General features: G+C 40.1%; 54 protein-coding genes (1 of these 54 only partly in view). 22 read left to right on the top strand and 32 right to left on the bottom strand.

Translation table 11 applies throughout. The features are described from left to right. On the bottom strand, positions 1-1,091 hold the 5' portion of the coding sequence (locus tag ACM5QX_RS04225; protein ID WP_414752513.1) for an MFS transporter. The gene continues 169 nt to the left of window position 1, outside the view; 1,091 of the gene's 1,260 nt are visible here — the first part of the coding sequence; the start codon lies at positions 1,089-1,091; the stop codon falls past the left edge of the window. 447 nt (positions 1,092-1,538) lie between these two features. Here ACM5QX_RS04225 and ACM5QX_RS04220 point away from each other — a divergent pair, with 447 nt between their 5' ends. Then, positions 1,539-1,736, top strand: coding sequence for a DUF2811 domain-containing protein (locus tag ACM5QX_RS04220; RefSeq protein ID WP_010997412.1), 198 nt, complete (start codon positions 1,539-1,541; stop codon positions 1,734-1,736). Positions 1,737-2,157: 421 nt separating this feature from the next. On the opposite strand, the gene ACM5QX_RS04215 is transcribed toward ACM5QX_RS04220, so the two are convergent. Next, positions 2,158-2,874: a response regulator transcription factor gene (locus tag ACM5QX_RS04215; RefSeq protein WP_011321571.1), complete on the bottom strand. Its 717-nt coding sequence runs from the start codon at positions 2,872-2,874 to the stop codon at positions 2,158-2,160. Between the two features lie 659 nt (positions 2,875-3,533). On the opposite strand from ACM5QX_RS04215, the gene ACM5QX_RS04210 reads away from it, so the two are divergent. After that, entirely contained in the window at positions 3,534-4,160 is a 627-nt protein-coding gene (locus ACM5QX_RS04210) for a CPP1-like family protein (RefSeq protein WP_414752512.1), read from the top strand. Positions 4,161-4,237: 77 nt separating this feature from the next. Here the strand turns inward: ACM5QX_RS04210 and ACM5QX_RS04205 are convergent, their stop codons facing one another. After that, positions 4,238-4,933: an HAD family hydrolase gene (locus tag ACM5QX_RS04205; protein WP_414752511.1), complete on the bottom strand. Its 696-nt coding sequence runs from the start codon at positions 4,931-4,933 to the stop codon at positions 4,238-4,240. 201 nt (positions 4,934-5,134) lie between these two features. Between ACM5QX_RS04205 and ACM5QX_RS04200 the strand changes: the two genes are divergently transcribed. The 5 genes from ACM5QX_RS04200 to ACM5QX_RS04180 all read left to right on the top strand — a co-directional run bounded on the left by ACM5QX_RS04200 (position 5,135) and on the right by ACM5QX_RS04180 (position 8,888). Continuing rightward, positions 5,135-5,776 carry a hypothetical protein gene (locus ACM5QX_RS04200; protein WP_011321568.1) on the top strand — a complete coding sequence of 214 codons (642 nt, stop codon included), beginning with the start codon at positions 5,135-5,137 and terminating at the stop codon, positions 5,774-5,776. Between the two features lie 10 nt (positions 5,777-5,786). Continuing rightward, positions 5,787-6,593 carry a pentapeptide repeat-containing protein gene (locus ACM5QX_RS04195; protein ID WP_414752510.1) on the top strand — a complete coding sequence of 269 codons (807 nt, stop codon included), beginning with the start codon at positions 5,787-5,789 and terminating at the stop codon, positions 6,591-6,593. A 467-nt stretch (positions 6,594-7,060) separates the two neighbouring features. Then, a complete protein-coding gene (locus ACM5QX_RS04190) occupies positions 7,061-7,723 on the top strand; it encodes a cadmium resistance transporter (protein WP_414752509.1) in 663 nt (220 codons plus the stop codon). A 294-nt stretch (positions 7,724-8,017) separates the two neighbouring features. Then, positions 8,018-8,455 (top strand): DUF6918 family protein, encoded by a 438-nt coding sequence (locus tag ACM5QX_RS04185; protein WP_041456512.1) that lies wholly within the window; start codon positions 8,018-8,020, stop codon positions 8,453-8,455. Between the two features lie 226 nt (positions 8,456-8,681). Further along, positions 8,682-8,888: an RNA-binding S4 domain-containing protein gene (locus tag ACM5QX_RS04180; RefSeq protein ID WP_414752508.1), complete on the top strand. Its 207-nt coding sequence runs from the start codon at positions 8,682-8,684 to the stop codon at positions 8,886-8,888. Positions 8,889-8,906: 18 nt separating this feature from the next. Here the strand turns inward: ACM5QX_RS04180 and ACM5QX_RS04175 are convergent, their stop codons facing one another. From ACM5QX_RS04175 to ACM5QX_RS04150, 6 genes are all read right to left on the bottom strand, one after another. Continuing rightward, on the bottom strand, positions 8,907-9,890 hold the full coding sequence (locus ACM5QX_RS04175) for an SDR family NAD(P)-dependent oxidoreductase (protein ID WP_414752507.1): 984 nt from the start codon (positions 9,888-9,890) through the stop codon (positions 8,907-8,909). A 55-nt stretch (positions 9,891-9,945) separates the two neighbouring features. Continuing rightward, a complete protein-coding gene (locus ACM5QX_RS04170) occupies positions 9,946-10,761 on the bottom strand; it encodes a DUF1838 domain-containing protein (protein ID WP_414752506.1) in 816 nt (271 codons plus the stop codon). A 21-nt stretch (positions 10,762-10,782) separates the two neighbouring features. Beyond that, positions 10,783-10,992, bottom strand: coding sequence for a hypothetical protein (locus ACM5QX_RS04165; RefSeq protein ID WP_414752505.1), 210 nt, complete (start codon positions 10,990-10,992; stop codon positions 10,783-10,785). Between the two features lie 117 nt (positions 10,993-11,109). Beyond that, positions 11,110-12,303: an AbrB family transcriptional regulator gene (locus ACM5QX_RS04160; RefSeq protein WP_414752504.1), complete on the bottom strand. Its 1,194-nt coding sequence runs from the start codon at positions 12,301-12,303 to the stop codon at positions 11,110-11,112. Positions 12,304-12,680: 377 nt separating this feature from the next. Further along, on the bottom strand, positions 12,681-13,019 hold the full coding sequence (locus tag ACM5QX_RS04155; RefSeq protein ID WP_011321559.1) for a hypothetical protein: 339 nt from the start codon (positions 13,017-13,019) through the stop codon (positions 12,681-12,683). 260 nt (positions 13,020-13,279) lie between these two features. After that, positions 13,280-13,738 carry a pyridoxamine 5'-phosphate oxidase family protein gene (locus tag ACM5QX_RS04150; protein WP_414752503.1) on the bottom strand — a complete coding sequence of 153 codons (459 nt, stop codon included), beginning with the start codon at positions 13,736-13,738 and terminating at the stop codon, positions 13,280-13,282. Positions 13,739-14,365: 627 nt separating this feature from the next. Between ACM5QX_RS04150 and ACM5QX_RS04145 the strand changes: the two genes are divergently transcribed. Together ACM5QX_RS04145 and metK are read left to right on the top strand one after the other, a co-directional pair. Then, on the top strand, positions 14,366-17,380 hold the full coding sequence (locus ACM5QX_RS04145) for a cation-translocating P-type ATPase (RefSeq protein ID WP_414752502.1): 3,015 nt from the start codon (positions 14,366-14,368) through the stop codon (positions 17,378-17,380). A 118-nt stretch (positions 17,381-17,498) separates the two neighbouring features. Beyond that, a complete protein-coding gene (metK, locus tag ACM5QX_RS04140) occupies positions 17,499-18,683 on the top strand; it encodes a methionine adenosyltransferase (RefSeq protein ID WP_414752501.1) in 1,185 nt (394 codons plus the stop codon). A 27-nt stretch (positions 18,684-18,710) separates the two neighbouring features. Here metK and ACM5QX_RS04135 read toward each other — a convergent pair whose 3' ends face one another. Together ACM5QX_RS04135 and ACM5QX_RS04130 are read right to left on the bottom strand one after the other, a co-directional pair. Continuing rightward, positions 18,711-19,502, bottom strand: coding sequence for an ABC transporter ATP-binding protein (locus ACM5QX_RS04135; RefSeq protein ID WP_414752500.1), 792 nt, complete (start codon positions 19,500-19,502; stop codon positions 18,711-18,713). A 301-nt stretch (positions 19,503-19,803) separates the two neighbouring features. Next, a complete protein-coding gene (locus tag ACM5QX_RS04130; RefSeq protein WP_414752499.1) occupies positions 19,804-20,841 on the bottom strand; it encodes a FecCD family ABC transporter permease in 1,038 nt (345 codons plus the stop codon). 604 nt (positions 20,842-21,445) lie between these two features. Here ACM5QX_RS04130 and ACM5QX_RS04125 point away from each other — a divergent pair. After that, a complete protein-coding gene (locus ACM5QX_RS04125) occupies positions 21,446-21,847 on the top strand; it encodes a response regulator (protein ID WP_011321553.1) in 402 nt (133 codons plus the stop codon). Here ACM5QX_RS04125 and ACM5QX_RS04120 read toward each other — a convergent pair. Continuing rightward, positions 21,810-22,214, bottom strand: a complete 405-nt coding sequence (locus ACM5QX_RS04120; RefSeq protein ID WP_414752498.1) for a DUF2294 domain-containing protein — start codon at positions 22,212-22,214, stop codon at positions 21,810-21,812. The genes ACM5QX_RS04125 and ACM5QX_RS04120 overlap by 38 nt on opposite strands. Positions 22,215-22,724: 510 nt before the next feature. On the opposite strand from ACM5QX_RS04120, the gene ACM5QX_RS04115 reads away from it, so the two are divergent. The 3 genes from ACM5QX_RS04115 to ACM5QX_RS04105 all read left to right on the top strand — a co-directional run bounded on the left by ACM5QX_RS04115 (position 22,725) and on the right by ACM5QX_RS04105 (position 24,384). After that, positions 22,725-22,877: a hypothetical protein gene (locus ACM5QX_RS04115; RefSeq protein ID WP_414752497.1), complete on the top strand. Its 153-nt coding sequence runs from the start codon at positions 22,725-22,727 to the stop codon at positions 22,875-22,877. 759 nt (positions 22,878-23,636) lie between these two features. Then, on the top strand, positions 23,637-24,107 hold the full coding sequence (locus ACM5QX_RS04110; protein ID WP_011321551.1) for a tetratricopeptide repeat protein: 471 nt from the start codon (positions 23,637-23,639) through the stop codon (positions 24,105-24,107). Positions 24,108-24,177: 70 nt separating this feature from the next. Continuing rightward, positions 24,178-24,384, top strand: coding sequence for a hypothetical protein (locus ACM5QX_RS04105; RefSeq protein ID WP_414752496.1), 207 nt, complete (start codon positions 24,178-24,180; stop codon positions 24,382-24,384). A 175-nt stretch (positions 24,385-24,559) separates the two neighbouring features. On the opposite strand, the gene trpC is transcribed toward ACM5QX_RS04105, so the two are convergent. The 3 genes from trpC to ACM5QX_RS04090 all read right to left on the bottom strand — a co-directional run bounded on the left by trpC (position 24,560) and on the right by ACM5QX_RS04090 (position 28,177). Further along, positions 24,560-25,402: an indole-3-glycerol phosphate synthase TrpC gene (trpC, locus tag ACM5QX_RS04100; RefSeq protein WP_414752642.1), complete on the bottom strand. Its 843-nt coding sequence runs from the start codon at positions 25,400-25,402 to the stop codon at positions 24,560-24,562. Between the two features lie 190 nt (positions 25,403-25,592). After that, positions 25,593-25,838, bottom strand: coding sequence for a HetP family heterocyst commitment protein (locus tag ACM5QX_RS04095; protein ID WP_414752495.1), 246 nt, complete (start codon positions 25,836-25,838; stop codon positions 25,593-25,595). 152 nt (positions 25,839-25,990) lie between these two features. Beyond that, positions 25,991-28,177 (bottom strand): anthranilate synthase, encoded by a 2,187-nt coding sequence (locus ACM5QX_RS04090; protein ID WP_414752494.1) that lies wholly within the window; start codon positions 28,175-28,177, stop codon positions 25,991-25,993. 1,984 nt (positions 28,178-30,161) lie between these two features. Here ACM5QX_RS04090 and ACM5QX_RS04085 point away from each other — a divergent pair. Beyond that, positions 30,162-31,028, top strand: coding sequence for a response regulator (locus tag ACM5QX_RS04085; protein WP_414752493.1), 867 nt, complete (start codon positions 30,162-30,164; stop codon positions 31,026-31,028). Here the strand turns inward: ACM5QX_RS04085 and ACM5QX_RS04080 are convergent. The 5 genes from ACM5QX_RS04080 to ACM5QX_RS04060 all read right to left on the bottom strand — a co-directional run bounded on the left by ACM5QX_RS04080 (position 31,025) and on the right by ACM5QX_RS04060 (position 38,533). Continuing rightward, positions 31,025-31,342 (bottom strand): DUF3082 domain-containing protein, encoded by a 318-nt coding sequence (locus ACM5QX_RS04080; protein ID WP_011321545.1) that lies wholly within the window; start codon positions 31,340-31,342, stop codon positions 31,025-31,027. The two genes, ACM5QX_RS04085 and ACM5QX_RS04080, sit on opposite strands and share 4 nt — an antisense overlap. Positions 31,343-31,345: 3 nt before the next feature. Continuing rightward, positions 31,346-32,299 carry a 4-(cytidine 5'-diphospho)-2-C-methyl-D-erythritol kinase gene (ispE, locus tag ACM5QX_RS04075; protein ID WP_414752492.1) on the bottom strand — a complete coding sequence of 318 codons (954 nt, stop codon included), beginning with the start codon at positions 32,297-32,299 and terminating at the stop codon, positions 31,346-31,348. A gap of 97 nt (positions 32,300-32,396) precedes the next feature. Next, complete coding sequence (rsmA, locus tag ACM5QX_RS04070) at positions 32,397-33,212, bottom strand: 16S rRNA (adenine(1518)-N(6)/adenine(1519)-N(6))-dimethyltransferase RsmA (RefSeq protein ID WP_414752491.1); 816 nt, start codon at positions 33,210-33,212, stop codon at positions 32,397-32,399. An 861-nt stretch (positions 33,213-34,073) separates the two neighbouring features. Beyond that, on the bottom strand, positions 34,074-36,989 hold the full coding sequence (locus ACM5QX_RS04065; RefSeq protein ID WP_414752490.1) for a PAS domain-containing protein: 2,916 nt from the start codon (positions 36,987-36,989) through the stop codon (positions 34,074-34,076). Between the two features lie 89 nt (positions 36,990-37,078). Beyond that, the gene (locus tag ACM5QX_RS04060) at positions 37,079-38,533 is read right to left on the bottom strand and encodes an integrase (RefSeq protein WP_414752489.1); all 1,455 of its coding nucleotides are present in this window, start codon (positions 38,531-38,533) and stop codon (positions 37,079-37,081) included. A 133-nt stretch (positions 38,534-38,666) separates the two neighbouring features. On the opposite strand from ACM5QX_RS04060, the gene ACM5QX_RS04055 reads away from it, so the two are divergent. Both ACM5QX_RS04055 and ACM5QX_RS04050 read left to right on the top strand, forming a co-directional pair. Next, positions 38,667-38,798: a hypothetical protein gene (locus ACM5QX_RS04055; RefSeq protein WP_414752488.1), complete on the top strand. Its 132-nt coding sequence runs from the start codon at positions 38,667-38,669 to the stop codon at positions 38,796-38,798. After that, positions 38,746-39,267: a hypothetical protein gene (locus ACM5QX_RS04050; RefSeq protein WP_414752487.1), complete on the top strand. Its 522-nt coding sequence runs from the start codon at positions 38,746-38,748 to the stop codon at positions 39,265-39,267. The genes ACM5QX_RS04055 and ACM5QX_RS04050 overlap by 53 nt, the downstream gene beginning before the upstream one ends. Here the strand turns inward: ACM5QX_RS04050 and ACM5QX_RS04045 are convergent, their stop codons facing one another. Together ACM5QX_RS04045 and ACM5QX_RS04040 are read right to left on the bottom strand one after the other, a co-directional pair. Then, positions 39,268-39,555: a CopG family transcriptional regulator gene (locus ACM5QX_RS04045; protein WP_414752486.1), complete on the bottom strand. Its 288-nt coding sequence runs from the start codon at positions 39,553-39,555 to the stop codon at positions 39,268-39,270. Between the two features lie 35 nt (positions 39,556-39,590). Beyond that, positions 39,591-40,181: a ParA family protein gene (locus tag ACM5QX_RS04040; protein WP_414752485.1), complete on the bottom strand. Its 591-nt coding sequence runs from the start codon at positions 40,179-40,181 to the stop codon at positions 39,591-39,593. A gap of 867 nt (positions 40,182-41,048) precedes the next feature. Between ACM5QX_RS04040 and ACM5QX_RS04035 the strand changes: the two genes are divergently transcribed. After that, entirely contained in the window at positions 41,049-42,716 is a 1,668-nt protein-coding gene (locus ACM5QX_RS04035; protein ID WP_414752484.1) for an MBL fold metallo-hydrolase, read from the top strand. Between the two features lie 316 nt (positions 42,717-43,032). On the opposite strand, the gene ACM5QX_RS04030 is transcribed toward ACM5QX_RS04035, so the two are convergent. The 8 genes from ACM5QX_RS04030 to ACM5QX_RS03995 form a co-directional block, all read right to left on the bottom strand. Then, positions 43,033-43,344, bottom strand: coding sequence for a DUF6679 family protein (locus ACM5QX_RS04030; RefSeq protein WP_010997370.1), 312 nt, complete (start codon positions 43,342-43,344; stop codon positions 43,033-43,035). A gap of 215 nt (positions 43,345-43,559) precedes the next feature. Beyond that, positions 43,560-43,718 (bottom strand): hypothetical protein, encoded by a 159-nt coding sequence (locus ACM5QX_RS04025; protein ID WP_011321536.1) that lies wholly within the window; start codon positions 43,716-43,718, stop codon positions 43,560-43,562. 143 nt (positions 43,719-43,861) lie between these two features. Next, complete coding sequence (locus ACM5QX_RS04020; protein ID WP_011321535.1) at positions 43,862-44,077, bottom strand: hypothetical protein; 216 nt, start codon at positions 44,075-44,077, stop codon at positions 43,862-43,864. A 302-nt stretch (positions 44,078-44,379) separates the two neighbouring features. Next, a complete protein-coding gene (locus ACM5QX_RS04015) occupies positions 44,380-45,171 on the bottom strand; it encodes a Nif3-like dinuclear metal center hexameric protein (protein ID WP_011321534.1) in 792 nt (263 codons plus the stop codon). Then, positions 45,171-45,917 (bottom strand): hypothetical protein, encoded by a 747-nt coding sequence (locus ACM5QX_RS04010; protein WP_414752483.1) that lies wholly within the window; start codon positions 45,915-45,917, stop codon positions 45,171-45,173. Before ACM5QX_RS04010 ends, ACM5QX_RS04015 begins: the two co-directional genes overlap by 1 nt. 275 nt (positions 45,918-46,192) lie before the next feature. After that, entirely contained in the window at positions 46,193-46,606 is a 414-nt protein-coding gene (locus ACM5QX_RS04005) for a secondary thiamine-phosphate synthase enzyme YjbQ (protein ID WP_011321532.1), read from the bottom strand. 155 nt (positions 46,607-46,761) lie between these two features. Next, the gene (locus tag ACM5QX_RS04000) at positions 46,762-47,844 is read right to left on the bottom strand and encodes a glycosyl transferase (protein WP_414752482.1); all 1,083 of its coding nucleotides are present in this window, start codon (positions 47,842-47,844) and stop codon (positions 46,762-46,764) included. A 350-nt stretch (positions 47,845-48,194) separates the two neighbouring features. Further along, complete coding sequence (locus ACM5QX_RS03995) at positions 48,195-48,758, bottom strand: AAA family ATPase (protein ID WP_414752481.1); 564 nt, start codon at positions 48,756-48,758, stop codon at positions 48,195-48,197. A gap of 293 nt (positions 48,759-49,051) precedes the next feature. Here ACM5QX_RS03995 and ACM5QX_RS03990 point away from each other — a divergent pair, with 293 nt between their 5' ends. After that, positions 49,052-49,627 carry a nucleotidyltransferase family protein gene (locus tag ACM5QX_RS03990; RefSeq protein WP_414752480.1) on the top strand — a complete coding sequence of 192 codons (576 nt, stop codon included), beginning with the start codon at positions 49,052-49,054 and terminating at the stop codon, positions 49,625-49,627. A 76-nt stretch (positions 49,628-49,703) separates the two neighbouring features. Here ACM5QX_RS03990 and ACM5QX_RS03985 read toward each other — a convergent pair whose 3' ends face one another. Both ACM5QX_RS03985 and ACM5QX_RS03980 read right to left on the bottom strand, forming a co-directional pair. Then, a complete protein-coding gene (locus ACM5QX_RS03985) occupies positions 49,704-49,829 on the bottom strand; it encodes a hypothetical protein (RefSeq protein ID WP_414752479.1) in 126 nt (41 codons plus the stop codon). Positions 49,830-49,928: 99 nt separating this feature from the next. Further along, positions 49,929-51,107: an aminotransferase class V-fold PLP-dependent enzyme gene (locus tag ACM5QX_RS03980; protein ID WP_414752478.1), complete on the bottom strand. Its 1,179-nt coding sequence runs from the start codon at positions 51,105-51,107 to the stop codon at positions 49,929-49,931. A 125-nt stretch (positions 51,108-51,232) separates the two neighbouring features. Here ACM5QX_RS03980 and ACM5QX_RS03975 point away from each other — a divergent pair, with 125 nt between their 5' ends. The 4 genes from ACM5QX_RS03975 (at position 51,233) to ACM5QX_RS03960 (ending at position 57,481) form a co-directional block, all read left to right on the top strand. Next, positions 51,233-52,717 carry a TM0106 family RecB-like putative nuclease gene (locus ACM5QX_RS03975; protein WP_414752477.1) on the top strand — a complete coding sequence of 495 codons (1,485 nt, stop codon included), beginning with the start codon at positions 51,233-51,235 and terminating at the stop codon, positions 52,715-52,717. A gap of 60 nt (positions 52,718-52,777) precedes the next feature. After that, positions 52,778-53,962, top strand: coding sequence for an esterase-like activity of phytase family protein (locus tag ACM5QX_RS03970; protein ID WP_414752476.1), 1,185 nt, complete (start codon positions 52,778-52,780; stop codon positions 53,960-53,962). Between the two features lie 332 nt (positions 53,963-54,294). Further along, positions 54,295-55,899, top strand: coding sequence for a serine/threonine protein kinase (locus ACM5QX_RS03965; protein WP_414752475.1), 1,605 nt, complete (start codon positions 54,295-54,297; stop codon positions 55,897-55,899). 55 nt (positions 55,900-55,954) lie between these two features. Continuing rightward, positions 55,955-57,481: a serine/threonine protein kinase gene (locus tag ACM5QX_RS03960; RefSeq protein ID WP_414752474.1), complete on the top strand. Its 1,527-nt coding sequence runs from the start codon at positions 55,955-55,957 to the stop codon at positions 57,479-57,481. Positions 57,482-57,671: the final 190 nt, after the last annotated feature.

The following is a 57,671-nucleotide window of genomic DNA, read 5'->3' as shown; positions in this document are numbered from 1 at the left end:
TTAATGGAGAAATACACCCCACGTTGTGATTCTGGGCTTAAGTCGCTGACTAGAGAGGCAGCAGAGGGTGTGTAGGAAACACCTGCTATGGCAAATATGGCTAAGGCTAAGATCACCCAAATCAATTGGTGGGATGAGGTGGTGCTGGTAATCCAAATAAGACTAAAACCAATTGCCCAAAACACAGCCGAAATAGTCAGCGCTAGGGTATGGGAAGAGCGCTTGAGAATACTGGTCACAGGCATTTGACAAATAATAGCCAACACAAGATGCCAAGCAAATAAGGCGCTAATAGTAGCTTCATCAAATCCTTTCCCTGTTTCTCCCAGATTGAGGAAGTTTTTTAAGTAGATGGGGAGAACATTGTGTATTTGCGAAATATAGATGGTGAATAAGACATTGACTGCGATATATGTCAGGAAACGGCGATCGCTTAATGCTGCTATCCAAACCGTAAACTGTTGTTGTGCTGGTGCAGTTGTGGATGAACCAGGTTCTTTGATTGCGAGATAAACCACGGCAAAAAACACCATAAAAGAAATGGCATCAACGATGAATAGCCAACGGTAATTTTGAGCGATCGTGATCAACACCCCAGCTAATACGGAGCCTATGGCTAATCCTAGATGATCTGCTAGTCGAGTCAGCGCAAAAGCTTCTCGACGATGCTCTACTTGGCTACTGTCGGCGACAATCGCTTCCGTTGCTGGCCAGTAAATACCCATACCTAATCCGTAAATTAGATTACCAATTATCAGGGTGGTGAAATTAGTAATTGTTGCCAACACTAAAGACCCCATTGCCAAAACTGCCATTGCTAGCAACAAAGTTCGACGACGACCCCACTTAGGAGAATCAGTTAAGGAACCACCCAAAATTCTGCCAAAAAAACCAGAAGTAGCCGCACTTGCCAAGCCAAAACCAACCGCAGTTGCAGATAAACCCACTTGGTTAACAAAAAATATGGGGGCGTAAAACACAGTGAAGCCTGAACCAACTTCTGATAGGAATCTGGCGATCGCTAAAACCCAAATTTGGGGATGTATCGGAGATAACCACGCTGATAGTTGGGACGGTAGCGCAATTTTCATCGGATTAATTGTTATCAAAAGATAATTTTTTTGTAATTCTTATCATTCGGTGAAATTTTCCTCACCGATTCCACAGGATTTCCACAGGGATTTTCATAGTTTTCCACAGATGGTCTACGAGGCAATAGGCTGTTGCTGTCTTACTGGGGATTTTTAACTTACGTGTTTAATAATTGGTAGGGACTGAGTTTTTATTAATTAATGTAACAAAAATTCACCTTTGATCCTGATTGTTGCGTCCAGGTCTGTTTTTTATACAACCGTTTTTAACATTTCGCAGCATTGACAAACCCACCCCCTCATATCGCACAATGATTCGACCTGGGTTTGTAGTTTGTTCAACCGTTGACATCAAGACCAAAAATCGATGTCTGTCGGATGGTTATCTGCAACTAGCTAACTACAAGCAATCTATCCCCTTGACTGACCTCAAAGAAGGAAAATGTTATGAACTCGACAGTTAGTATTTTTACAGAAATCCCTGAAACTCTCCATGATTCTCTGAAAAATTACTTAGAAACACATCCTGATTGGGATCAAAATCGTGTCTTAACGGCAGCACTGTCATTGTTTTTACTACAAAATGGAGATAGCGATCGCCGTGCTGCCCGTGTTTACTTAGAAACTTTATTTCATCACTGCTAAGTAGAAATGTCTCGTACCGATTTGCCACAAACAGCTAATGTACCAGGCATTCTCAAGTGCTGGTACGGACGGTACTATGATTACTTATTCCTGTCATGGATACGCTATATCGTGTCCATGAGAATTTTTTTATTTAAATCAACCGTCTCCTAGTAGTTCACCAACCCAAAATTGCTAGGCTAAGGTAAGCAGGGGGAGCAGAGATAATAAGGAGACTGTTTTTGCTCCTATTAACCTTGCAAAGTTGAATTGCCAGACTATTAGCGTAGGCTTTTGGTTGTTTACATGAAAATATCGCTCATACACTGACTTCATTGCACGTCTTTGAGCGATTTGATTAATCTAGTTTTTAATTATACGAAGAAAATATCTAGTCTAAGTGTAAAAACAATTATTTAAACCTAGACTATGAGCCACATATTTAAGCATTGGTTTCCACCTGTGAATGAGTGGGACATTCAAATTTATACCCTACCCCACGCACAGTCTGAATTAATGCTGGTTGGCTAGCGTCCACTTCAATTTTCTTGCGAATTTGACCGATATGTACGTCTACAACTCGCTGGTCGCCTACATATTCGTAGTCCCAGACCTCTTGAATTAGTTCGGCGCGTCGCCACACTCGGCCAGGATGGCTGGCTAAGAAATGTAACAAATCAAATTCTAGAGCAGTTAAGGGTACAGCTTGGCTGTTAAGTGTCACTTCTCGCCGTACAGGGTCAATCATCAGTTTTTCAAATGTTAACCGTTTCTGTTCTGCGGTGGTGACAACGCGCTGTCTTCTTAAAATAGCTCCGACCCTGACTTCTAGTTCTCCCAGACCAAAGGGTTTGGTGAGGTAGTCATCAGCACCTTTAGCAAAGCCGCGAATCTTGTCAGCTTCATCTGCACGGCTAGTTAGCATCAGAACAAAAACACCATTACGACTTTGCATCTCTTGGCAGAGGTTAAACCCAATGACATCTGGTAAATTGACATCCAAAATTACCAAATCTGGGTTAAATTGCTCAAATAGAGATAAGGCTGTCTTACCATCTTCGGCAGCCTCCACCTGATAGTTTTGCTTTATCAAAAAGCGTTGGATTAAATTCCGAACCGCAGGGTCGTCATCAACTACAAGAATCTTGGCAGGAGCCATGACCATCACTTTGCACAAAAATTAATAAGATTAACAGCAGTATGGCGTAAAAACGCAGTTTCTACTTGGGAATATTTAAGAAACTACAAAACTCAGGATAAAATTGCCTGATGATCCACATAACAATGTAATCACATTGCAGCATAACGACATCAGGAAGAGTTTAGTAGTAATCCCTAGATTTGTAGGGAATGACTTTTATTCTCAACTTTGATGTTGCGTCATCTTTGGGTTTTAGCCACAGCAGTGTGTTTTTAAGTTTAGTGGAAATTTAAAACTTTTCAATTTTAAATCTTTATCTGGATTGATACTACTACTGAATCTAGTGGCTCAATCATGAAAACGCCTTTAGGGAACTGTAAATTGCCAAATCTGAAAGATAAAAGTTATTTTTTTCATAAAAATAGCTCTTAGGTATCCCTAGCTCAAATTCTAGAGTAGAGCCAGAATTGGTCAACGACATGAGGGGATACACGGAGTTATGGCAATATGTTAAAGTTACTATAGTTAAAATTTACGGGTTAATCTAACTAAGCCGTGCTAATATCCTGGTAGGGCATAAAATACCGTCGATACTTTTGTTATCGATCAAAATAAAACCTAAAATTGTTTCCTTCGATCAAAGACTGCCTCTGACTAAGGCTGAAGTATAAACTCCCATGAGCGATCAAAGTCCCTACGAAAAACTTGGGGTATCAGAAGATGCTAGCTTTGATGAGATTCAGGACGCTCGCAATCGCCTATTTGAACAATATAGTGGCGATGGCAAGAGTGTAGAAATCATTGAGGCTGCCTACGATGCGATTTTAATGGATCGTTTGAGGATGCGCCAAGAAGGTAAAATCAAAGTCCCTGAACGTATCCGCTTTCCAGAGTTAAGAGTCCAATCAGCTCCCAAAGAAAACTTAACACCCCGCGAGCAGTCCCCTGCATGGCTGCAAAAAATATTAGATCAGCCTTCAGGGACAGATGTGCTTTTGCCAGGGGTTTGGTTTTTGGGTTTGAGTGCTATTAGTGTTTTTTATCCAGCCGCAGGCGATCAAGTTTTGCAGTTGGCGTTGGTAATTGGGGTAGGAACTAGTATTTTCTTTCTCAATCGTAAAGAAGGCCGATTTGGTAGAGCAGTGTTGTTCACTCTTGTAGGTCTGATTATAGGCTTAATTACTGGTGGACTGATTGCTAACTTACTATTGCCGCAGATACCAGCCATCAGTTTCACTGCAAATCAGTTTTCAACGGTACTGACTTTTATATTATTGTGGTTGATTAGCAGTTTTCTACGCTAACTCGGTTCAGATTTGCAAGAAAAACTACCCAAAATTACCAAATCTGACCCCTTCCTGGATAGGTAGGGGTTTTTAATTTAGATTTTCACCACCGAAGATTCTAAAATAATATCTACAGCAGCACTCAGATTCTGCACAATCAGGTCAGGGTGATATTGTTGTAATTGAGTGCGATCGCGGATACCAGATTCTACAGCAATCACCTTAACACCATGTTTTTTCGCCGCCGTAATGTCGGCTTCCGTATCTCCCACCATCCAAGTATCGGCTGCGGGTGGTAATTCGGCTAATGCTCTTTGCATTAACAGAGGTTTATCGTCAATGTCACGGGTTTTCACATAGTCGTTGCTGAGACAATAACAGCGATTTTCTGGGAAGAATTGACCTAAATCATATTTTTGGAAAGCATAGTCTAGTTCCCAAACTCGACGCATGGTCATGACGACTAAATCCACCCCAACTTGTTGAACCTTTAACAAAACGTCTAAAGCACCGGGGATAGGAATGTCATACTGAAAGTAAGGTTCTGTATGCACTGTTTGACGGCGCAATTGAGAAAATTCTTGTGCTTGCACTGCATCTAAACCAGAAATTAGGGCAATTTCTTTTTCCGGAACGTGCTGACGCTTCATCTGCCAAAATTCTGCTTTAGATAATTGCCGTACTGGCTGGCCTGGATGTTGGGTTTTCTGTAAACAGAATAGGTACACACGGTAGTACCTTTCGGAAACATCCATAATTGGGCCGTCGAAATCAGTAATTAGTCTCAGCATCGCCGCAGCTAAATATTAATTAATATGAACATTATTGTAGCTTTTGTGATGAATTAATATCAAAATACTCAGTAGTTAAAGTAATTAATGGGTGTAATTCCTGGGATGATGCTGAAAGGTAGTACTAGCCTTATGGTAGTTTTAAGTTACATTCATATATTGCGAAATATTACTTTAACCTCATGACTGGAGAGCATCACCTTGGGAATAGAACTACGCAGTTTCGTATTTCTCGACAGCCTGCAACCACAACACGCGGCCTATATAGGAACAGTAGCCCAAGGTTTCTTGCCATTACCAGGAGATACATCACTGTGGATTGAAATCTCTCCTGGTATCGAGATTAATAAAATTACCGATATAGCCCTCAAAGCTGCCTCTGTCCGCCCTGGAGTGCAAGTAGTTGAGAGATTATACGGTCTATTGGAAGTACATTCAGGTTCCCAAGGCGAAACGCGGGCTGCTGGTCAAGCGATTTTGGCAGCTCTTGGAGTCAAAAGAGAAGAGTGTATTAAACCGCGAATTGTTTCCAGCCAGATTATCAGGAATATAGATGCTTACCAAACCCAACTGATCAACCGGACGCGACGAGGACAGCTACTACTAGCCGGACAGACTCTATATGTATTGGAGGTTGAGCCTGCTGCTTATGCTGCTCTAGCCGCTAATGAAGCCGAGAAAGCAGCTTCAATTAACATTCTAGAAGTTCAAGCTGTCGGTAGTTTTGGCAGGTTGTATTTAGGTGGGCAAGAAAGGGACATTCTCGCAGGTGCGGCGGGAGCGAGAGCAGCCATAGAAAGCGTAGCTGGCCGGAGCAATTCCCCAAGTGGTCGCCAGGAGTAAAGGAGAGACAATGGCAAATCTAGAGCATCTAGCTTTATTACGAGCAGGTGCAGTGAGATGGATTGAGTGGAGACAAGAAAATCCGCAAATTGAACCAGACCTCAGCACCGCAAACTTACAAGAAAATAACCTCAGGGGCGCAAATCTCGCAGGTACTAACTTAAGCCGAGTGGACTTAAGTCATGCTCTGCTTGTACGTGCTAACCTCAGTGGTGCTGACCTCAGTAGCGCCAACCTCTATCAAGCAAAAATCAGTGAAGCTAACTTGAGTGCAGCTAATTTTAGTGTGGCTAACTTGAGTCAATCGGTACTTACACAAGCAGATTTAAGCCATGCTCATTTCATTGGTGCTGATTTGAGTGGAGCCAATCTCCGGGGTGCTATTGTGGCGGAGGCTAACTTAATTGGTACTGATTTCAGTAGTGCTGATTTGAGAGATGCTGATTTGGCTGGAGCAAAACTCATCCGCTCTAACCTTTGTTTTGCGAATCTTATCGCTGCTAATCTCATTGCGGCCGATTTCAGCGAGGCAAATCTATATCAAGCAGAAGTGATGGGAGCTTACCTTTACAAAGCCAACTTCCACAAAGCTAATCTACATAAAGCACATCTAGGAGGTGCATACCTATTCCGGGCAAATTTAACGGCAGCTGACTTGAGAGGCGCTGACTTAGCCTGGGCTAATCTCACCAGTGCTAATCTGAGTGGGGCTAATTTGAGTGGGGCTAATCTTAGAGGGGCTAATTTGAAAGGTGCTAACCTCAATGAGGCCAATCTTCAAGAAACAATTATGCCTGACTCTTCCAGGCATGATTAGTTTACGACAAATAGTACAGCAAGTTATTTATAATCGATGAAAGGCCTATTTTATAGGCTTTTTGACTTTTGTTGCTTGCTTTTTTCCACACGGGTAAGAAGACGCGATGAATCGCGTCTCTACAAATGGTTTATTTATCGCATTCTTTTTTAAAGTTGGTATAGTTTGTCCCAATTGCCGGCTTGACTTAAGAAATAAAAGTCCCGAATTTCAATAGCATGAAAGGCTCAATCTGTCTACTATAAATAGTTGGAAGATTAACTATTGTTTTCTGATAAATTAATTTATATGCAACATTATACCCAATTGATAAAAGTGTAAAAAACAAGTAGATAATTACAAAAAAATACTAAGCTACTGTTGGCAAGTAATGGCACTTGGTACGGTGAAATTAGATTAATTAGCTTCTTACTTAATCTTTGGCGGAGTCGTAGGCTACTGCCTTTTTCAATTTTTAAGAATTCAGCATGAATCAGCTAGTAACGGCTTTTACAGAAAGTATGGTTGCTTTCGCAGCCACAAATATCGACGATATTATTATTTTATTGCTACTGTTCTCACAGGTAGATGCGAATTTTCGGCGATCGCATATTTGGGTCGGTCATTTACTTGGTTTTTCAATTATCATTTTAGCTAGCTTGCCAGGTTTTTTTGGTGGCTTATTTGTGCAGCGAGAATTCATAGGATTATTAGGAATTTTACCTATAATAATTGGCATTAAACAATTAGTTACAAAAGAGCAGGAAAATACCCAAATTCAAGCTGTAACTACAGATTTAAAAGGGTCTTCACCTGCTAATCCTATATTAGCTTTTATATGTAGTATTTTGCATCCTCAAGTATATAAGGTGGCAGCAGTAACTGTTGCTAATGGTGGTGACAATATTAGTATTTATATTCCTTTATTTGCTGGACAAAATCTGGTGACATTGGGAGTGATTTTAGGGGTATTTTTTTTCATGGTTGGCATCTGGTGTGTTACTGCTGATCTTTTAAGTCGTCAAGCCCCTATCGCTTATGTTTTAAGCCTTCACGGCAAAACTTTTATACCTTTTATATTGATTGCTTTGGGTTTATTTATTATGTATGAAAGAGGTACATTTAGTTTACTTATGAGTATAAAAATTTAGGATTTTTTTTGATATAAATGCGAGTTCGATACATTCAAAACAACCCCTCTCCATAGCTTGCTACCCGCAGGATACCTTTCCCCAACGTGGAGAGAGGCTTAAAACGCTAATTTTTTGGTACTCAGTTATAGGTTTTGAGCAGCCTTCCTTGGTAGGGAAGTGGTTGGGATTAGGTTTCGTCGAACTCAAGTTAAATGATCACCAATCTGATAGTATTTTCTGTAATTTCCTGCTCAGTAGGAAAAATAATTGAATTAACATCAAGTACTTTGATACCGAACAAAGAGGAGTGAAATGGGACTTAGTGACGGACTCTTGAACCCAGAGAAAAAGGCTCTGGTTGTGGAGGATTGCTGCAATATGATAGAAGCACAACTCGCTTCCAAGTCGGGTATAAGTGGTATAACCTTGAAGACTGCTTTTGCCGCACTGAAGGGGATCAAGCCTGGATATATACCCCATGTAGTGGAGCAGCTCCTACCACAGTGTTTTGAGGCGCTTGATCCGATTTGGAGTGAGGGTGTGCAGAAGGGCGATGCTGTTGGGTATTTGGTAGAAAGTCGCTCTCGCACGGCTGATGCACTACTTAGCATTACGGATGCTAGGGTCAAGGACTCGAAGCGGCAAATTGTGCGGGGAACTTATGATAAATTTCGTGGTTCAGCCAAGCAACACGTAGAGGAAGCAGTGCCAGATTTTGCTAAATTAATTGATAAATACACAAAGGCTTAAAAACTTAGGTGTTGTATATTTGTGGGATGGGTGTTTGCACCTGTCCTCGTTTTTTAGCGATAAGATTAGGACTTACCGATGAAAACGAAAGATCAAGGGTTTGGGCAAGGGTATAGGGGTATAGGAGTATAAATATTTGAAACCCTTACCCCCCTAGACCCTTACACCCGGTCTCAACAAAAAATCTGGGTGAGTAAGTTTTAAAGATACATTAATTCTGATAAGCATGATTAAACTGGATCAATTTTTGAAGTTAGTCGGTATAGCTCCGACTGGAGGGCAAGCCAAGCTGATGATTATTGATGGTGATGTCAAAGTTAATGGTGAGGTTGAAACTCGACGGGGACGAAAATTAGTATCAAGCGATCGCGTGACGGTGGCGGGGCAAGTTTTTGAGGTTGGAGACGTAATATCAAGTTCGGCTAATGAATAAAGCTAATAGTCAACAGGTTTAAGTCTTAGGTGATTTGAGGACAGTTAGTAATAGTATTGACCAAGGGATTTTAATATCTGGTATGAGCCAGGAATGCTTTCTTAATGCGGGTAATACTAAGGGTATGAGAAAACGTAGAGAGCGGAGTGACACAGGTAAATTGCCTTCTTGATCTACAAGACGATATTGTTTTGCTAGTTCCGCAACAACTTGGACGCGTCCTGTACGATTAATTACATTTGTCTGGGAGGCTAGTTTAGCTATGACTCTACCTGTGAGTAAGGGAGTTTCCCAATTGTAACGCTCCGCCAACGCCGAAATTTTTCCGTCATTTGTGTGATTTTCGCTCATTTCCCAGGCGAGGCGGGAAAAAAGTTCAGTGCCAACAATACCTGGCCAGATGGAGAGGGAGGTTATATTATAAGGTTGCAATTCTACTGCCATATCAGCCGCTAGGCGATCGCATCCTGCCTTACCTGTGCCATAAGCTGCACCGAATAAATAAGCCATCCCGCCCCAGGAGGAAATCGTACAAATCAATCCCTGCTGGCGTTTGGTCATCATTTGGGCAGCATAAACACTGGCTATATAGTGGCTACGCAACCCAACATTGTTACAAGCATCCCAGAGATTGGGTGCATTCTCCCAAAAGGGTTTTCCCTGAGCATTGGTTAATGCTTGCACTCCAGCGTAAGCATTGTTAACTAATAAGTCAAGCTGTCCATTTTGTTCATTTTGGATACGTTCAAAGAGTGAACGTACCTGCTCATCGTTGCTGTGGTCTAATTGTACGGGAATACATATACCACCGGCTTCTTCAACGGCTCTTTTAGTGTCATTAAGACTACCTGAAACATCGTTGCTAGAAGTTGAGTTACTATCCAGTCTACGTCCGGTAATGTAGACAATTGCCCCAGCTTCACCGAGTCCTATAGCAATTCCCTTACCAAGACCGCGTGTAGCGCCAGTAACTAGGGACACTTTCCCCTCTAGGAGTTTCATATTGTTTGTTAACAGTTGACTGCTGAGTCTGGAATAAGATATTCTTCCTCCTGCTTCACACTTCTTCATCTGCGGGGAGGGGAAAGATGTCGCCTGCTAGGTAAGCCTGAAAGTGCTTTTGGAAGTATAGCCAAGAGGTCATGTCTTCGCCGTCTGAGAATGTTTTTGGGGCTTGTTTATATAAAGGAACGCGGGTATTAATTTCCTCTTGTAATATGTGGGGTAATTCTGTTAAACCGTTAACTTTACTGCCAAAAGCACTATAGATAAGATTACCTGGGCGATCGCCCATTTTCATCCAAGGCAACCATTGACCGATTCTATCCCAACTCAGTTTTAGCTGAGAAACTGCCGACAGTTCTGCGTTGAATAAATCTGCGGTGGGGACGGTGAGTTTAAATAATTCTGCGGCTTGATAAGTTGGATGGGGGCTATATTCAGCAAATTTTGATTCTTCGGCTAGGGGATTGGGGTATGTGGGAAAAATATCAAAAATAAAGGTTGTGGTTTCACCTTCCACTTGAGCCGGGAATTTACCTTTAAAGTGTCCTTGTACGGGATTATTGGCTACATGGAGAACTGGTACTGTTTCCCCTGTCCAAGGATTTTCCCATTTACGTAAAATATCGTCGTTTTCTGGGTTCAAATAATAGGTGAGTTCCCTAGAAGTAAAATCCCAGCTACCTTCATTTGTAGGTAGGCATCTACTGACACTGACTCCCACCATTTTAAATAAGAGTTTTCTTTTTTCCCCTGGAATCAAGGCATAAATTTTACCTGTCCAGGTGAGGAATGTGGATTGATTAGGGTCAAGGGAAGAGCGAGTCTTCACCCAATGCTGGGCATCTAGTTCTTGGATTTGGGCAACCATCAACTTGTTTAACCACTAAATTTAATCGTCTAATAAACTCATCAATGCTTGAAATTCCAGGTCTGGAGGTTCAGATAATTGCGATCGCAATTCTAACAACTGTGTCTCTAATGCTTGTGCTACATAGAGCATATTAGATTCTTGGGCAATTTTCAGTTGATTTTCTTTAATTTTGATTTGTCGCAGCAGTTGATTTACAACGGAAGTTGCATCCCTATCATGAGAAATCATAGCTTTGCGTCTACTTAAATTTGATTATCAAATTTTAAGTACATAGTATAGATGGTATTAGCCCAAGGCGGAAATAGTAGTTAGTGCTGAATCCTCGGTAAATAATTATTTAATGTTCTATTTTGTCGCTTTAGCTTCCCGTAATCCATCAAAGTGACGGAATAAAAATAGCCACAATGGTAAAGAACTGTTAATGGCAATCAGCCTCACTAAATGGCCTGTTGTGACGACTTCCACATTGTGATTTAAGCTTAAGGAAACTAGTATCATTTCTGCTGATCCGCCTGGCGCTGTGACTAACAAACAAGTCAACCAGTCCCATGAGGATAACTGCATAGCTAGAGTAGCAGCGATCGCTCCTGCAACCAAGGTCATGAATACAGACATCAAGGCGTAGCCTACGGTTTTTTTACCAAAATTAGGTTTTTCCCCCCAATATTCACCAATGGTTATTCCCAGGAGCATTTGACCGATAATATTCACCAATAGTGGGGGATGGAAGTGAATATGACTGACAAAAGGCAAGTAATCTAGCAAAGAGTTGAATGTTGCACCCAGAACTAATGCACCAAAAAACTCTCCGGCCGGAATCTTTAATTTTATGGCTAGATAAACAATGATTCCTGTGAGTACCAGCACTACTGCCAATAATCCTAGTTGTGATGCGGCAAAATCGATTAACACTCCTTTAACTGGAAGTGTGGATGAATTCAAGTAACCACCAACGGATGTTCTGGCAATGAAGGGAATGAGTAGGACTACAGAAGTAACACGAATCGCCTGTACTAATGCTACTAATGTGACATTCCGATTATAGTCGGCGGCGATCGATGACATGACACCTACACCGCCAGGAACTGTAGCCAACATTGCCGTTAATATGTTGGTTTTACTTAAGCGGGAGTAGATATAGCCAATGCAAATACCAGATAACAGCAAGAATAAGGTGAGAAAAATAAATATAGGAATTCCGGAAACAAGACTAACTAGATTACTATTGGCATTTGATGCACCAACCGTCAGTCCGACTAGTCCCATTCCTACTTTTCTGGCGACGCGATTAGGCTGGGGAGAATAGTTATAAAAAACTCGGCATCCTTGCAGAACTGCTGTTCCAGCGGCAATTCCCCCAAATATCCAAGAAATTCCGCCAAAATGCAATTTTGTTAATGCCCAACCCAGAGGTAATGCTAGCAGCATTTCTATAGTGAGGACAATAATCTGCTTGACAATTAACTGCGATTTGGCGATTAGAGGACTGGCGTGATTGGTTTCCTTCTGGGTAGGACTAATACTTAAACTTTGATTCATTGACGGGGGTTGCTTAAATTATATTAACTATGTACTTAAAAATGGTGCGATGCCTGTGTAAATACTGACAGTTGGATGTAAACCTATTGCTGAGAATGGGCAAATGCTACAAAACTAAGTATAAAATTTGTATTTTGTAACACAATTAAAAAGGAAAATGCAGCATTAATTAATATTAGTTTATATATCCTTGGGTAACATCATCTTGGCTATAAGCATCTGTTTTGATTCTTGTTGGCGTAGCCTGGGCGGATAAAAAACTCTACCCACAAAGCAGGTATCAAACCAGATCCAAAACAGCTAACAACAGACAGAGGGACACAAGATGTTGTATACCTCTGTCTGTTGATATTGCTGTCAAGAACGATGGGAGATGCTTAGTCTTCGTCTAAAGCTGGAAATATTTCTTCAAACTTCCACAATTCATCTTTGTTGTTGATAAACCACGTCCGAGTTTCTGGAGTCAGTTGACTCCAAACAATTTCACTGGAAATACCCGGTGAAGCGTAGCGATATTGCTCACCAAGTGATTTGAGATTCTCCGCTACGTTATCGCTCATGCCAAACTCTTGCCAGTCTACTTCTACGTATCTGCCTGATACTCCACTGGCAGGATCAAAAACCAATTGTGCTGTTCTTATTAAATCAGCAAAGTGTGTTGGTTTTAAGCTGGCTAATTGCTGAATCTCGATTGATTCGTCATGTTCTTGAGACATGGTTTCTGGAGTAAACAAAGGTATTTAACTGGAGAACTTACTGCCAGAGATTTTTATGTCAATATCTCTAAGTTTAGCGCAAAGTGATGGGCATGAGTTTAGGTATGTAGGTGGATAATGGCTACTTAGTTAAAATATAGGATTCATCCTTAATTACTTCAATATAGGTAGGAGAAGCACTGCGTTGGTGTTCGCGTAGCATCTCCCCCGTGAGAAACTGCTGAAAGGATTCACGTTGGTCATTTCAGCTAGGGCTTGGTTTATTTGTTTTGTGCTAGACCACTCATACTTTTTGCATAAAAATTAGATGGGTCATCCCAATAATCAACTCTTTTGATATTCACTTGCAGCAAAGCAATATCTGGTTCATCCAATCCTTGAGGAAACCAAGTTTCCAATTCTGATTTCCATCGTGCTTGGATTTTTTGACGTTCCTTTACTAGTTCTGCTGTAGCTGAAATAGAAATAAAGCGTTGCTGATTTGGTGATGAGAAATTCACATTCACCTGTTGACGGTGTTCAATTTCCAAAACTTTGTGAGAACTGGCTGAGGTAAAAAACCAGAGTGTTCCTTCAGCATCAATATCACCATTGAAGTACATCGGGCGACTGTGCAAACTACCATCATCATCGACGGTAGTTAACATGGCGTAATCCATGTCTGCAATGAGTTCTTTTAACTGTTGAACTTGTTGGTTACGATTTGTAGAAATTGTCATCTATTTATTTACTCTATGTTGTCTGTTTTTTATGATTTTTGGGCTTTCAAGCTATTTACTAGTAGTAGCATTTTTATTTAAAAATTATTTCAAGCTCAAGGTATAATTTAGTCAAGAATTAACTGCTTTTTATCTTTCTTTGGTTACTTGTTTGTAGAAATTAATCATGATATGTAGTCAATGCCTAATTTCTTTAGGGATGAAGGAAATTATATTTAATATCTATGAAGATGACTCTGTAACTTTAGGCTGATGGAAGCAGTAATTTATTTAAGTACTGTTATATATGATTAAAGTTTGATGACAGATAGACTGAAACCACCACCAGATGTCACAACTTTGATCACAATCTTGAGTATACTTTTGTTTTTGATGGTTTTATAAAACTTAATCTAAATGTGAATATTAGGTTATGGCTGGAGGGTCGAATTTTAAACGCAGTGAAAAGTCTGAGCGGCGCTGAGGTAGGCGGAGTTTAATCTCTTGTTCATGGATTGCAAATATAAATTTGGAAGTCTTAACAGTTGCTGTTATCAAAAAGAGTATGCTTAATAACTATAATCAATTACAGGCGGACATATATCCAAGATTACATTTGTTCAGGGCGTTACAGGAGTAGAGATTGCTGTGATTCAAGCAATACATACCAGTGTTAAAGGGAGAGCTAGATATAAGGTAAAAGAACTTTATCGTTCCCTATCTCTCAAGGAATATTTGGAGCGATCGCTTGTCAATCAACCAGAAATAATTGATGTTTCTGCTAATATCTCTACAGGTAATGTGCTTGTATTTTTTTCACCAAAATATAATTACAAGCAGATTGCCTATTTGATTGATGAAGTTATATTAAATTACCAGAAAAGTAATCAGCAAGTCCAGCCATTTACATCTGCCAAAATTGTTAAGAAAACTCAACGAATAAGTGGTGTTAAGCAACAAAAGATAGAGAATTGGCATCTCATGCCGGCAAGTACAGTTGTGGATACCTTCAACACCTCTGCATTAGGGTTATCCAGTGAGTCTGCGGCTGCTAATTTGCGTAAATATGGGGCGAATGTGCTTTCAGAAACGGAGGTACGTTCTAGTTTAAGTATCTTGGTTGACCAGTTCAAGTCTTTACCTGTGGCTTTGCTGGGTGTGGCGGCTGGGGTGTCGGTTTTTACTGGAGGGTTGATTGATGCTGTAGTTATTTTGGGTGTGGTTGGTGTAAATGCGGTGATTGGCTACGCTACAGAAACTCAGTCAGAAAGGATCATCCACTCTCTCAAACACCAAGAACAAACGTCAGCTTGGGTGATGCGAGATGGCAAGGCGCAGGAAATTCCTGTAGATAATGTAGTTTTGGGCGATGTTTTAATTCTCAAACCAGGTAGCTATGTAGCGGCAGATGCCAGACTGATTGAGGCAGATAATTTAAGTATTGATGAATCGGCTTTAACTGGGGAAAGTCTCCCTGTCAGTAAAAATACGGCATCTTTGACAGGTGAGGATGTACCATTAGGCGATCGCCTAAATATGATTTATCGGGGGACTTATATCACCGGGGGTCAAGGATTGGCGGCGGTTGTAGCCACTGGGCAGTTTACGGAAATGGGACACATCCAAACCCTGGTGGGTGCAGCCAATGCGACAGAAACACCTCTGGCCAGACAACTAGACCAGGTGGGTAGTCAATTAGTAGTGATTGGGATGGGTCTTTGTGGTCTGGTGTTTGGGATGGGGGTGATGCGGGGATATGGTTTGGTGCAGATGTTGAAATCATCCATATCTTTGGCTGTGGCGGCTGTTCCTGAAGGTTTACCGACAATTGCCACCACAACCTTAGCCTTGGGTATCCGTGATATGCGGCGAAACAAAGTCCTTGTCCGTAGTTTGAGTGCGGTGGAGGCTTTAGGTTCTGTGCAGACAATTTGCCTGGATAAAACCGGGACAATTACGGAAAATAAAATGTCGGTGGTGGAAATTCACACCAACACACGGGAAATTAAAGTTACAAATGGGGAGTTCATCGCCGGGGCAGAAAATATTAACCCCTATATGTATGATGAACTGTTAAAGCTGATTCATGTCTCGGTTCTGTGTAATGAAAGTGAAGTGAGTCGTGTTGATGGTGAGTATGTAGTCACAGGTTCGGCGACAGAGAACGCCTTAATTTATATGGGAATTGCGGCGGGGGTAGATGCGATCGCTCTAAAACAGAAGTATCCTTTACTACAAACGAATCTGCGTTCCGAAAACCGCAATATTATGAGTACCATCCACGAGACTCATAACGGACATAAATTTGTCGCTGTGAAAGGTAGCCCCAGCGAAGTGGTGCAGATGTGCCAAGGGTGGATGAAGGATGGGGAGGTAGTTCCTTTAACCGATGCAGACCGACAAATGTTGGAAATAGAAAATGATCGTATGGCGGGTAAAGCTTTGCGGGTGTTGGGTGTAGCCTACAACCATATAGATGAATCCCACAACGGCAACCATGAAACAGATTTGATTTGGTTGGGTTTAGTAGGGATGGCAGACCCAATTAGAAGGGGTGCAAAAGCATTAATTGCCGACTTCCATCACGCCGGCATTGATACCGTCATGATCACAGGTGATCAAAGCCCAACAGCTTATGCGATCGCTAAAGAATTAGAATTGAACCGTGATACTCAACTAGAAATTCTTGACTCCAGCAACCTCAACAATCTCACCCCAGAAGCCTTAACCGCCCTCAGCGACAAAGTAGATGTATTTGCCCGTATCAGTCCCAGTAATAAACTGCAAGTAGTCCAAGCTTTGCAAGGTGCGGGTAAAGTCGTCGCCATGACTGGTGATGGCATTAACGATGCCCCCGCCTTAAAAGCTGCCCAAGTTGGTGTGGCAATGGGTAAAGGGGGAACCGATGTCGCCCGTGAGGTAGCAGATATTGTCCTCGAAGACGACAAACTGGAAACCATGATTATCGCCGTTAGTCGGGGACGAACGATATACAACAACATTCGTAAATCTGTGCATTTCCTCCTAGCGACCAACCTCAGCGAAATCATGGTCATGACTACCGCCACCGCCGTAGGTATTGGCGAACCCTTGAATGCAATTCAACTACTCTGGCTGAACTTAGTTACAGATATCTTCCCTGGCTTGTCCCTAGCAATGGAAGCCCCAGAACCAGAGGTATTAAGTCAACCACCCCGCAACCCAACAGACCCAATTATCAAAAAATCTGATTTTGGCAGAATCACCTTTGAGTCCGCCACCATATCTGCAAGTACTCTAGCCGCTTATGGTTACGGCATCCTCAAATATGGTATCAGTCCCCAAGCCAGCACCATCGCTTTCATGGGTTTAACTACAGCCCAACTACTACATACAATCAGCAGCCGTTCGGAAAAACACAGCATATTTAGTCCAGAAAAACTCCCACATAATCCTTACTTAACGGCGGCGGTCACAGGTTCCTTTGCCCTGCAACTATTAGCTGTAGCCGTCCCACCCCTGAGAACTTTATTAAAGATTACCCCTATTAATCTGGTTGATGGTGCGGTAATTGGTGGTAGTGCCTTACTACCCCTGATTGTGAACGAAGCAACCAAAAATACTGGCGTAAGCAAGATAAAAAAATATCCAAAATGTAGGGTGCGTCAGTGTGATAGACCATAACTATACTCAGACATTATTCATACTGACGCACCCTACCAAATCATCAGTTTCGGATAATTTATTTTCTGGTGTTCCCTAATATTCCCCAATCCCCAATCCCCAATCCCCAAGGTGAATTATGAAAAAAGATTTCATGTTTACATCTGAATCTGTAACAGAGGGGCATCCTGATAAACTGTGTGATCAGATTAGTGATGCGATCGTCGATCGCTTTTTACAACAAGACCCCTACGCTAGAGTTATTACCGAATGCGCTGCGTCTACAGGTATTGTATTTATCGCTGCCAGATTTGAACCTAATACTAACGTTGATTTTACAAACATAGCCAGACAGGTAATTGATCAGGTTGGTTATGAACAGACGGAATTTAACGGTAAAAATTGTAGTATCTTAACTAGCTTAAAAGAACTTTCTCCTAATCCATATCACTTATTTAATGAACACAAACTATCAGATGCAGAAATAGAACAAATTACTGTCACTAACCAAGCCACAGTCTTCGGCTTTGCCTGTCATCAAACACCTACCCTCATGCCATTACCAATCTGGTTGGCACACAAATTAGCTAGACAAATCAGTGAAGTTAGAAGACAAAATCTTTTAAGTTACTTAACTCCTGATGGCAAAACTCAAGTAGGCGTTGAATATAAAAATCGCCGACCTTATAGAATCCACAGTATTACAGTCGTTGCCAGCCAAAATAAAGCAAGCAAACCGGACTTAAAGCAACTGCAAGATGATATTAGAGAAACGGTAATTTATCCTGTATTTGCCGATGAAGAAATTAAACCAGATGAAAAAACTAGAATATTTATCAACCCTGATGGCCCTTTTATAGTTGGCGGCCCGGCGGTGCATTCTGGTTTAACTGGGAGAAAAAATGCCATAGATACCTATGGTGAATATTCTAAACATAGTGGTTCGGCTTTAAGTGGTAAAGACCCTATCAGAATAGATAGAGTGGGTGCTTATGTCGCCCGTTATGCTGCTAAAAATATAGTAGCGGCAAACTTGGCTGATGAATGTGAAGTACAACTAAGTTATTCTATCGGACTGGCTAGACCTGTAAGCGTCCAAGCAGAAACTTTTGGGACAGGGAAAATCTCAGATGAAGATATCACAGTCTTATTAGAAAAGCATTTTGATTTTCGTTTAGCAGGTATTCTCAAGGAATTTAATTTAAGACATCTACCCTCATTAACTAAAGGGGGATTTTATAGAAAACTTGCTGCTTATGGTCATGTCGGCAGACAGGATATCGATTTACCTTGGGAGAAAATAGATAAGGTTGGTTTGTTTTGAACTTTACTAAAATTACTGATAAATATTTTATTCAATTTGTTTTTTAATTGGCGCTAAGGGGCAAATTTGCAATCCTACAGGAGTATTCAAGATGGCAACTTCCACGCCTAACACTACAGCTAAATTTTCGGGTGTAAGAACAATTGCTGGTTCTCCTACAGCAAAAATATTACCTTGATAAAGTAGGGCAATTCGAGAACTATATCTAGCAGCTAAGTTGATTTCGTGTAAAACCGTTAAAATTGTAATCCCTGGATTTTGATTCAGATTTTTTAGTAGTTCTAATAGTTCTAATTGATAGCGAACATCTAAATAAGTTGTAGGTTCATCTAATAACAAAATTTTCGGGTCTTGTGCCAAAGCTAATGCTAAAAAAGCTCTTTGTCTTTCGCCACCAGAAAGTTGTTCTACTAAACGTTCCTGATAGCTTTCCATCTGGGTTAAATGCAAAGCCTCAGCAACTTTTTCTCTATCTTCTACATTTAATTCCCATTGCCACCAAGGTTGGTGTGGTGTACGCCCTAAGGATACCAATTGCCTAACTGTTAAACCTGGAGGAATTGCTTGCTGTTGGGGTAATAAAGCTAATTTTTGAGCGACAATATTGGCGGGTTGAGTATGAATTGCTTTCCCATCTAATAATACAATTCCTGTTTGAGGAACTAATAAACGACTCATGAGTTTGAGTAGGGTAGATTTACCGGAACCGTTCGCACCTACTAAACTCAACCACTCACCTTTTTCAATTGCTAGGGAGATATTTTTAACTACAGTTTTCGCTGTATATCCACCTGTTAAGTTTTGCGTTTCTAGAGGCATAAGAATAATTCAAAATTCAAAATTCAAAATTCAAAAAGCCTTCCCTAAACCCTTAATTTTTCCTTCTCATGGGTAATACCAATTCAGTTAATTAATGATTGCAACACATCTTTGGGTGAAGACGCGATTCATCGCGTCTCTACAGATGGTTTATTTGTCGCATTCTTTTTTCAAATTGGTATAACACCGTTTTTGGATGAAGATGCAATTTATTCTGTACTGTAGAGACGTTGCACGCAACGTCTCTACAGATGGTTTATTTGGCGCAACTTCATAAAGAATTGGTATAAATCCTAGCAGTTCAAATTCCGCTTTGACGACGATAAAGTAACCAAATAAACAGGGGAGAACCTAGCAAGGCGGTGACGGAACCGACTGGGAGTTCTACTGTACCCAAGCGGGAAAGTAAGTCTGCAATGGTCATGACTAATGCACCTCCCAAGGCGCTGAGTGGTAAGATGGCGCGATAATCTGTGCCTACTAGTAAGCGGATACCGTGGGGTACAATTAGACCAACAAAACCAATCAAGCCACCAATACTAACAGCACCTGCGGCTAATAGTGTAGCAACCCCGCCGATGAAAATGCGCGATCGCCCAAGGGAAACTCCTAAACTTACGGCTAATTCATCCCCCAGGTTTAACAAGTTCACTGATCGCGCTAATAAACATCCCAAGACTAATGCCACACTAATATAAGCACCAGCTGTAGTTACTTCTGTCCATCCCCGGCCATTTAAACTGCCAATCAGCCAATTTAAGGCGGCCTGTATTCTGCCATCTTCTGTTAACAGCAGCAAAACAGATTGTATCGCCCCAAACATGGCGCTTACTGCCACACCACCCAAAATCAGCCTTTCTACAGAAATACCATCCCCAGTCCTGGCCAAAAAATAGACAATAACTGTCGTCAGTACTCCCCCAACCCAGGCCGCCAGGGGAACCCAAGCTAAGAATACCCCTAAACTAAACATGGCGATCGCTACCAAACCCGCACCCGCAGAAATCCCCAGTAAAAAGGGGTCGGCTAGTCCGTTGCGTAACATTCCCTGAAGTAGAGAACCTGACATTCCCAATGCTGCACCCACCAAAATCGCCGCGATAGTCCTCGGTAGGCGCAAGTCCCAAAGAATGGTTTGATAAATTTGCTCTCCCTGTCGCCAAATCGCTAGCCACAATTGTTCTGGTGTCATGGGGACAGCACCAAAAGATAAAGAAGCGCCTACTGCCAAAAGGAGAACAACAACTAAAAATAAAGTAGCTAAAAATACCCGTGCTTCATTTCTAGAAGCAGCGCTAACATTCTTGAACATTTTTTGCTGTCGCTGCTTTAGTTTCATGGATGAATCTGGACTGATGATAATAGATACTTGACTTAATCTAATATCAAATCGATAGGAATGAGAATAATTATAGTTGAATACCTGTGTCAAGAGTCTGCTGTTGTAGAAGTGATGAACCCTTGGCAACTTATGCTATCAATGTTAACTCTCCTCCATAGCAATTGTTCCCTATTTTAGTGCTGGCGATCGTTGCTGTAATTACTGTTGTGCAAGTTGTTCAAGATTTGTATCAAAGCTGTCCTACTACACGTTTAGTAGCTCCAAAAATATGGTATTAGATTGAGTACTTGGTAATACTGACTAAATTAATACATAGGAAAGTTGCAATTACCACTTGACTATGAATGAATTTAGAATCAAGATATTACATTGATGTACTTACTAGCTTGTTACAGTTTACCCTCAGCATCAGCGTAAATATTCAACCTAGTCGAGAACATACGAGCCAGTCATGTCAAGCCGCATTCAGCCGCCTGAAGTCAGCCTCGTACATTCATAAATCACTTACTAAAGAATGTGACCACCAGTGAGGTGATTTATAATACTCAACCCAGTAGTCAATTTTGGGTGTATAGCCTTGCATGAAGGGTGACTATTTTTTATGGATAGACAGCCATTGATTTTAGTTGTAGAAGAAAATCTCCATAACTTGGAACTGTTAAATTCCCATCTAAAAACCTTAAACTACGATTGTATTTGTGCCAAACAAGGAGTTAGAGCAATTATTTTGGCACAAACTCAAAGACCGGATCTGATCATACTAGATATGATACTGTCGGATTTAAGTGGTAGCCAAGTCATTAATCACCTCAAGCAAGATTCAAAAACAGCAAATATTCCCATTATTGCTGTTGTGCCTTTTATTTTAGTGCAGAATCAAGACCGTCTTTTTCTTACAGGTGCTGATGACTATATTACCAAACCATATAATTTTATTCAGTTAAATACTTTAATTAATCACTATGTTAATCGACAACATTCTTCCAGTTTACTTTTGGAATAGATTCTGGATTGCGTACTGTGGGTAACTCGTCTAAAATCACGATAATACCTGTACGACCTGTGGCTAAATTAGTATTGCTCATCAAATCGAGAATAGGCTTCCCAATCACTTTCTCGATCAGGATTTGTAGTTCTGTCTTAATTATTTTATCTAGCAATAGTCTTATTTGTTCGACTAAAATTTCATGACCTCCATCCAACAGTGTTCGTTCAGTTTGGGTAACTGAATTTTCTAAAGAAATCACCAATTCAGAATCAAAAAAGTGACAAATAATTTGGCTGGGTCTTTGTCCTAGTTTCTCATTATATAGAGAACTGACACGTTGTGAAATCTCTCTTTCTAGTTGTCCAATAGTTGGGTTTCCCATTATTCTCTAAGTGTGATCGACAAGTTTTGTTGCTGAAGCAATCAATAAGTATTTAAGTTATATGTAAATAGAAACTACTTCTTAAATATACATTGCAAGTAGATAATGTACTTAAAAACTTTGATCCTTTAGTGGTTTAGTCACTTTTTCCCTGTACTTATTTGCTAACTGTTTTATTTTACTATTGAAAATTAAAATTTATCCCGTGATATCATACTCTATATTTTTTAAATTTTTTATATAGAAAATATGGATATTTTATGAAGATGATGATTCGGTTATGAACTCCAATTTATTTCCATAATTTGTCCTCTGGGCAGCAATTACCTAAATAAATGAGCTACATATATCAAATATCATAAGTACGCGCCGATGAATATTTATTATTTTGCTCAGGCAAGAGAAAAAAGTTATAATTTATCTCATCCTGAGATTGACTTAAGATAATTAAGTTTATTTATGTCTTCCTACTTAATATATCAGCTTGATTGACTTGGTGAATGAAGAATAATGCTTTACTATGCTAAAGAACCTGATAGATGGGTTGTGTCTGGTTCTATGCGTTTATATGCTTATTCACCAATTTTAGACTTTATTGAGTATATTTCTATTGAAGGATTTTTGGTAATGACAGCCACGGAAAACTCCAAACTCTTGTGGTGAAGATTTTCAATGTTGTGCAAGATTAAGAGAACATTGCCTATACCTCATAAGCTATTCTGTTTTTAAGTTGTACAATCTATCGTGAGGACTGTTGACTGTTAACTGTTGACCGTTAAAAGTCAACAGCCCTGGTTAGTAGTTATGCGATTTAGGCGCGCATTAGCTTACCTCTAGCATATTCCACATCAATAAATATAAATCTTGTCAACATAAGGCTATTAAGATCATATCTCGCTGCTCAAAGTTGCGTGAACCTGGAAATCCTACTCAATAGGAACGAGGGTAAGCTATGACGCTTTTAAAATACATAGTCACTTGTAGGCTTTGTTAACTGCTGAGGTTTGACAGTTAACCGTCAACGCTAGAATCAATTCCCCGATGGAATGTGCATTCCTTTGGCTACGGATAACAGGGACGTAGGCACAATACCTCCCCTTAAAGCTGTTTGGCTTCAGGATTATTACTACTATTTTGTAATTTTTTTATGAACCATTCATTACTGAGAATTTGCCAATCACTGATAGTCAGTTTTTGTTTTTAAAACTTTGATGTTCTAATTCCTCCCTACTTAAGGGTGCATCTGCCAATCTATGGCTCAAGAGTATTACTTAATACCAAAAATCTCATATTCATTGCTGAATTTGCCATGAACACCGAAGAATTTTTATGAGGAATTTAAAATTGACTTAAGCAATTTCCGACGAAAGTTGATACCTTGATAAAAGGAGACAATTACTGACAAACATCATTCTAAAATTCATGGATTCTTCATCAATCAATTCTTTACTTGAAGATTTGAAACATTCTGATGCTTTAGTTCGGGAACAAGCAACAAAAAAACTCTGGCGGATTTGGTTTCAACAAAAGGGAATGTATGGGTTGGAGAAAATTGATCAGAGTCAAAAATTACTGGATGCTGGGGAAATTACTGAAGCTGAAGTAATGCTCACACAATTAATCCAAGAACAACCAGATTTTGCGGAGGCTTGGAATCGACGGGCTTTTCTCTATTACAGTATGGGAGAATATCAAAAATCTCTGGCTGATTGTCAAATGGTCATTCAAATTAATCCAGTGCATTTTGGCGCACTTCATGGTATCGGTTTATGTTATGCGGCACTAGGTAAGTATGCTAAAGCTATCAAAGCTTTTAAACGTGCCTTGGAAATTCAGCCATACTCTTTAGTAAATCAAAAATTAATTTTAGAATGTACTTTCCGACTCAGCTAAAACTGATGAAGGAGGATTCAGCATCTGTGAATACTGAGTTCAACCTGAAAAAGGGACATTCTGTTATTCTATGTATCTATCACCACCTGCATTAACGGCTGTTCATCGCCCTAGTCGCCATCAATTTATTCAATATAGTTCTATTTGCTTCGCTAGCAGTATGACTGCTACCTGTGCCAATAGTAATCAAGCATCAACCTCTAACTCGCAGTTAGATAAAATCACCTTTGGGACAAACTGGTTAACCCAAGCAAAATACAGGGGATTTTATAAGTAAAATAAAAACCCCTGGTTTGTCCAGGGGTCAGGGTTTCGCTGAGATAAGTAGTTGATACTACAATTTTTCCCCAGCTATTTCCTGATAACTACAAGAAATTTTTCTCCAGGGTGGTGATGGGTAATAGCTAATTGGTAATTGGTTTTTACCAATAAGTGTGCAGCAGGAGATGATATTATTTATTCCCTGTAAGCAGGTGACGTACAGCTAACTCGATATCTTGTTCTTTAATTAAAGATTCTCCGACTATCACGGCATTTGCGCCAGCTTCCGTGACTAAGGATAAGTCTGTGTGTGTATATAGTCCAGATTCGCTGACGACGGTGATACCCAAGTTTTGTAGATGCGATCGCCTAGCTGCTAATAAGTTTTGGGTGGTGCTGATATCTGTGGTAAAATCTTGCAGGCTTTGGTTGTTAATTTCGATTAAGCGAATGTCGTCTAGTTTGAGTATCCTATCTAGTTCAGCTAAACTATGAACTGCGATTAAGGCATTCATCCCCAAAAAGTGAATTATTCGCAAAAAATCTTTCAGTTCTCTGTCTGTGAGGATAGCTGCAATTAATAGTACTGCATCGGCTCCTGCTGCTCGTGCTAAATAAATTTGGCAGGGGTCGATAATAAACTCTTTGCATAATATGGGTAATGGTACCCGTTGGCGGATAGCACGGAGAATTTCAAAACTACCGTGAAAAAATGAGGTATCTGTCACTACTGATAGACAAGCTGCGCCACCTCGTTCATAAGCTTTGGCGATCGCTACTGGATCAAAATCAGCACGAATCATACCATGATTGGGTGATGCTTTTTGTATTTCTGCAATCAGGCTAGGTTGGTAATGATTTTGCTGCAAGGCTGTCAAGAAATCCCGCACGGTTGGCGCAGCAGTTAATTGGCGTTGTAAGGAAGCCAATGACATCTGTTGGTGTAGTTGTGCAACTTCTTGCTTTTTTTGCCAAACAATTTCTCTGATAATTGGTTGCAGACGGTTGGTATTAATGGCGCTGGGATACAACATCATAACCTGCTACGAATCTGGAGAGGGGTTAATTAAGAAAGGGTATAGGGGTGTGGGGGTGTAGGGGTCATTATTTCCTATACCCCTATTTACTAACAAGCTGTGGGTTTGTAGGGGGTTTTTCTTTGCTCCCCTACAACAAGAATTCAACTATTTCGCATCATCTCAAACATATTTTCTGAGATTTGGTTCAAATCAATACCTCTTGAGTATCATTTCTGCCTTCTTGATTTTTACCACCCAGACAGTTGTTTTTAAGTAATCGAATATAAGTACGGTATGGGATGTAATCTATGGGGTTATAACCAGAGTATCGCAGCAGTAAAACGCAAGCCCAAGAATACTTTCCGGCAATTATTGATTTAATAATTTGGTCTACTTGTTCATTATTTATTTTTTTAACGTTCTGTGAATTGTAAATGTCTTCCTGATACATAACTTCCCCTGATGATTTTATTTTATGGTTTGAAAATTGGTAATTGGTGATTAGTAATTGGTAATTGGTGATGGAGAAGAGAATTCCATTTATTCCCAATTACCGTTCGGCTGACGCTCACAGCGAAGCCAATTACCCATTACCCATTACCACTATGAGCAAATTGATGTTCCTAAAGTTTGGGTATATGTCTGCACCACATTTTTAATGATTGTCTGACCAACTTCTCCTGCTAGGGTCATGATTGACTCTGGGTGAAATTGGACGGCGGCTATAGGTAGTGTTTGATGTTCAATTGCCATAATTACATTGTCCTCAGAAATCGCTATGACTTTGAGTTCACTGGGTATAGTTTGGGGTTGGGCAAATAAGGAATGGTATCTACCCACAATGAAGGATGCTGGTAAATTTTGAAACAGCACAGAATCAGGTGCAGTCACTGAAATCCGTGCGGGTTTACCGTGTTGGGGATAATCAAGCACGCCTAATTCTCCGCCAAAAGCCTCCACTATGCCTTGTAATCCCAGACAAACGCCAAAAATGGGGATTTCTCGACCTACCAAAGCTGCAACCGTTTGGGGAACGCGGAAGTCACTGGGTCTACCAGGGCCGGGAGATAATACCACTAAGTCTGGGCGTTCTGTATCAAAATATGATTCAGCAAAACCATGACGTAGGGTGGTGACGGTTGCGCCGGTGGTGCGGATGTAATTAGCTAATGTGTGAACAAATGAATCTTCGTAGTCGATGAGGAGGATACGTTTATTCTTGGCGATATCCCCAGGGCGATGACCATCGCTTCCTTTGGTTTTATTTGCAGTGGTATGACGGCGAATGGTCTCAAATAATGCAGTCGCTTTAGTAATTGTTTCCTCTTCTTCGGCTGACGGAACGGAATCATAAAGGACTGTTGCACCAACTCGCACTTCGGCGATGGAGTCTTGTAAACGAATTGTCCGTAAGGTTAATCCGGTATTCAAGTTACCATTAAAGCCTAAATAACCAACTGCCCCCCCATACCAACGACGGGCGCTGCGTTCATGCTGTTCGATGAACTGCATGGCGGCTCGTTTGGGTGCGCCTGTGACTGTAACTGCCCAAGTATGGCTCAAAAAGGCATCTAAAGCGTCAAATTCCGGTCTGAGTATCCCTTCTACATGGTCTACTGTATGAATGAGGTGGCTGTACAGTTCAATCTGGCGACGACCAATCACCCTGACTGAACCGGGTTCACAAATCCGCGATTTATCGTTGCGGTCTACGTCAGTACACATGGTTAACTCGGCTTCATCTTTATGGGAGTTAAGCAGCTGACGAATTTGTACAGCGTCGCCTAAGGCATCTTCTCCCCGTCTAATAGTGCCACTAATGGGACAGGTTTCCACTCGCCTACCATCAACTCGCACAAACATTTCTGGTGATGCACCTATGAGATATTCCCCCCCCAAATTCAACAGAAATCCATAAGGACTAGGATTAATTTGCCTTAAGGTCTGGAATAGTTGACTGGGTGATTGTTCACAGGCGGTAAAAAAGTTTTGACTAGGAACTACTTCAAATAAGTCACCCCGGCGGAAGTAGTCGAGTGCTTGCTCAACTAGGTTGGCATATTCTCCTGGTTGATGGTCAGCAGTTTGGTTTGGTAGAAGACGTTTACCCTGGTAGTCGATGGACTGGCCTGTCCGTGGAAGATGCTCGGTGTTGCCATGTTCTGTGGCAAATTCATACTGGTGACGATATGCCTTTTGCAGATAGTAATCTACAACTATGAGTTCATCGGGTAGATACAGGACTAAATCCCGTTGGTCTGCGGGACGAGCAATTTTTTGGGGAATTGGTTCAAATTGAAATACTAAGTCGTAACCAAATGCACCATATAACCCTAAATGCTCATCTTCATCACTCGCAAAAATCTGGAGAATTTCGCGGATGACTGTAAACGCTGACGGTTGTTTACTGCGTTGTTCTTCTGTGAATAACTGTTTTGTGGGTCGAATTTCACCTGTGATGTAGTCATGATTGAGGCTGATTTGTTGTAGTTGCGACTGGGCTGATAGATGCTGGAACAAGGTTGGTAGTAGCACCTGTCCGCGAGGATTGAGTGAAGAGATGGTAAATGCGTTTTCTCTTGTTGTCAGTTGTAATGGGGGATTGATAAATCCAATTGCCCATCTTTTGTATCGCCCTGGATATTCGTAACTACTGGTTAACAAACCTCCACGTACTTGATTTAGGTGAAAGAGAATTTCATCTAGTGCAGTGTCCATCTTCACCTCGGTTGTGCTGCGAGATACGCGCACGTTACCAAGGGTTGTGTAAGCCAGTGTATAGTAATTCATTGTCTTTTCTTTTCTGTGTGTTGGAGGGAGTATAGCGCGAACGGTTCGCCCTACTTTTGGCGATCGCTTATTGAGGGGTGTAACCCATCATTCAACAATCAAACCAATTTCACTATCTCCAAAAGAAGATTTTGACACTACAGCATAGGAAAAACAGCACAAAACATTTCCTACAGAAGCCTTTGCAAATGCTCAACCACAGATAGAAGTTGGACTTTTATACGGTCAGTTGTAGGCGATCGCTATTTTTGAAAATAGGGGTGAATTTAGCCAGTCAGCATTTTTATCTGCTTAATAAATATCTAGTTAAACCCGCCCCTAAAAATGAACCGTTTTGCAGAAGCAACTTCTTTGCTAAGATTACTCAATCTTTGGCAGTAGATATATGATCAATTTTTTGATAGACATATCTCTTTTTTCTTTATTTAAATTTACTGGCTTTTTTTAACTTTATTATCTAAAGGATGCGCGGCCGAATAAAATGATACCATTCAAACGCCAAATAAAAAATAAAATTTCTATCTTTTTGTAAATTTGCAATTACTTCTACTTACACATCCATAGAAATCAATCAGACTTATATAGGTTTTATATTCTCCTATAAAACAACTTATGTTGTGAGCATTATTATTTACCATAGAAATATTCAATGATTCACTTTGTAACAAATAATCTGAGACATAAAAATATATTACTAATCGAAAAAGTTAAAGTTGATATATTCTTTTCCTTCTCAGCAAGATTTTTATACCCATCGATACTTGTAAGTCAAATATTTAATATTTAATACTCGATTAAAGAGATAAATTATACGATGTTCTCTCTCCAACAAAATTGCAGTAGATTGGAGAGTTTACATTTTTTTGAGAAACCATGAGCAGCTTATTAGGATGGTATTAAGCTTACGTGGTAGTTGTCATACTTGTGGCTAGATAAGCCTATTTTGGCGCTTAACTGTATACCTAGTTACAAAATAGCTTAATATTTTATACCTCTTTCGAGAGATAAGTGATAACTACTCAGAGGGATGATGAGGAAGAAAGGTACTCCTTCTGACAGATGACCCGGACTGCTATTATGTAGTTAAATCCGATATAAATTAAAATAGTAAAAACTTCAGTTTAGGAGCTACAAATTTATTATTAGATAATAAGTTATCTCCCGACTTATAATATTACTACTTGTTTTTGACGATGATAAATCATTTCTAAGCTATTTAAAAATATTGTAGGCAATTTATAGTGATTGCATTTTAATATTATTTTTTTAATCTCTTTAGAGAAATCAAGTGAATATATATGCTAATAATATCCCTATGCAATGTTAAATAAAATAATCAACAAAGACTCAATTAATTATTTTCTGAGGGAGCATCCACTTTCGGCGGATAGACTTTTTTATATGAACCATGTAGTAGGTTTTTTGGAGTCCCAGAATTATGTTTCTTCCAAAAGTGGATGCTCCCTTTTCTGACGCACTATATTCTTTGTCAACTGGGTTTATTTTTAATTTTGATTTCACCCAATACAAGAGTAGGATAATACATAATTTCCATGAAAATCATGGAGTAATTAACTTATGAATAATCACAAGCTCGGCGAAAAATTTATATATTACTTACTTGAATAAACCAAGGGAAAATATTTCTTTTAATGAGTTGATATGAACAATATGAGAAAAGGCAAAGTTCTAGTGATTTATTGATTAAAAATCATCTAATTTTTATTTCAATAACTGTAAGTGCCTTCATATTAGAAGTCTGATTAGCAGGAGCCAATAAGAATATGAAACGTGGCGAAAATAATTTCTCTGAATTTGTATTTCAATTTTTCCTAGCAATAGATTTTGATTGGAGACTTAAGCGCTGTAAGACTGTTTAAATGGTGGTTTTTACCTTTGGTTTAGGGAAGCACACCCAGTTTTTCTATATGGCTGATAGTTTCTATTGATAACTGAAATGACCACCAATCTTAGTGATGGAAACATGACAAACGAATCATCGAAAACAATTCTTGTTATTGAAGATGATAGCGATAGTCGCAATCTCTTTTTAGCGGTGCTTGAGGCTAGAGGTTTTGATGGTATAGCGGCTGAAAACGGTGCGTCTGGTATTCAACAGGCACAAAAATATTTACCAGATTTGATTATCTGCGATATTATGATGCCTGATATGGATGGTTACGATGTTTTAAATGTGCTGCGCCAAGATCCTCTGACAGCGATTATTCCCTTCATTTTTCTGACTGGAAACGATGATAAAGCCGGTCTTCGTAAGGGTATGGAGTTGGGAGCTGATGACTATATTACTAAGCCTTCTACTATAGAGGAAATACTCAAAGCGATCGCTATCCGTTTAGAAAAGCAAGCTATGCTCAGGTATTGGTATGCGACTAAATCTCATCAACTAACAGAATCCCTAGCTGTAGACTCTGAAGCAATTTTTCCCTCTACTCCCCAGCTTCAGGAAGTTTTTGATTATATTGAAGCTCATTATCATCAAGGAATTACATTATCAAATGTGGCTGTTGCGGTTGGTTATTCACCCGCTTACTTAACCAGTAGAGTTGCTAGAGAAACGGGGGATACGGTGAACGGCTGGATTTTCAAACGGCGAATGGCCGCAGCGCGTCCTCTACTGAGAAATACGAATAAAACCATCGAACAGATTGCAACAGCGCTGGGTTATCAAAATGCTTGTCATTTCTCTCGCCAATTCCGCCAACATCACGGGTTACCTCCCAAAGCTTGGAGAAAACAACAACAATCACTCCAGTCTGTTAGAAATCTGAAGCCACAGCTGATTGATGTTTGTCCTCAATCGGAAAAATGCTTATTGACTGGCCGGAGTTAATTATTTTTAGGTTTTATCAACTGCTGTACTAACAGTTGTACAGCTAATGCTAATAAACCAATTGTCACTATAGCAAATATCCCTGTTCCCAAGGCGACTATCCCAACTACCAAGGTACGCACAGCAGATGTCAAGCTGATAACTAACTGGTTATCAGAGTGGATAGGTTTTTTGGCAAAAGTTGTAGCGATGGATATCATTAGTAAATACAAAGCATATCCCATTCCGCCGGAAATACCTGCTCCTGTTATACAGCGTAGCGGCGTAGGCGGAACTTGTCCTGATGTATCTGTTTGTTGAGTTTCGTTGTTCATAAGTTACTCATTACCCACAACTTGAATCCCATGTGTAATCGTGCGAGTTACAAATAATTCTAAATCTTCGTCGGGAATTGTTTGTCTTACTTGCTGCTGAACTTGTTCTGCTTGTGCTTGAGTTTCACATAAAGCAAATACTGAGGGGCCTGAACCAGACATCATAGTTCCGATAACACCTGGTTGAGATGCAAACAATTCTCTCAGTTGCAAAACTTGGGGATAGGAAGGTAATACTACTTTCTCTAAATCATTGTGCAGTTTTTGGGCGATCGCTACAGCATCTTTTTCTACAATAGCCTTAACTATACTACCTGAATGAACTGCGGCGGCGCGGGAAGCTAAGTCATTGGTATCTCTAAGATAAGTACTACCATATTCTTGACGATAGGTTTTATATGCCCAGGCGGTGGAAACTTCTAAGCTGCGATATTTGCCCAATACTATATATATATGATCCAAATTGGGCAAGGGGGAAAGTTGTTCTCCTCTACCTGTGGCGATGACTGTACCACCAGCGACACAAAATGGTACGTCTGAACCCAGAATAGATCCCAATTCTTCTAGTTCTGTTTGGGTTAGTCCCAAGTTCCAAAGTAAATCTATCCCCACTAACACAGCTGCGGCGTTGGTTGAACCTCCAGCCAAGCCAGCTGCTACGGGAATATGTTTGTGGACGGTGATATCTACACCCCCATGTTTAGTGAAGGCTTCAGGAAATTTTGTCGCCATAAGTTCGGCGGCGCGATATACGAGGTTACTTTTGTCTGTGGGAACTTGTGGGTGATTGCAATGAACGCGGATGGTTTCACTGCTGAGGGAGTGTATTTCAATCTCGTCGGCTAGGTTGATACTTTGCAATATCATCACTAGCTCATGATACCCATCTGGTCTGTCGCCGATGATTTCTAAATACAAGTTAATTTTGGCGGGAGCAATTAATTTGTAGGAACGCATGGACTGGGGATTGGGGACTGGGGATTGGGGACTGGGGATTGGGGACTGGGGATTGGGGATTGGGATTTGACTTTTATCTAAAATCCAAAATCTAAAATTACTCTACTCCCAATAAGTTGGCTAATTCTACCCATTGCTGAGTGCTGATGTCTTCAGCTCTGGCTTGGGGGTTTATATTTAATTGTTCCAGTAATTGGCTCAGGCGATCGCGGTCTACTACTGATTGCAAATTGTTGCGTAGCATTTTACGTTTCGCGCCGAATCCTAACTTTACCAAATTCTCTAGTCGTTTTGGGTCACGAGCAGGAATCTGTATTTGTCGAGGACGCAATCTAACAACTGCGGAATCTACTTTTGGTGGTGGATGAAATGCACCCGCAGGGACATCACAAATAAATTCACAATCAGCTAAATATTGTACCCTGACCGATAATGCTCCAAAGGTTCTTGACCCAGCTTTAGCATATAACCTTTCGGCTACTTCTTTTTGAATGAGCAATACCATGGAGTCAAATGGTTCAGGGTTAGGGTTAGCAATTGTTCCCAATAGTTTTTCTATTATCGGCCCAGTAATGTTGTAGGGAATATTAGCAACTACTTTATTTGGCTTTTGAAACTTCGGAAATGTTAGTAAGTTTGCAACTAAATTTAGTGTGAGAAAATCTCCTTGTAATAATAGAAAATTTTCTTTTTGTCCTAGTTGTTTGACTAACAATTTACATAAATCGCGGTCAATTTCTACTGCTAGTAAAGCTTCTACCAATGGTAATAAACGCCGAGTCAGAATACCTGTACCGGGGCCGATTTCTAGGATGCGGTCATTTGTACTACACTCTGCTGCCTTAACAATTGCGTCGAGTGCCTTATCACTTTTGAGCCAATGCTGAGCAAATACCCTGCGCGGTCGCACCATTAATTTTCCTTGCTATATCTAGATTTGGGCTTTTTACAAAAAATCTATTTCTTACTTTTTTCTTACTTTTTATTGTAAATTTTTAATGCAGTTATTCATATTTTTTACTAAAAGTGAGCATTTTATGGTAATGAGGATACTGTCATGGCAGACGGATTAGGGCATAAAAACCATTGTCGTTGAAGATGGCGATCGCTTCCACATCATCTAGGGGACATGGCGAAAAGTTGAGCAATCACCATCAGCGTTAACCAAAACGAGAGTAAATAACTGACTGATATCGGGTTTCTTCGCATCAACCCAACCTCAGCAAATCAATTATTCCGCTATTGATTTCCGAATATCAAACCGGGCCGGATAAATTGGTTGATTACAAAACCGAAGACTTATCCGAGTCAATAATATCATCTATAACTGCATTTAAAATTTCCTTATTTCCCTAGCTCATTTTTCACCAACTCCAAATAATCCCTTGTCTGAGGTTGTTGCAAAAATCCAGCAATTTTGGGAATAGGTAAATTCGTGAAAAATTAACTTGCTTGACAAGTAATATAAGAGCTAATTTTTAATTGCTTAATTACCGTTTAACCTAAATCTCATGGCTTGATTTTAAAGGATAAAGATACTGGCGTGATCTTATGGAAACAAATTGAGCGATCGCATTCATCACAGTTATCATTCAGTAGGGTGTGTCAGTGAAATGAAGTCTAGTTACACTCAGAAATTATTCATACTGACGCACCTTATACCATTTTGGATTTTAGATTGGGAACATCCAGAAAAATCCATAGAAGTATGAGCATCGCCTAGAAAGAAAATTATCTGGGAAATATATATTAAGGTGTTTATTATAATAATTGTTCACTGATGAATGGGAATCTCAATGATAAATTCTGCTCCTTGTCCAGGTGTCGAGTTGCAAGTTAATTTCCCATTGTGTCTATCCACAACAATTTGATAACTGATAGATAAACCTAAGCCAGTTCCCTTACCCACAGACTTAGTCGTGAAAAACGGGTCAAATAGTTTTGATAAGATTTCTTGAGGAATCCCTACGCCATTATCTGATATGGTAACTCGCACCCAGTTATTATTAAACTTTTCGCTACGAATATAAATTGTAGGCGTAGCAACTGACAATTGACCATCAACTATTGACTCCTCTAAAGCATCAATAGCATTACTGATAAGGTTCATAAATACCTGATTTAACTGACCAGGATAACAATCAATCAAAGGTAAATCGCCGTAACTTTTAACGACTAAAATTTCTGGATGGTCTGACTTAGCTTTCAGGCGATTTTGTAAAATCATGAGCGTACTATCGATACCTTCATGAATATCTACTTGCTTAAATTCAGCTTCATCAAGGCGGGAAAAATTGCGGAGTGATAAGACAATTTCTCGAATGCGTTGGGTTCCTATACGCATAGATTGCAGCAGCTTAACCAAATCTTCCTTGAGGAAATCAAACTCAATATCTATAATGAATTCCTGAATTTCTTCTGGCGGATAGGGAAAGTGGAGTCTATAAAGTTCTACTAGCTGTAACAAGTCTTGAGCATATTCACTGGCTGGAATCAAATTACCGTGAATAAAGTTAACTGGATTATTGATTTCATGGGCTACACCTGCAACCATATTCCCAATAGAAGACATTTTCTCACTATGGATAAGTTGAGTTTGGGTAAGTTGTAATTCACGCAGAGTGTTTTCTAAATTTTCGGCTTGCTGTCGCAATTGAATTTCATTTTGTTTGCGCTGTGTAATATCTAAAGTTGTCCCAACTAGACAATAAACTCTACCAGCACTATTTTTCAGGGGATTAATTTTAGTTAACCACCAAGTTTCTTGATTATGGAAAGTTAAACAATCTTCAAAAGAAATGCTAACACCAGCCTCCACACAGTTTTTGTATCGTTGACGAACTAAAGAACCTTCAACACTGCCAAAAATATCCTCAGGTGCTTTACCAATAGCATCATTCCGAGTAATTCCTGTATATCTTTCTGCTGTTGAGTTCCAACCGGTATAACAAAAATCTAAGTTTTCTAAAACATCAACCACAAAGATAATTTGATCAACACCCTCATAAATATTACGTAAAAATTGCTCTTGTTCTTGCAGTAATGCTTCTACTTTTCTACGTTCCTGAATATCACGAGTAACTGTTGCTAAACACAAAGGCTTACCAGTCTCCGAGCTTTTAACAGTAAATATATTAAAATCAACTGGTATTTCTTCATGAGTCTGATAGTTGCGGAAACGATATTCACCCTGCCATAAACCACGCTCATTTACCACCCGCATAATGTGTTTATCCATATATTCTTGATCTTCTGGGAAGAAAAAATCCAGAATATGGAGATTCTTCAGAGCGTCTAAACCATCAAGGCCAACTAACTTGAGTCCAGCTTCATTCAGAAATAATGGTTTTCCTGCTAAAGTCGCAAAACCAATAAAGTCACTGCTATTTTCAATCAGAGAGACAAACAATTGCCGTTCTTGTTCAGCTTGTTTGCGTTCTGTAATTTCCGTCGCTGTCACTACGAGTTGTGAAATTTGTGAATTGCTATCACCAAGGGGTGTAATATTGACGAACCACCAAGTTTCTTTATCGTTAACTAAGAAATTATCCTCGAAGACTAGGCTCTTTCGAGACTTGATACATTGTTGATAGCGTTGGCGATATAAATCGGCAATTTCAGGTGGTAGTGACTCTGCCGTTGTTTTACCAATAAAAGATGCAACTGGCAAGAGACTAATGCGGTGCATGGCAGGATTTATTTTAACGTAACGAAACTCTGCCTCATCATCCAAAACATCCAAGACACAGATACCGTAATCTACACCTTCCCATATACTTTGTAACAACTGTGCTTGCTGTTGCAATTGTTGGTCTGCTTGCTTGCGTTCACGAAGTACGGCTTGCTGTTCGCTTATATCTAATAGATAACCATACCAAGTGATTTCGCCTCCTGGCTGACGTTCCGGTCTTGAGGCTCCTTGAACCCACTTTAGCTGACCAGAACAAGTGATAATACGCCACTCATATTCAAAGTTTTGCAGAGTTTTGGCAGAGTTAGCGATCGCCTCTTGCAGCCCTATCATATCCTCAGGATGAGTATTGGCAAAAATGAGCGAAGCATCATCCTGTAACTCTTGGGGACTGCGTTCTATTAGTTCTCGACATCCAGAAGAAACATAAGGGAAAGTCATGGTGCCATCAGGTTTCAGGCAAAATTCATAAAGCATCCCTGGCAGATTATCAGCTAGACGCTGCAACCGTGCTTCCGTATCTCTTAAACGTCTTTCACTATCGGCTAAAGCAATTTCTGATTGTTTGCGTGGGGTAATTACCTCAGAGACAACAGCTAAACCACCCACCTCACCTGATGGTTCATACCAAGGATTTATTTCCCATTTCACCCAATCAATAGTCCCATCCCGACGGATAAGAGTTTCCTCTTCAGATTTCTCCGCATTTCCTGCCAAACAACACTCGTATCTGTTCTGCCAACCCAAAGTGATTTCTGGACAAACATCATGATGAGAACGACCGACGATATTCTCATCAACTAAGTCATAGTCTTCTCGCCAGCGCCGACTAGCCAGCAAGTAGCGCATCTCACTATCAAAAATAGCGATCGCCGCAGGTATATACTCAATCAATAACCCTAGTTGTAAAGTCTTTGCTACTACCTGGCGTAGTCCTATGAGTTCCTGTTGAAGAGAATCATAAGTATTTTTATCTATAGTCACGAGATTGTCAGTCATAGGTATACTACATTACCAGCGACAAATTTGAAGTTAACTTCAGTATCTATCTTGCCCAATCTCCATCCAGCAATATCAATCGGCTGTCTTTAACTCAGTAATTCACCCAATTGGTGTTGTACTAACAAACCCCTAAGTGTAGCATTTTCAGCTTTCAGCGCCAAGTTCTCAGCTTCTAATTCATGAATTCTTTCTTTCATCGCCTCTTTACTAGTGCCTTGTCTGTGAATCACCACCTCTTTATAAATCTCTAAATTAGTATCTTCATTCATCCATCTTTGATAACTTTTAGTATGTTCTTGTACTGTATGTCCCATATAATCTGCCATAGTCTTTATTGGCACCCGTAAACGATGACCTCGTATGGCATAAGCATGACGTAAATCATAAGGTCTAAAACCAATATCCGCATTTCTAAATTTGATATACAGTTTGGCAGTTTTATTATTTAACTTACCTTCGTTATAGGGAAATCTAATATTCTTTAACTTGAATAAATCCACCCAATGAGGATGTAAAGGGGGAATTCCACAACTCCGTTCACCAGTTTTAGTACCTTCCGTCAAACTAGGATTTAAACTTACTAAGTGAAAAGTATTTTTTGGCTCTAAAAAAGCTTCTATATCTACAGCAAATAATTCATGGGGTCTTAAGCCATAAGTAGCCAGCATTCCGTATGCCCATTGCCATTGTTCCGGCTGTGTAGTGTTCTCTTTACTCGTGTAGACTGATAGAGGCAGACCAATTTTGTTAAATCCTTGGATAATTTCTTCATCTGAGGGAACTTTGCGAATAGCCGGATGGGGTTTAGGAGTCGCATAGGCATAAATTGTTTTAAAATCATCAATTCCACAAAACTCACAAAACTTCTTTAATTGCCATACCATAAAAAACCTCGCTGATGTATTCGGTTTGGTTTTTTCTAAAGCTATTTCTAATGCTTGAGCAGACATTGGTAAATCATAAGGCAGTTTTTTTAAATGCCTAATATAATGAGTTTCCCAAGTCCGAATTCCTCGTCTATTCTGCTCGTGAGTTTTCCAAAATTCACGCTCATATTCTTGAATTAATTCACCAATGAGTTTCCCAGAATTCTTCTGTGTTGGTAATTCTATCTTTTGTGCCTGTTTACCTAGTAACTCTGGTGTCCACTGGAATTGTTTTGTAATCAACGATAAATCCAATTCTCGTGCTTTCAAAACAGCCATTTTTACCCCAGCATCATTAGCTGCAAAACCACAAGAAATGGTATATTGTTTATTAGGACTACCCTGCTTCCCTACATCCCCAGGTTTACAGGGAAAAGTACCTTGTAAAGCGATACTTTTCGGGCTGGTAAGTTTCAATTTAATCTTGATTCTATCTAAACTTAAAGCCGCATTTGCCTGCTGTACGGACTGTTTAATTCGCAGGTATTCCCGTTCTACCTTCGCCGATTCATCAGTTTGTTTAGCTTTCCATTGCTTCCATTTAGAGGGTTCCCACTTGTCAATTAATGTACCATCCCACTCAGATGTACGTGGATCAAAAGTAATTGCAGGCATAAGCTAATCTCAAGCACTTTCTTGGTTTGAACATAGCTAATAACAGTCAAGAAGTAAAGTTGAATTTATAGAAATATGCGAAAAATCATCATAGGAATAATGGGTGCTGGGGATAGTGTAACCCTCAAGACTTATGAGAAATTTATGGCAAATTTATACGGAATCCTTGATAGCCATACTGAAGTCAAGAGAAAGAGATTTAAAACAAGATTATGAAAATGTACAACAGGTGTCTTTTACCATTAATGATGGTGGCGATCGCTAGCCTCAGCAGTTGTAGTTCAAACCCCAGCAACACAACAAATACAATCTCCCCAAAACCAGCACCAAGCATGGCTCAACTGCGAGCCAAAACCAATAACACCGAACCTAAAGCCATCTCTGGCAAAACAGTAAATGTTACTCTTTATACCAGTGATGTCCAGTGTCAAGAATTTGTCCCACAAAAAGTTACCGTACCCTCCACCCAATCTGTAACTAACGCTGTGGGTAAAATCATCAAGGAACAAGATACCGCCGACTTTAGCCTATCCGGTTATCGTGTCAAAGTCAGGAAGGGCATTGCCACAGTTGACTTAAGACTCTCACCCCAATCCAAGCGACAATTCGTCTCACTTTCTAGCTGCGAACAATTTGCCCTATTTGGCAGCCTCCGTAAAACCTTAACTAGTAATCCCCAATGGAAGATTAAAGAAGTGCGCTTCACCGAACAAGGCGAAGATATTGTGCTTTAGTTATTGGTCATCAGTCATGAGTTCTTCCCCCTGCTTATTTTCTAACCACTGTTCAATAAGTTCCGTCACAATATCGCTCATTTGTCGTTCTTGGGAAACTGCTGCTGCTTTAAGTTGGCGATGTACTTGCTTTGGTAAATAAATCGTTGTCCGGGTATAAGCCGGGTCAGTGCTTTTGCTTTGGGAAGTCGGTTTATTTGGTGTTGACTGTGGTTGGTCTCGCTGTTGACGGCTAAGGGCTGCATCAATTAAATCATCGAAACGGCTAGTTTTTTTTTGATTATTCAAGGCATTCCACTCAATTAAGAAATATAAATTACGAATCAGTCTAATATTTCCTTTCCCACCTCGGCATAACATCGCCAAGCAATTTGAGCATAAGGGTCTTTAACAGCATTGACTGGAACCCCTTCTAAAGCAGCACGTTGGAACACCGCCAAGCGCCGAATCCCTGACTTGAATACAGGTAGTTCCGCATTTAAGAGAGTTGTTCTCGCTTCCTCCCCGGTTTTATTGGGATTTGGGGGAACAATTGTAAGTAATATTTTATACTTTATTTTTATTTTATTCAGCAAATTAACTAGATTTAAAGTGGCAGCTAAAGCGATCGCATCTGGTGTTGTTGGTATAACCAATAAATCGCATCCTTTAGCCAAAGTTTTCAGTTCTTCTGTGTCTGGACGGGCTGGCGTATCAATCACTATATGCTCATAAAGCCCCGCCAAACTGACTGCCTGCTTCTCATCAGCCACCTTAAAAGGTAAAGAACCCCGATTTGACCAATCTAAAGCACTGCGGTTTAAATCACCATCTACCAATAGTGTGTCCGCCTTCATTTGCAAGTAATTGGCTAAGTGCAACGCAGTCGTAGATTTACCGACACCGCCTTTAAACGCCGCTACCGTAATAATCATTTTTTCTACATAAAGAATACCTATCATCTTAACTGTACATCTAAACATCTAGACATTCGATTTAGTTTTTAACACTTAGATTTTTGAACATTTAAAAATTTAGATGTTTCATTATTAAAATATCAGTAAACGTAAAATATAAGTACTTATATTTTAACTACTTTACTTTCATGTACAAAGTTTTCTCAGCAAATTGAGGGATAAAAGTATAAACAAACTTAAGTATTTACAAATGTTAATCTACATATTTCCTACTCAGGAAACAACCCCTGCCACTTCCCATGCCCCACTTTGTAAAGGCATATTGCATAAATAGACAGGTAATACCAAAAAGCTCTACAATCTGACTGATTGCGGTAAATTTACCTATTGCCCAATCAACCCAAGCATAGTAAAGATTTTCTAGCGATTCCGCTAGACGGGAAAATCACGCTATTAATATAAGTAAGTCTTAGTTAGAGAGTAACAACCAATGGACGTGAAACTGATTTTAGTGGGTTTAACCGTAATATTTACTGTTTCGTGCCTATTCTTTGGGACGAAAAATGGGTTCTATGATTCAGATAACTATCATGGCAATGGTTCTGCCCATTAAAAGAAATCTGGTTGCTGACAGTAAGCGATCAGAATTTCGGTTCATTACAAATGCAAGAGGCAAATTCCCTGATTCCCCAGTTTAATGGCTCCTGGTTATCCAACTTTTACGAACCAGTACGCGTTCGCAAAAGGTGTCCATCCCAATCAAAAATCCACATTCTTCAGCTTTAGGGGCGCACTACCAAAACTACCCCCAAGCTACAAAACCAAAATCTTCGTGAATCTTGGTTTTTCGGATAGGTCAATGATGAGGTTGGAGGGGAGCAGAACATGAGGAATAATTTGTCCACATATTCCAATATTGAGACAGGGGAAGCAGCAACCGAACTAGAATGTTTTCCCTACAGTGTTCAGCACAATGATGAAGGTGTATGTTTATTAGTGCGGATGGGGCCGCATCGAATTCTGTTAGATTGTGGTTTAGCGGATATTTCACCCATCCAAAAGAGTGTAACTCCATCAGCAAAGCGGGGTACTCCACCTTTACCAGCAGATTTAGTTTTAGTTACCCATGCCCACCCAGATCATGCTAGAGGTTTACTAGCACTGCATCAAGCTTTTCCTAATTTACCTATCTATGGTAGTGAGGTAACCAGCAAGTTACTGCCTTTGAATTGGTTAGACCGCAACCCCCAGGAAATTCCCCAACTGTGTCACGCCTTACCGTTGCGATCGCCTGTAGAACTGCAAGATGGGTTAGTTGCCGAAATCTTCCCCGCCGGACACTTACCAGGCGCAGTGGCCATTCTCCTCACATACACCACAGAACATCGCTCATACAAATTACTCTATACAGGGGATTTCTTTTTATCTAACTCTCGCTTAGTTGAAGGTTTACGGTTAGAAGAACTGCGCGGTATAGATTTAAATGTGTTGATTATCGAAGGAACCTACGGCACATCCAGACACCCCCACCGCCGCAACCAAGAAAACCAACTAGCCGAGAGAATTAATCGCGCCATTAGCGATCGCTGTTCTGTTATCCTCCCCACCCCCGCTTTAGGCTTAGGACAAGAACTGTTGATGTTGCTGCGTTCTCATCACCACTTCACCGGCAGAGATTTAGATATTTGGGTTGATGGCGCTGTTGCTATTGGCTGTGATGCTTACTTGGAACTGCTACCCCACCTACCAGCATCAGTCCAAAACTTCGCCCGCCATCAACCCTTATTTTGGGATGAGCGAGTGCGTCCCCGCGTGCGCCGCTTGCAACCAGAAAACCGCAGCATAGTAGGTAAATCACCTTGTATCGTCCTGACAGATTCCACATCTGATTTAGAACAGTACTGTCAACCAGAAACCGGGCCTTGGCTCATCTTATTGCCAGAAAAAATTGATATAAAAGTTAATAAAAAATACTCAGCCCCCACCACAGTAGAAAGTTATCTCCTAGCTCAACACAGTGATGGGCCGGGAACTACCCAATTAATTCATAACTTACGTCCCCAGCACGTCGTTTTTGTTCACGGTTCCCCTGCCTACCTGGCAGATTTGACCTGTTTAGAAGAATTGCAGAACCGTTATCACATCCATTCACCGGCGGCTGAGACGATGGTAGAACTGCTTATCGGCGAAACATTTTTACAACCAGCCCCCCCAGAAACAAATTATGAAGGCGAACTGACAGAGTTAGGGACAGTCATCACCATCAGCATCCCCGAAGCCATAACCGCCGATCCCCGGTGGCGACAGTTTGCCGATACTGGTTTAATTGAAGCCCGTTGGCAGGGGGAAGAACTGGTATTACGGGGATTAACCCAAAGAGAACTCCTCAATCAAAATAGCGATCGCTACATCTCCCCCGAAATTAATTGCTGCGGCACTTGTCGCCATCAACGAGGACAACGCTGCTGGAACCCCTCCTCTCCCCTATACAACTTTAGAGTGACTCTAGAGGGTCACTGTCCCGCTTTTGAGCGATTAGCGAATGGTGAATAGGGGTATAGGGGTATAAAGGGAATGTCGCGCTTGTAAACGTGAAACTCTTGCTGTGACTGGGTATAGAGGTTAGGAGAAAAACTGTATTTATGCGGTATCTTGATTTGATTATTAGTTGTTTCCCCCACACCCCTACACCCCTAAACCCTTACACCCCTAAACCCTTACACCCCTCCCCATAAAATAACGAATCCTGAGTAGGACGTATTACTCAGGATTCAGGATGTGGAGCGGGGAGAGGGATTGGATGTAGGTTGAAAAGGAGAAATCTTTTGGTAAGCTCCCCCTTGCTCCCTGCTCCCTGCCCCCTTACCTCTTACTCAGGATTAGAATCGGGATAATGGTTACGGATACGCTCGGCATCTGGGCAATCTTCAGTTGTGAGGGGTTCTATATTACCGCGTGGAACTGAAGCTAATTTTTGAGTAACAGCGCCGATGCTTTCAAGACGAACCATCTCTTCCCAAGAGCAAACTTCGTCTTCTTCGTCTGTTTCATAGCGTAGGGTCACTAAGTCTCCCTCTATATCGAGGATGCGGGCGCGCTCTATCCAGCGTTGCTGGTCCCGCAAGAATACACATACCTCCCGCCCGTCGCAACACAGTTGATAAATCTTGCGGTGTAGCATGTACTGCTTCTGCCTTTTTAAACAACGTAGTTAAACCTTGAAAAATCTGGGTTTTACCCCAATTAAATAACACCCTTAGGATTTGAGAAACCTGCTTCAGAATCAGTGTGTCTTCTGACCATGTCCAGATACTTACTGATAATTTTCAGTTCTGGGAGAATATGGATTCATAAACTTGTGGTTACTGCACCAAATTCTATCTCTTTCGGGGTGATTCAGCTAATGTTTGCTTCATAGAAATCAAACATTTCTGGTGTCTTCCTCACCAAGTGAATGGGTTCCGGTAAGTTCTTCCTACCATTATGTAATAATAAATACTCCAAAACAAGCGATGATTCCGGTTGTTTAATTTGCCTACTTGTAATCATTAGCATTGCTGGGAAGCCTGGGGATTCGGCTTGACGTTTACCCCTACGTATTTGATCTTAACTCATTCTCTGGCTGACCTTCATGGTTTTCAACAACAAAGCCTCAATAGTTATGAGTTGAAGATTTTTATCATCAGAATTTGGTAGTTTTAGGGAGATTTGAAGCGTGAGAGAGATTCTATGAGACGTTGCGAAGATGCTTCTCGTTTAATGGTTCCCGCATTAACGGCATCATACAAAGATGCTAGAGACGGCACATCTTCCGGCTGATAGCACCTAGTAGCCAGCACTTGATTGAGTAGACCCTCAGATTCAACACTGAGATAACCAGTTTGAAAAGCAGATTCAACAAGTGCGCGAATCATCTTGTTTAGGGTTGAGTAAGCATTTGGTCACCTCCAGTTTGGAATACTTTAGGCTTTACCTAATTGATATAAAACAGCAATTATTAGTGATCCTAGTCAGTATCGTCTGTGACCTGTATCACATCATGAAAAAACCAAGGTATATGTAATAATTACGTTTTGACTCCGAATGGTATTTCCTGAAAGAGTTACAGAAAGATACTATTAGTTAGACATTAAAATCTATTACGTAAATTAACTTAAATAGAAAACAAAAAAACTACTAACTTATCATTAATATTTAATTACATATCGCCCTTGCCCTATTTCACGAAAAACTGGCGAAAATCCTCATCTTGGTTGCTCAATTGCACCCAATGTAGATTTAAAGACCGAAATTTTTCTACTAAGCGATCGCAAGCCGGACGTTCAGTGGCATAATGTCCAGCATCGATGAGAATTAAACCGCGATCGCGGCTTTCTTGAAACTGATGGAACTTGCAGTCAGAAGTCAGATAAGCTTCCGCACCCGTTTTGGCTACCGCCGAGATAAAACTCGCACCCGAACCACCCAACACAGCCACCCGTGAAATTATCTGCTGTAAATCCGCAGTGGGGGAAAAAATTAAATCAGGAGGAGCCAGGCGGGTTTGAATGACAGTTAATAACTCTTGTAAATTTAAGAACGGATCTAGCAAACCAACACGCCCATAACCTAGCCCCCCTTGGGTTGGGACGATGGGAGCAACATCCTTGAGTCCTAAAATCTGTGCTAAAACATCAGCCGTACCATCTTCTACTTGGTCAAAATTGGTGTGCGCGCTGTAGATACCGATATTTTTGGTAAAGGCTAACCTGGCCATATCGGCGATCGCTTCACCGCGACGGAGAGACTTGGGAGGGCTGAAAATCAAGGGATGATGGGCAAAAATCAGATTGGCTTGGAGTGCGATCGCTTCCTCCATTACCGCCAAAGTTGGTGTGAGGCAAACCAAAACCCTAGCCTCTTCATGCAGTATTCCAGGTTCAATTTGCCAGCCGCAATTATCCCAACTTTCACACCAAGCCGGATTCGCCCAAGATTCAAACCAAGTAATTAAATCCGCAATTTTCATCAGTGTCTCTGTGGTTGAATATTTAATTTTAATGCTAATTGCTCACGCATCTCTTCAAAAGGCTGATTCCAGACAGGAGAAGCATTCCAACTCCATGCTGGGACTGGAATCAATTTGTCTTGGGCAAGATGGGTAAATAATCGATATTCATCTTCTGGTTCACGGGAGAAAGTAAAAGGATTACGAAAACCTGTTGCACACAACTTATAAGATTGGGAACGACCTTGATGAATACGTTGCCGCAATTCTTCACTTTTATCTAACAAGTAGTCAAGGAAAATCAAACTAAAAGGCTCTATTGTTACGCGATTTTTTGGATCTTTTTGTACCCACCTTGCCCAATCAAATCCATATGTAAAATCATGGACATAGCGAAATCTAATTTCACTTTTGCCGCCAAATAGTTCTGTTAAAGATACCATCTTTTGTCCAAAAGTTTCTAGAAAATCAACAGCACCATCGTTTTCTAACAAAGCTAGTCTTAACATACTACTAACCATAAAATCAAAATCCCAGAAAATATTTCCTGGGAAATTCTTTAACTGAGCATAGACTATGATTTCTAACGTCTTAATTAAGGCATTAATTATTTGAGAATTTGTAGTTTCTTGCATAATTTTATGCCCCAATTCCACAAAGCTAGTTATCATTCTTTTTTGGGGATTCAAGGTTAATAAATCAACTGAAGCTTGGGTTAGTATTTCATCGAGTAATTGAAAATTATTAATCGGTGCTATGTGCTGCATCGTTATTAAACTAGCTTAAATGGCTAGAAATAAATATTATTTTATATCTGTAATTACATGATGTGAAAATATATTAAATAAATTTAACTTTTATATATATTGACAGATCCCTATAGCGTTTCTTAGTCTACTGAGGTGCAAATTTATCCGCGTACCCTGCGGTAAGACTTCATCAATATCTGTGTCCATCTGCGTTTAATTATTGTTATTTGTACTTCACTAGGGTAAGAAAGGCTATAAGTCTTAAGAGTAGTTGGGGATCTGATCAATTCCAGTTATTGCGAAATATGCACAACTAATTCTCTGACATGACTGCGCTGACGATGTTCCCAAATATATATTCCCTGCCAAGTTCCTAACACCAAATGACCACGATTTATCGGAATATTTTCAGAAGTGTGAGTCAAAGCCGTGCGGATATGTGCCGGCATATCATCAGCGCCTTCAGCATCATGAATATATTTCCCTGATTCTGGCACAAGTTTAGCCATATAATTAGCTAAATCCACAAGTACATCTGGGTCGGCATTTTCTTGAATCACTAAACTGGCAGAAGTGTGGCGTAAAAATAAAGTACAAAGTCCAGTTTCCACGCCAGATTCAGCAACTATAGATTCAATTTTGGCAGTAATGTTGTAGAATGATTTCCCGTTAGTAGAAACTCTAAGAAGTTTTTGGTAGTGAGTCATTTGTAATGATATTTTCGGTGTAGATAACAGCTAATACCAATTCTCTATGAAGTTGCACCAAATAAATGATGTAGAGACGTTGCATACAAAATCTCTACATTACAGAATAAAGTGCATCTATGGCTACGCCACGCAAGCTACATCAAGAAACAGTATTAGATGAATTGTAAATATTTTAAAATAGCTTGGGCGATCGCCACATTTCCATCCTTAGCAATTGGTTGAGTTTGCTTTGGTGGTTGCACTGGTTGATGGAGAAAATCCCAGTTACCTTGGAAAAATTCTTCTGGAGTTAAAATTTGATGGGAATTGTAATTGGCTATACCCTCCAATAACAAAGCAGCCTCCGCAAAATCATCGCGGGGAATGGTTACTAGGGGTGCATCTAGTAGAGTCGCTTCCGCAAATGTGCTAAAACCAGGCTTAGAAACAACACGCCCACAAATTGGCATAAAATCGACAGGGCGATATTGGCGGTCTTGAATTTTGATTAAATTAGGTAAATCAGGGGCAGAATTATCAAAAACGATAAACTTCCAATCGGGAAAATTCTTGAGGTTCTCGTAGGGAATTTGTTGTAAACCCAGACCACCGAAGGTAAGTAAGACAGTTTTATCTTTAGGTGCAATGATACCCCAAAGAGAACGGATTTCCTCAACAGAGTAACGGGGAGAACTACCAATTAAGCCCACATCTGTAATTTTGGGGAAAGCTTGTAAAGGTTCATGGAAGGGTAGACGAAATAACCTATCACATTGAGAATAACACTCACTAATCCAATCAGCGATCGCTACAAATTCCCCTCCCCAACTACGGTAGATAAAATCCCAGCCGAAATTACTCATCATCCAGCAAGGAATACCGGCGGCTTTAGCAAACAAAGGTGCGAGAAATGGAATATCAGCTAATATTAAATCCACACGATTTTGGCGGATAAAATTTACTTCGGAAGCAATCAGGGAATTTTGCTGCTTTTTAATTTCCAACAACTTCGCCAAAGTTGCATCCTTATCCATATTGAGGCTATCCGACTGCACCACACCCAAATCAAAAGCACGCTGACGATGGATAAAATCACCTTCTATATAGCACTCTAGTAACCACCGAGGCGCAGTAGTCACCATAATTAAGAGAACCTCTGGACACAACTTTTGAATTGTCGCCGCGACTGAGGCTGTGCGGGTAGCATGGCCGAAGCCGTGGTTTGTGATGGCTACGTATAAGATGGGGCGTTTCATAAAATTATAGTTAGTAGCATTGCTTATGGAAAAAATGGTTTGCTTCCGGCTTACCAGGGGTTGACCTGACCAATGCTCAAGGCTTAAATAGAATTGAATTTATACAGTACAACTAAAAATTAAACAATTACTGATAAAGTTTGGCACAAGTAAGAAACAGAGTTAAGAAAAATTTTATTACTCTGCTAGAAAGCTTGACTTATGAGGATTACAGCCGCCAATGTGTCGCAACTTCCTTGCAATGTCGCGGCTCGAAGCTGGGGGATCTGGGGCGGCTGGGGGAGAAAATTGCGATCGCAATTTTTTTAATATCGGAATTGTGGGGTTTTTCGACAGCTATCTTATTAAGATCACTCTGCTGTATGCAAAAGATGTTCAGCTATTTTCATTGCATTCTCACTCGGATCTAAACAGGTATCTAATTTTAAGTGCGTCCATTCATTCAAAGGAGCGAACATTTTTTTTATCCTTTCATGCTCTTCCCATGTACGTTCAGCGTATGTATCTTTATCGTCTCTTATACGATTTGCAATTCTATCTCTAGCCACTTCACTAGGACACTCACATAAAACAATAACTGGAATAGCTTTATACTTTGATGCGTGTTCTAGCAAATTCTTCCGAAGCCAATCAAAAGTTAAACAGGTATCAACAATCACACTAAGTTCTAAAGAGAGTTGTCGCTTTAATATTTGAAATAATATGTCGTATGCTAAACGTCCTTGCTCAGACCTATCTAATACTGATATGTGCTTAATCTCATCTAAAATATCGTCCTTGTCAATTAAAGGAATTTTCAAAATTTGAGCTAATTCTCTGGCAATAAGACTTTTTCCTACTCCAGGCAAGCCTGCCATCATCACAACAAACTGATTTTGTATATTACTCTTTTGAATCTTATAATTTATCGCCATTTATCTGAAATCCTAACTAAACCCATGTCAACACAAGTGAAATTACCGTTACAAACTGAAACTTACTTTGAGTGGAACGAAGCATGGCTCAGAGATTTGGTATAAGTTTTGTACTCTCAACTGCTGCGATTTTATCTTTAAGAGTGGTGAATCTGGGCTGGCATTTAATAATGATTCGCAGGGTAATGAAGCGGCACAAGTTGCACGGTCGTACTTGTAGCAATAGACTTATTATGAGTCAGTTTTATACACACTACGGTTAAATAAATAGTTAAAATTCTTTGGTGTCAACAGTGGAATCACATTACGAAGAGCAACTTATTCATATCATTCGGGCTACGCCTTGGTTTATGGCGGTGCTTTCTACTGTACGTGAATTGGCGTTGCCTTCATGGTGTATTGGGGCTGGTGTCATTAGAAACCTAGTTTGGGATGCTCTACACGGTGTAAGCAAAGCGTCTTATCTATCAGATGTGGATGTGGCCTACTTCGATCCCTCAGATATCAGCATGGAGCGCGATAAAAAGCTACAGCTACTACTATCTCACCAGCTACCTGACATTCCGTGGGAGGTAACTAATCAAGCTGGCGTTCACATCTGGTTTGAAAGTGTTTTCGGTTATGCTGTTACTCCCTTATCCTCGCTGGAAGAAGCTATCGCTACATGGCCAGAATATACTACTGCGGTAGGTGTAACTCTTGAAGCTGACGATAACATTCGCGTAATTGCACCTTTCGGACTCAACGACCTTTTTGGCATGATAGTGAGACGAAACCCCACACGAGTTAGTGTTGAAACCTACCGAAAGCGCATTGAGCAAAAGCAGTATGTAGCTCGTTGGCCGATGGTAACTGTGATTTCGTGCTAGCAGTAATTTTCTAACGCTAAGTTCCAGCAGTTCAACGTGATGCCGCATCCGTTTAAGAAAAAAGTAAAAAACGTGATTATTTTATTGGTTCAATACAACTATTGATAAAGCTTTTGAGAAGTACGACCGCCAAAGGTGATTGCGCTGTCGAAGGCGATCGCCTATCAAGAAGCGACTGCCCAATAGAGATGCGTAGTCGCACTTGTCGTAAACCTTGAAAAATCGAAGTTTTCTCTCCAGCTAGTAAGAAACACAGTGGAATGGTTTCTTACTGTCCACTTTCTTGACCAATAACTAATGACTAGAGTGAAAACCTAGCTACAGCTTCAACTAATTGGTCTATTTCTGATTCCAGTGTTAAATAATGAACAGTTACGCGAATACAACTTGGGTCGGCAATTGTTCTGGTTAATATCTTTTGGGAATCGAGAAATTGCACTAGCTTGAGGGATGGGGTTTGGTGGAGTTGGAAAGAAACAATACCCGTTTCCGGTGGTGTATCACGTAAACATTTGACATCAGGTATCGCCGCCAAACTGCGCCAGAGGTATTCACTATTGTGGCAAATTTGCGCGTAACGTTCCTGTGGTGTTCCCCATCGCTGATGAGTGGCGATCGCTTCCTTTAACCCCAGATATAATGGATAAGCTAGGGTAGATACTTCATACCTGCGCCCATCTGGCTTCCAGCTTACAGGTTGGGCTTGGTTATCCACAATAATTCCATACAAACCGATGAATGTCGGGTTGAGGCTGTCTCTGACCTCTGGTCGCACATACAAACCCCCCACCCCCTCAGGGCCGCATAACCATTTGTGACCAGTGAAAGCATAAAAATCTACCCCCAACTCAGTTAAGTTCAGAGGTAACGCGCCAACAGACTGGGCAGCATCGACTAATAGTAAAGAGTTATTATTTCTACATACCTCAACAATTTTATCCAAAGGTAGCACCTGTCCAGTATTCCAGAAGACATGACTGAGGGCTACCAAGCGAGTATTTTTGCGTAAATTCTGGGCGATAATTGTTGTCGGATCACCTGCATTTAAGGTAGCTTTGAGGGGACAAGTAGTAACTTCCACCCCAAATCGCCGACTAATTTCTTGGGTAGCAGCAATTACCCCTGGGTGTTCACAGTCCGATAATAAAATATGGTCGCCGGCTTGCCAAGGGATGCCCCAAAGAGCGATATTACAGCCAACAGTCACATTATCTGTAAAAGTAATCGTATCAGAAGAGGTGTTTAATTCCGAGGCGATCGCTTCCCTCACAGCTTGAGTTTGTCTGGTTATCCAATTACCAGCCTCAGTCCCAAAAGGGCCGATTTGTTGGATATAAGCTAAAGATTGGGTAATAACATCCATCGCCCCTTGAGGCATCGGCCCCTGTCCACCATAGTTAAAATAGGTCTTATTAGCTAAAGCAGGGAACTGTTCCCGATGGCTGTGCAACCTAGTCTGTAAAGTAGAAATAGAAGTCATAGACAAATTAGAATTCAAAATAGTTATTAGTCCATAGTCTATAGTCAATAGTCCCCAACTCCCAATCCCCAATCCCCAATCCCCAGTCCCCAATCCCCAGTCCCCAATCCCCAATCCCCAAATGAATGCTAATTAATGCTGAACACCTGCTGCAATACCAACGCTGTAAACGCCGTCCTATTTTAGATATTCACGCTGATAGAAGCCAAAGAGATGCACCTAGTGAATTGTTGCTGAAATTACAACAAGATAAATATGCTCATCAACAAAGTATCTTGGCTAAATTTGTATATCATCAGCCAGAATATCCGAAAAGGAATTGGGAAGCAGGACAAGCAGCTACCATAGAATTGATGCAGCGTGGAGTTGAGTATATTTATCAGGGAGTATTGTTAGCTAATTACAACCAGTTAATAGATACAGATGATACAAAATATACCTGCTTGAGTCGTCCCAATTTATTAATCAAACAGCCAGGACAGTCCAGATTTGGTGATTGGGTATATGAACCAGTGGATATAGAACTGGGTAAGCGTCCCAAACAAGAATATCAAGTAGTTACAGCCTTCCACGCCCAAATTTTGGCAAAAGTACAGGAAGTCCAGCCCCAGAACGCTTGGTTGATGTTGCGGGGTAAAGAGACACCGTATCCAGTAGACTTATTTAAATGGATACCCCAGATGCAGGGGATTTTACGAGAATTTATTCAAGACTTAGAGTCAGAGACTGCACCAGAGGTATTTATTGCCCGTCAAAAGTGTAATCTTTGTCTTTGGTACAGTCAATGTTATGCGATCGCACAATCCGAGCAACACCTCTCCCTGTTACCCGGCGTGACACCCATCCGTTACACCCAACTGCAAACCCTCGACATTACAAGCTTAGAATCTCTCGCCCAGACCAGCCCAACAATATTAGAAAATCTCGTGGGTTTTGATTCGCAAGTTGCAGCCAAGTTAGTAGTACAAGCCCAATCAGTTCTAGAAAGACAACCACTGATTCTACCATTCCCACCACCCAAAGGAAATCTGATAGTCAACTCGCCTGTAGAAATATACTTTGATATTGAAGCGCAGCCAGATTTAAATTTAGATTATCTTTTAGGGGTTCTGGTAATTAACAAACAAACCAACACCGAACAATTTTATTCCTTCGTCGCTGAAAAACCATCAGAAGAAGAATTAATTTGGCGACAGTTTCTAGACTTAGTGTGGCAATATCCCGAAGCCCCAATTTATCATTTTTGTGTGTACGAATTAGATACAGTTAAACGCCTAGCCAAGCTATATCGTACACCACACACCTCAGTAAACCCAGTATTATATAGATTTGTCGATATTTATGAACACCTCACCCAAAGCGTGGCTTTACCTATAGAGAGTTATGCTTTAAAAGCGATCGCGCGCTGGATGGGTTTTGAGTGGCGTGATAAAGAAGCCACTGGTGCCAAGTGTATATACTGGTATGATCAATGGTTAGAAACAGGCGATCGCACCTTACTAGAAATCATCATCCGCTATAACGAAGACGACTGTCGCGCCACCCGCAAAGTTAAAGACTGGCTCGTCAAATTTGTGCAAGATAAGTATCATTTACGACGTGTGTGTTGAAAGTTGGTCTTAGTGGTAAAAATAATCAACCACTAAGAGAAAAAGACCAAGCAAGAAAATATGCAAATAATTAGAAAAAACTTAAATTGGCGCACCTTGATTTTCTTTACTATTGGAATTTTAACTACCAGCTTATTCTTTACCAATTTACTTACAGATGCTGTAGAAATCAGTAATATAGAATTTATTGGGCAAGCTACTTTACCAAAAAGACTATCCTTTCAAAATACTCCATTAGGTGGGCTATCAGGTATCACTTATGATTCTAGTAATGACCTTTATTACGCTATTTCTGATGATAGGGGACAAAAAGCACCTGCACGTTTCTACACCTTCAAAATAGATTTAAGTCAAGGTAAACTACAAGATAGTAGCGTTGTTCCCGTAGGTGTTACCACTCTATTAAATGAAAATGGTCAACCCTTTGTCCCTGGGGAAACAGATACAGAAGGAATTGCAGTTACTCAAGCAGAAACAGTATTCATTTCTTCTGAAGGCGATGTGGATAATTTAACCAATCCTTTTATCAAAGAATTTCCTTTATCATCAGGTAAAGCAATTAGCAGCCTACCCATTCCTAAGAAGTTTTTACCTGACAAAAGTCGAAAACAAGGTATTCGTAATAATTTAGCCTTTGAAAGTTTAACAATTACACCTAATAATAAATACTTATTTACAGCTACGGAAAATGCTTTAATTCAAGATGGAGAAGCAGCACAACCTAACGTCGGTAGCCCTTGCAGAATTTTGCAATATAACTTACAAAATAATCAACCAGAAAAAGAATTCCTCTACCAAACAGAACCCGTATCAGCTTTTTTTAATTTAACAGGTAAATTTGCCAGTGGATTACCCGATTTAATAGCCTTGGATAATCATGGACACCTTGTAAGTATAGAACGTTCCTTTGCTGGTTTAGGATTTGGTGTTTCTTTATTTCAAGTCTCCCTTGCAGGTGCTGATAACATCCAAAATCTAAATAGCTTGCTAACAATAAACTCCAAAAATATCAAGCCAGTTGAGAAAAAATTGCTCTTAGATTTAAGAACCTTAGATGTAGCACTAGATAACATAGAAGGCTTAACCATTGGGCCTTGGCTACCTAATGGACAAAAAGCGCTAATTCTCATTAGTGATAATAATTTCAATTCCATACAACGCAACCAAATCCTCGCCTTTCAACTCAAAATAGAATCACCTTTTCTCAGGTTATTCCGGCGAATAGTACAAAATTTTAAACTTTAAATTTCCATAAAAGACTACACCACGAACCCAGAAAAACTTTTTATTGTCAAATTCTGACCCTAATATTAGCCGTTGTCAGTAAATTTACCGTTGATTCTTGAGAAGTTCATTCATACAAATCAGGGATTAAGTGAATTTCCTCATTTCTTTTGCTGAGTTATTATGTAACATAATATTTAGGAAATTTTCTATAAAATTTTGCAAAATTTTCAATACACAAAAACTAATTTTTAGCGGATACAGGTACATCAATAAAATCTGAAAATTCCCCTAAGTTAAAATTAAGTTTTCATTCAATAAAGCAGTTACTAGATAACCTCAAATTACCAGTTATGGTAAACCCAAAAACAGAACCGGATGTTTATATTGGAAAATTCTTAAATAATCGTTATCTAATCATAGATTTAATTGGCAAAGGGGGAATGGGGCGAGTTTATTTAGCAGAAGATGCAGCTAAAGGCGGAAAGAAAGTTGCATTGAAAATTCTCATGTTGAACTTAGTGAATCAGCACATATCTCAACGTTTTGCCAGAGAAATTTTTATTGGCGCACAATTGGGACGTAAAAGTAAAAATATTGTGCGTGTTTTAAGTTACGGCGTGACTGATGAAAAAACTCCTTTTTATGTAATGGAGTATCTCCAAGGAAAAAATTTAAAACAGATATTAAAGCTTAAGCCGTTAACAATAGAAAAATTTTTAGATATTTGTTATCAAATTTGCGTAGGTCTGAAATGCGCGCACCAAGGCATTATTCTCAAAGGTGAAATATACCCAATTGTACATAGGGATATCAAACCAGAAAATATATTTATTACAGAAAATAATAAGCAAAATGAAAATGTAAAAATTCTTGACTTTGGCATTGCTAAGTTTTTAACAGAACGCAGTGGGATGACACTCACTGATTCATTTATTGGTAGTTTACCTTATTGCTCGCCAGAACACATGGAAGGACGTAAACTACTGGATGTACGTTCTGATATTTATAGCTTAGGGGTGCTAATGTTTGAAATGCTAACAGCTAAACATCCATTTCAAACACAAAGTAATTCTTTTGGTAATTGGTATCAAGCCCACAGATTTCAAGCGCCACCTACACTTGTGGAAGTAAATGACCAGTTGAAAATACCAGAAGAATTGCAAGATTTAGTCATGTGTTGTTTAGCAAAAGAAGTAGGCGATCGCCCGCAAAATATTGAGGAAATAATCCAAGTATTAGAATTAGTTAAGCAGCAACATACGAGTAGTAACTCTATTAGTAATGATATTTGGGAAACTCTACCCACAGTTCAATTAGTACCTGTAACTTCTATTACTGAAAAAGAATGTTTACAGAAAACTTGGCCAAAAAATAAACCAGTAGACCTGATTGGCTTTCCCCATCTTCTCCATACAACTCAAGGACTAATACCAACCTTTTGGGCAATGTTGCCGAAGCAGGAAATAGCACAGTTCTTATCTAAGAATAATAGCATTAAATTTATTAATAAAATGAATGTTTATCCCATGATATTATGGGTAACCTTACTATATGATGTTCAGCTATCTTTAATTAGATGGCTATCTTATTTTATTGATTTGCAAGAAAATAGAGGACAAAAAATAGTTAAAGCTTTAGCAGAAACAGGATATTATCATCTCTTATTTTTTGCCATAGAAGAACCAACTAATTGCGCTCAAGTTGTCACCCTCATTCTCACCGCTCAACAACGTCAACAACTGACAGATTGGTTAACATTTAAACAAAATATCAAATCTAATGAATTAGTTCCTGCGGAACAAGCGAGAAAAATATTGAAAACAGAATATGAAAAAATAAAGCTGGAAATATTGGAGAGTTTAGCGGTCAATAAACCACAAGAACAAATGGAAATTAAGAGTTGGCTGACCAAACTAATAGATAAAGTCTTACAAATTTTTAAATATCAGTCATAAAACCAACACTTGACATTTTAAATGGTCAAAAGTGGGCATAGGAGAGGTTGTCAAAGTGAATCAAAGTGCATTTACATCTCCACACAATACAGGACTACTTGCCAATCGTTATCAACTGCAAAAGTTGATTGGTATAGGCGGTATGGGCGAAGTTTTCTTAGCAACTGATGTTCTTTTAGGAGGAGCGCCGGTTGCAATTAAATTTCTGACTCAAACTGTATCTGATCCTAAAATTCAAAAAGACTTTGCCCGCGAAGCATTGATGAGCGCAGCCCTCAGCCAAAAAAGCCTGCATATTGTTAGGGCTTATGATTATGGTGTCAGTGACACAGGGAAACCATTTTATGTCATGGAATACCTCAACGGCAAAAGTTTAAAAGACTTAATTCCCTTACCTTTAAACCAGTTTGTTCATCTCACCCGCCAGATTTGTTTGGGCTTACAGTGCGCCCATCAAGGTATTCAAATTGAGGGTAAAGTTTATCCTTTAGTGCATCGAGATATTAAACCAGCAAATATATTAGTTATTCCCGATCCGATATTAGGGCAATTAGTAAAAATCCTCGATTTTGGTATTGCTAAATTTTTAAATCATACAGTTACATTAAGTACAAATAGAGGATTTCATGGGACTCTACCCTACTGTTCTCCAGAGCAATTAGATGGGGAAAAATTAGATGGTCGTTCTGATATATATAGCTTGGGTGTGATCATGTTTGAAATGCTCACAGGAGCAAAACCTTGGCAACCAGAAACTGATTTATTTGGTGCTTGGTATAAAGCGCATAACTTTGAGCAACCAAGGACGATCGCCGATGTCAAACCCCAATTAAAAATCCCCCAACAACTCAACGATTTAATTATGGCTTGCTTGGAGAAAAAAGCCAGCGATCGCCCACAAAATGTAGGAGAAATATTACAAATTATTGATGGTTTAGAACATTCTGACTGTGCTGGATTACCTACAAATATTAGCCCTCCATCATATCCCCAATTAATATCAGCTTCTGAGGTAATAAGAGTATTAGAACAGCAATGTAAAGAACTTACTTGGCCTCAAGATAAACCCAAAAAAGAAATTGTTTTCCCTCTACCACTAAACACACACAAAAAAAAATTATCCACACTCTGGCTGATGTTACCAACAAAAGAAATTCAGCAGCGTGCCAATTCTAAAATTTATAACCGTTTTATCTTTGTTACATCACCCCACCCCATGCTTTTGTGGGTGACACTACTCTACAACCAAGAACAAGAACCAAAGTGGCTACCTTGCTACCTAGATATGCAACATCCCCTCAATCGTACATTAGTACTATCTTTAGCCGACAATGAAACCTACCCCCTAATTTGCTTCACCCTAGAACCACCCCACAGATGTATTCAAGTCCTCAGCAGTAACATTGAAACCAGTCAAAGGCAAAAGTTGAAAATTTGGGTAGAACAAAGTCAAAAACTCCCACCAACTTCTCAACCTCTGGCTAGTAAAAACCTGCTCAGGCAGCAGTATAAACAAATTCAAGCCCATATGCTTCAGCATCTGTCATCTACACGCCGGCTGGAAAAATTAGCCAAGGGATGAAGTCAGGACGTATGCACACGGGTTGTCTGTTGAAACTGGGTGTAAGGGTGTAGGGGTTTCAAAGATTTATACCCCTATCCCTTGACTTTCATTTTCATGGGTAAATCCTAGAAATTAAAATTTGAGCTAAAAAAGAAATTTCATAGATAAGGTTGACAAATCCTTGAAGGTTCGTCATAATAGGGAAGTT

Origin of the sequence: Anabaena sp. CCY 9910 (assembly GCF_963920875.1) — a bacterium.
In the GTDB taxonomy this organism is placed as follows: domain Bacteria; phylum Cyanobacteriota; class Cyanobacteriia; order Cyanobacteriales; family Nostocaceae; genus Trichormus; species Trichormus variabilis.
This window is presented reverse-complemented; position numbering and strand designations above follow the sequence as displayed.

Bases quoted from the DNA above. Each gene is read 5' to 3' on its own strand.
- ACM5QX_RS04210 (WP_414752512.1), top strand. From the start codon at position 3,534: ATGAGCGATCAAAGTCCCTACGAAAAACTTGGGGTATCAGAAGATGCT.
- ACM5QX_RS03995 (WP_414752481.1), bottom strand. From the start codon at position 48,758: ATGGCGATAAATTATAAGATTCAAAAGAGTAATATACAAAATCAGTTT.
- ACM5QX_RS04085 (WP_414752493.1), top strand. From the start codon at position 30,162: ATGACAAACGAATCATCGAAAACAATTCTTGTTATTGAAGATGATAGC.
- ACM5QX_RS04180 (WP_414752508.1), top strand. From the start codon at position 8,682: ATGATTAAACTGGATCAATTTTTGAAGTTAGTCGGTATAGCTCCGACT.
- ACM5QX_RS03980 (WP_414752478.1), bottom strand. From the start codon at position 51,107: ATGACTTCTATTTCTACTTTACAGACTAGGTTGCACAGCCATCGGGAA.
- ACM5QX_RS04195 (WP_414752510.1), top strand. From the start codon at position 5,787: ATGGCAAATCTAGAGCATCTAGCTTTATTACGAGCAGGTGCAGTGAGA.
- ispE (WP_414752492.1), bottom strand. From the start codon at position 32,299: ATGCGTTCCTACAAATTAATTGCTCCCGCCAAAATTAACTTGTATTTA.
- ACM5QX_RS04170 (WP_414752506.1), bottom strand. From the start codon at position 10,761: ATGGTTGCCCAAATCCAAGAACTAGATGCCCAGCATTGGGTGAAGACT.
- ACM5QX_RS04090 (WP_414752494.1), bottom strand. From the start codon at position 28,177: ATGAATTACTATACACTGGCTTACACAACCCTTGGTAACGTGCGCGTA.
- ACM5QX_RS04040 (WP_414752485.1), bottom strand. From the start codon at position 40,181: ATGATTATTACGGTAGCGGCGTTTAAAGGCGGTGTCGGTAAATCTACG.
- ACM5QX_RS04110 (WP_011321551.1), top strand. From the start codon at position 23,637: ATGGATTCTTCATCAATCAATTCTTTACTTGAAGATTTGAAACATTCT.
- rsmA (WP_414752491.1), bottom strand. From the start codon at position 33,212: ATGGTGCGACCGCGCAGGGTATTTGCTCAGCATTGGCTCAAAAGTGAT.
- ACM5QX_RS03975 (WP_414752477.1), top strand. From the start codon at position 51,233: ATGCTAATTAATGCTGAACACCTGCTGCAATACCAACGCTGTAAACGC.
- ACM5QX_RS04150 (WP_414752503.1), bottom strand. From the start codon at position 13,738: ATGACAATTTCTACAAATCGTAACCAACAAGTTCAACAGTTAAAAGAA.
- ACM5QX_RS04005 (WP_011321532.1), bottom strand. From the start codon at position 46,606: ATGACTCACTACCAAAAACTTCTTAGAGTTTCTACTAACGGGAAATCA.
- ACM5QX_RS04055 (WP_414752488.1), top strand. From the start codon at position 38,667: ATGAGAAATTTATGGCAAATTTATACGGAATCCTTGATAGCCATACTG.
- ACM5QX_RS04065 (WP_414752490.1), bottom strand. From the start codon at position 36,989: ATGACTGACAATCTCGTGACTATAGATAAAAATACTTATGATTCTCTT.
- ACM5QX_RS04035 (WP_414752484.1), top strand. From the start codon at position 41,049: ATGAGGAATAATTTGTCCACATATTCCAATATTGAGACAGGGGAAGCA.
- ACM5QX_RS04025 (WP_011321536.1), bottom strand. From the start codon at position 43,718: ATGCTAATGATTACAAGTAGGCAAATTAAACAACCGGAATCATCGCTT.
- metK (WP_414752501.1), top strand. From the start codon at position 17,499: ATGAAAAAAGATTTCATGTTTACATCTGAATCTGTAACAGAGGGGCAT.
- ACM5QX_RS04125 (WP_011321553.1), top strand. From the start codon at position 21,446: ATGGATAGACAGCCATTGATTTTAGTTGTAGAAGAAAATCTCCATAAC.
- ACM5QX_RS04220 (WP_010997412.1), top strand. From the start codon at position 1,539: ATGAACTCGACAGTTAGTATTTTTACAGAAATCCCTGAAACTCTCCAT.
- ACM5QX_RS04185 (WP_041456512.1), top strand. From the start codon at position 8,018: ATGGGACTTAGTGACGGACTCTTGAACCCAGAGAAAAAGGCTCTGGTT.
- ACM5QX_RS04050 (WP_414752487.1), top strand. From the start codon at position 38,746: ATGAAAATGTACAACAGGTGTCTTTTACCATTAATGATGGTGGCGATC.
- trpC (WP_414752642.1), bottom strand. From the start codon at position 25,402: ATGTTGTATCCCAGCGCCATTAATACCAACCGTCTGCAACCAATTATC.
- ACM5QX_RS04120 (WP_414752498.1), bottom strand. From the start codon at position 22,214: ATGGGAAACCCAACTATTGGACAACTAGAAAGAGAGATTTCACAACGT.
- ACM5QX_RS04015 (WP_011321534.1), bottom strand. From the start codon at position 45,171: ATGAAAATTGCGGATTTAATTACTTGGTTTGAATCTTGGGCGAATCCG.
- ACM5QX_RS04165 (WP_414752505.1), bottom strand. From the start codon at position 10,992: ATGATTTCTCATGATAGGGATGCAACTTCCGTTGTAAATCAACTGCTG.
- ACM5QX_RS04135 (WP_414752500.1), bottom strand. From the start codon at position 19,502: ATGCCTCTAGAAACGCAAAACTTAACAGGTGGATATACAGCGAAAACT.
- ACM5QX_RS04080 (WP_011321545.1), bottom strand. From the start codon at position 31,342: ATGAACAACGAAACTCAACAAACAGATACATCAGGACAAGTTCCGCCT.
- ACM5QX_RS04160 (WP_414752504.1), bottom strand. From the start codon at position 12,303: ATGAATCAAAGTTTAAGTATTAGTCCTACCCAGAAGGAAACCAATCAC.
- ACM5QX_RS04010 (WP_414752483.1), bottom strand. From the start codon at position 45,917: ATGCAGCACATAGCACCGATTAATAATTTTCAATTACTCGATGAAATA.
- ACM5QX_RS03965 (WP_414752475.1), top strand. From the start codon at position 54,295: ATGGTAAACCCAAAAACAGAACCGGATGTTTATATTGGAAAATTCTTA.
- ACM5QX_RS04205 (WP_414752511.1), bottom strand. From the start codon at position 4,933: ATGCTGAGACTAATTACTGATTTCGACGGCCCAATTATGGATGTTTCC.
- ACM5QX_RS04030 (WP_010997370.1), bottom strand. From the start codon at position 43,344: ATGCTACACCGCAAGATTTATCAACTGTGTTGCGACGGGCGGGAGGTA.
- ACM5QX_RS04190 (WP_414752509.1), top strand. From the start codon at position 7,061: ATGAATCAGCTAGTAACGGCTTTTACAGAAAGTATGGTTGCTTTCGCA.
- ACM5QX_RS04020 (WP_011321535.1), bottom strand. From the start codon at position 44,077: ATGATTCGCGCACTTGTTGAATCTGCTTTTCAAACTGGTTATCTCAGT.
- ACM5QX_RS03970 (WP_414752476.1), top strand. From the start codon at position 52,778: ATGCAAATAATTAGAAAAAACTTAAATTGGCGCACCTTGATTTTCTTT.
- ACM5QX_RS04095 (WP_414752495.1), bottom strand. From the start codon at position 25,838: ATGTATCAGGAAGACATTTACAATTCACAGAACGTTAAAAAAATAAAT.
- ACM5QX_RS04060 (WP_414752489.1), bottom strand. From the start codon at position 38,533: ATGCCTGCAATTACTTTTGATCCACGTACATCTGAGTGGGATGGTACA.
- ACM5QX_RS04000 (WP_414752482.1), bottom strand. From the start codon at position 47,844: ATGAAACGCCCCATCTTATACGTAGCCATCACAAACCACGGCTTCGGC.
- ACM5QX_RS04115 (WP_414752497.1), top strand. From the start codon at position 22,725: ATGCTTTACTATGCTAAAGAACCTGATAGATGGGTTGTGTCTGGTTCT.
- ACM5QX_RS04155 (WP_011321559.1), bottom strand. From the start codon at position 13,019: ATGTCTCAAGAACATGACGAATCAATCGAGATTCAGCAATTAGCCAGC.
- ACM5QX_RS04130 (WP_414752499.1), bottom strand. From the start codon at position 20,841: ATGAAACTAAAGCAGCGACAGCAAAAAATGTTCAAGAATGTTAGCGCT.
- ACM5QX_RS04215 (WP_011321571.1), bottom strand. From the start codon at position 2,874: ATGGCTCCTGCCAAGATTCTTGTAGTTGATGACGACCCTGCGGTTCGG.
- ACM5QX_RS04175 (WP_414752507.1), bottom strand. From the start codon at position 9,890: ATGAAACTCCTAGAGGGGAAAGTGTCCCTAGTTACTGGCGCTACACGC.
- ACM5QX_RS04105 (WP_414752496.1), top strand. From the start codon at position 24,178: ATGTATCTATCACCACCTGCATTAACGGCTGTTCATCGCCCTAGTCGC.